Here is a 53,051-nt window from a genome sequence, read left to right as displayed (position 1 = left end):
CCAAAACCCCTGATCGCACTGCGGTCGGGGGTTTTGTCTTTTTCAGCCCACTATTTTGACCGCAAAAAAAGCGGCCGATAGAGGCCGCCTTGTGATTCGCATGGGGTCAATCCCCGGTGTATTCGCAACCGCTGGTGCAGGTTTCGTGAATGCGGACCTTGCTCAGCTCAGGCAACAGCGGTTTGAGCTCCCGCCAAATCCAAATAGCCAGGTTCTCGCTGGTAGGGTTTTCCAAGCCCGGAATATCGTTAAGGTAATTGTGGTCAAGGCGCTCATAGATCGGCTTGAAGATCGCCTTTATCTCGGAAAAGTCCCGTATCCAGCCGGTGTGAGGGTCGACCGGGCCGGACAAGTGAATGCCTATGCGAAAGGAGTGGCCATGCAGCCGCCCGCACTTGTGGCCGCTCGGGACGTTCGGCAGTTTATGTGCCGACTCGAAAGTGAACTCCTTGAAAATTTCCACGCCACTGGTACCCGTTCAAAATCAAAACGCAATCTTACCAGCATCAGCCCCAGACGGCGCGGCTGGCCGAATTCAGCTTCGTTTAAGCGCCACCCGCTACTTTGATAACCTGTGTTCCATGCCGGTGGGCACCAAGTGATGGGGCGAATGCCTGAACGACAAGGGGAGCCTTGATGTCTGGAGTGCGTGCGGTTTGCCTGCTGATGGCTCTGATTCCCTGGGGTGGGGCCACGGCTCATGACCTCAGCCAGGATGAAGCGCTCCGTCTGCGTCAGCAGGGGGTGATACTGCCGTTGGACCAGCTCACTGCCAAGGCTATTGCGCGCTATCCCGGCGCCGTGCTGCTGGAAGCGGAACTCGAGCAAGAGCACGGCCGTTATGTTTATGAGATCGAGGTTCTACTGCCCAGCGGCCAAGTTCGGGAGCTGGAGTTCGACGCAGTAAAGGGCGATCTGCTCGAAGACAAGGAAGATGACTGAATGCGTGTGCTGCTGGTAGAAGATTCGGTGCCGCTGGCAGATGAGCTGCTTGCCCTGCTAAACAGGAAAAGCTACGCCGTGGACTGGCTCAGCGACGGCCGCGATGCCCTTGCCCAGGGGCAGATCGAACCCTACGACTGCATTGTGCTGGACCTTGGCTTGCCGGGCCTTGCGGGGCTGGAGGTACTCACCCAGTGGCGCGCTGCGGGGGTGAACACGCCTGTACTTATCCTGACCGCTAGAGGCTCGTGGGCCGAGCGTATCGAAGGGCTGAAAGCCGGTGCTGACGATTACCTCGGCAAGCCCTTCCACCCGGAGGAGCTGCTGTTGCGGATGCAGTCGCTTATGCGCCGCTCCAAGGGTTTACCCAACCATCCGCAGCTACAGGCCGGTGGCCTTGCGCTCGATGAGGCCACCCAAACCGTGGTCAACGGGGAGGAGGGCATCGCCCTTACCGCCGTTGAGTTCCGGCTGCTACGTTACTTCATGCTCCACCCTGGGCAGATCCTGTCTAAAGGCCAACTGGCAGATCATCTATACGACGGGGAAACCGAGCGTGACTCCAACGTGCTCGAGGTTCACGTCAATCACCTCCGGCGCAAACTCGGCAGGGAGGTGATCGAAACCCGCCGTGGCCAAGGCTATCGCTTTGGCAGCAATCAGGCATGAAGTCCCTCCAGGCCCGGTTGAGCGTCGGCCTGCTCAGCGTCTTGGTCATCGGCGGATTGATCTTCGCTCAAGTGGGCCTCTGGCTGTTCGAAAGTGGGATCGAACGCTATTTGGAGAGCAACCTGCGCAGCCAGAGCGAAACCCTGCTGCTTGCTTTGGTGCGTACCCCCGAAGGCGTGAAGCTGGCGGATGAGCGCCTGTTGCCAGCCTATCAGCGCGCGTTCTCCGGGTATTACTTTCAGATCGACCTCGGCGACCACCAGCTGCGCTCGCGTTCCTTATGGGATGCGCAATTACCGCAACCAGGCTCGCCTGGGTTGAGCCGGATGGCTGCGCCAGGCCCAGACGGCCAGCAGGTGATTGTGCTCCGTACCGACTACCGCCGCCTGGGCACGACCCTGTCCATTACCGTCGCCCAGGATTACACCCCCATCCGCGACAGCTTTGCGCGCTTGCGCCAATGGGGCTTGGCCGTTGGAGCCTTGCTACTAGTAGCGCTCCTGGGCTTGCAACGGATGATCGTGACCCGCGCGCTGCGCCCGCTGGAAGCCGCCAGGGCGCAGTTGGCACAGTTGCAGCAAGGCCAGCGCGCCCAGCTTCAGCTGGCGGTGCCGTCGGAGCTGGAGCCGCTGATCACGCAAATCAATCACTTGCATGCACATACCGAGGACAGCCTGAAAAAAGCCCGCACCGCCCTGGGCAATCTTGGGCATGCCTTGAAAACCCCACTTGCCGTCTTGTTCAGCCAGGCCAACAGCGTTCGGTTAGAGGCTGACCCCGCGTTGCGCGCGACCCTGCTCGAACAGCTGGGCCAGGTTCAATCCAGGCTAGACAAAGAGCTCGCCCGGGCACGGCTGGCTGGTGATGCCTTGCCTGGCACACCCTTCGATTGCGCTGCTGAGCTTCCTAGCCTGTTCGCCACATTGCGCGCCATACATGGGGAGCACCTGCAACTGGGGTGGACCTGCCCGCCGACCCTAGTGCTGCCCTGGGACCGTGAAGACATGCTGGAGCTGCTCGGAAACCTGTTGGACAACGCCGGAAAATGGGCCGACAGCCAGGCGCGTCTGACGATCAAGGAAAGCCTGGCTGGTTATCGGCTGCGCATTGAAGATGACGGCCCTGGTATTCCGGCCGACGCGCGCGAGCAGGTGTTGGCCCGGGGGGAGCGCCTGGATGAGCGAACTCGCGGCCATGGCCTGGGGCTTGGCATCGTGCGCGATATCACCGACGCCTGCCATGGCCGCCTTACATTGCTCGAGAGCCCGCTCGGCGGGCTGCAGGTAGACGTCGAATTGCCCCGCCGCAAGCTAAGCTCAACTTCTACCGAGCTCGGCCGATAAGTCGATATCCTATTCTGCCTGTGAGAAATTCCATGCGCCTTAGCTTGAAGGGCAAGGTCCTGTCCCTCGCCGTCGTGCCTGTAGTGCTTTTCGCGCTGATCATTAGCTTGTGCACCCTGTGGATCCTGCGCCAGCAAGCAGCTCAAGAGATTCAAGAAACCCGCGATCGCTATATCACCGACGCGCGTGCATCGCTGCAGACCTATGTGGCAGTGGCCATGGGCACGGTCAAACCTATCTATGATGCTGCGGCCCCCGCCGACCAGGCCGCACGGGCGCAAGTGATCAAAATGCTGTCCCAGGTGGCCTACGGCAAGGATGGTTACTTCTTCGGCTACGACTCCAACGCCGTGCGGCTGTTCAAGGGCAATAGCAGTGACGGGGTAGGGCAGAGCTTTATCGATGCCCGTGATCCTAATGGTGTTTATGTCAACCGCGAGCTGGTCAACGTGGGTAAGAACGGCACCCACTACGTCAGCTATTCCTCCAGCTTGCCTGGCACGCAGACCTTGGTACCCAAGCTCGCCTATACCGAATACCTGCCCAAGTGGGACATGGTCATCGGCACGGCGGTCAACCTTGACGGTATCGACGCGCGGCTGGCGCAAGTTCGTGAAGACGTACACGCACGCACCATCGACATGCTGCTGAGTATCGTAGGCATCGCCGCGATCGTACTGGCAGTCATCGCATTCGTTGGCTGGCTGTTGGCGCGTAACATCCTACGGCCGCTGCTGCTGATGAAACAAAGCCTGGACGACATCGCTGCAGGCGAGGGTGATCTTACCCGCCGGTTGCCGGTCACCAGCCAGGATGAGCTGGGCGAGCTGGCCGGTTCGTTCAACCGCTTTGCCGAGAAGATTCACGGCCTGGTGCGACAGATCGCCAATATGACCGGCGAGTTCACCGGGTTGGTCAGTGAAGTGGCCGACCAGGCCCAGCGCTCGGAGCGTGCCATGGAGCGTCAGCGGCAAGAGACCGATCAGGTCGCGACTGCGGTGAACGAAATGTCTGGCGCTGCGCAGGAAGTGGCTCGCAGCGCTCAAGGCGCGGCCGCGGCAGCTCAGGAAACCGACGAAGAGGGTCGCCAGGCCAGGCAAGTGGTGGACGGCAGCGTGACGCAGATCCACTCGCTGGTAGCTGACATCCGCTTGAGTGGCAATTCCCTCGACACCCTGCAAAACGACGTACGCGCCATCGTCGGCGTGCTGGGGGTTATCCGCTCCATTGCCGAGCAAACCAACCTGCTCGCGCTCAACGCCGCGATCGAGGCCGCTCGGGCGGGCGAGGCTGGCCGTGGCTTCGCTGTGGTTGCCGATGAGGTTCGCGCGCTGGCGAGCCGCACCCAGCAAAGCACCCAGGAAATCCAGGGGATGATCGACCGCCTGGAGAAGGGCACGCGCGAGGCCGTCGAGGCGATGCGGCGTTCCAGCGATGCCGGGGAGGGTACCAGCGTACGCGCCACGGAAGCCGGCCGGTCGCTGGATGCCATGGGCGAGCTGATTGCCACCATCCGCAACATGAACGCGCAGATTGCGACTGCCGCCGAGGAACAGACAGCCGTGGTAGAGGAAATCAACCGCAGCGTTCATCAGATTGCCGGCGCGGTGGATCAGGTTGCCGATGAAACTCGCCACGGTGCTGAAACCTCGCGCAAGCTCGCCGCGCTGGGCCAAGGGCTCGGTCGGTTGGTGGCGCAGTTCCGTATCTGACACTCGCGATCAGAGGGCACTTACCCGCGCCCGATCGGACTAACCTTCAGGCGTTCCACGAGGAGCGCTGAAGCTTAGCCGACATGGAACGCGCATGAACGAAACAAACCTGCATTACAAGACACTGCTCGTGTTGCTTGTAATGGTCACTCTCGCTTTTATCTGGATTCTTCTCCCGTATTACGGCGCTGTGTTCTGGGCGGTGATCCTGGGCATTCTCTTCGCGCCGCTGCAGCGCCGGTTGGCACAACGCTATAAATGGTCGCGCAATGCAACATCCCTGGCCACGCTGGGGATCTGCATGCTGGTGGCCGTTCTGCCGGTGATCGTGATCAGCGCGCTACTGGTGCAGGAAGGCACCAGCCTCTACACCAGCATCCAAAGCGGCGAACTAGACGTAGCGGCCTATGTCAGCCATTTCAAACATGCCCTCCCGGCTCCCGCGCAGCATTTGCTCGATCGCCTCGGCATGGGCAACCTCAACGGGCTGCAAGACACCATCACTAGCCGGGCCATGAAAGGCAGCGAAGCCTTGACTTCCCAAGCCTTCAGCTTCGGCCAAGGTACTCTGGATTTCATCGTCAGCTTCGGCGTCATGCTCTACCTGGTGTTCTTCTTCCTGCGTGACGGGCCGGACCTGGTGCGCAAGATCCGCCTGGCTGTGCCCTTGGCGGAACACCAGAAACGGCGGTTGCAGTTGAAGTTCACCCGGGTGGTCCGGGCCACTGTGAAAGGCAACATGTTGGTGGCGATTTCCCAAGGTGCCTTGGGCGGGCTTATTTTCTGGATACTCGACATTCCCAGCGCGCTGCTGTGGGCAGTGTTGATGGCATTTCTTTCATTATTGCCGGCAGTAGGCGCGGGTATAGTATGGGCGCCGGTAGCGGCTTACTTCGTGCTCGACGGCGAAATGTGGCGCGGCGTGGTCCTCGCGCTCTACGGCGTGTTCGTGATCGGCCTGGTCGACAACGTGCTTCGGCCAATCCTGGTTGGCAAGGACACCAAGTTGCCCGACTACCTGGTACTGATTTCCACCCTTGGCGGGCTGGCGGTGTTCGGCCTCAACGGGTTCGTTATAGGGCCTCTGGTCGCCGCGCTGTTTGTGTCGACCTGGAGCATATTCGTCGGCAATCGCCCCACCATACAATTGCCCCCCGACCTGCAGCGGTGACCGCCTGATAGACCGATCGAGCGCTTCGCCGGTGGCGGGCGTTTCGATTTGTACATATGAGCGGTGCCCATGCCTGACCCGATTCCCCTAAAGGACCACGACAAGGAACAACGCCTGGTCAATGGCCGCCTGGTCGCCTGCGCGATCCTGGTAATCGGGCTGGCCCTGGCGTTGGTGGGGCGGCTGTACTTTCTGCAGGTCGTGCAGTACGACTACCACTCGACCATCTCTGAAAACAACCGCGTACATGTGCTGCCGATCCCGCCTGAGCGTGGCCTTATCTATGACCGCAATGGCGTGGTGCTCGCCGACAACCGCCCCAGCTTCAACCTGACGCTGACCCGTGAGCGGGCCGGGGATACCGGCCAGGTGCTCGACAGCCTGGCGCGGATTCTCCAGCTGTCGGAAGAGCAGCGCCGCCAGTTCGATAAAGACCTGCGCCGCGCTCGGCATCCGTTCGAGCCGGTCACCCTGATGTACGAACTCACTGAAGACCAGATCGCGCTGATCGCGGTCAATCAGTTCCTGCTACCCGGCCTGGATGTGGAGGCGCAGTTCGTTCGCGAATACCCGCTTGGCGAACAGTTCGCCCATTCCCTGGGCTACGTTGGGCGCATCAACGAGGCGGAAGCCAAGGTCCTCGACCCGGTGGAATACCGCGGCACTCAATCGGTCGGCAAGACCGGCGTCGAGCGATTCTATGAAAGCGCGCTGCATGGCCATGTGGGGTTCGAGGAAGTCGAGACCAATGCCCAGGGGCGGGTGATGCGAGTGCTGCGCCACACAGACCCGGTGGCGGGCAAAAGTATTACCCTGACCCTCGACGCCAAGCTGCAGCAGGCCGCGGAAAAAGCCCTCGATGGCCGCCGTGGCGCCATTGTGGCGCTGGACCCGCAAACCGGGGACGTGCTGGCCATGGTCAGCGAGCCCAGCTTCGATCCCAACCTGTTCGTAACGGGCATCAGCTATAAGCAATACACCGCCCTGCGCGATTCCCTGGACCGACCGCTGTTCAACAGGGTGCTGCGCGGGCTCTACGCCCCGGGCTCCACCATCAAGCCGGAAGTGGCGGTCGCTGGCCTGGACAGCGGGGTCATCACGGCCTCGACCCGGGTCTTCGACCCCGGTTATTACGAGCTGCCTAACTACGATCACAAGTACCGGAACTGGAACCGCAGCGGTGATGGCTGGGTGGACCTTTACGCCGCGATCATGCGCTCCAACGACGTGTATTTCTACGAAACCGCCCACCGCTTAGGGATCGACCGCCTGCACGACTACCTCAGCCGGTTTGGGATTGGTCAGAAGGTCTCGCTGGACATGTTCGAAGAAGCGCCGGGGCTGATGCCGTCCGAACAGTGGAAGCGCGCTACCCGGCGCCAGCCATGGTTCCCAGGTGAAACCCTGATCCTCGGGATCGGCCAGGGTTATATGCAGGTCACCCCCCTGCAGCTGGCCCAGGCTACTTCGCTGATCGCCAGCAAAGGGGTATGGCACCGGCCGCACCTGGCCGCCACCATCGGTGGCGAGCCGCCCGTGGACCAGAACCCGATGCCCAACATCGTGCTGCGCGATCCCGGCGAGTGGGAACAGGTCAACCGTGGCATGCAGGCGGTGTTGCACGACCCGCGTGGCATCGCCCGGCAATCGGCGGTGGGTGCGCAATACCGCATCGCGGGCAAGAGCGGTACGGCCCAGGTGGTCGCCATTCGCCAGGGCGAGCGCTATAACCGCGAGCGCACCCAGGAACGCAATCGCGACAACGCGCTGTTCGTAGGCTTCGCCCCAGCAGAGAACCCGAAGATCGTGGTCGCGGTGATGATCGAAAACGGCGAAGCCGGTGGCCGTGTCGCCGGCCCCGTGGTGCGTGAGGTGCTCGATGCCTGGCTGTTGGACCAGGACGGTCACCTCAAGCCGCAGTACGCCAGCCCCGCCCTCCCAACGAAGCCGCCGGCTACCTGAGAGCCGGCTACACTCGTTGCAGTATTTCGATCCACCGTTTCGATCAAACCGTTCGAATCTACCCGTTTTTACTTGGCTTCTGGCTGTGCGAAGTTCATGGGTCCGCGCCAGTCCGGCGCGTCACACTAAGGAGCGTCTCTGTGGCTAAAGTTCTTGTTCTGTATTACTCCTCTTATGGGCACATCGAAGCCATGGCAAGCGCCATCGCCGAGGGCGCTCGCAGCGCCGGTGCAACCGTGGATATCAAACGGGTGCCCGAAACCGCGCCGGCGGAAGTCGCCCAGGCCGCTCATTTCAAGCTCGACCAGGCGGCGCCGATCGCCAACGTTCAGGACTTGGCCAACTACGACGCCATCATCCTCGGCAGCCCTACCCGGTTCGGGCGGGTGAGCAGCCAGATGGCGGCCTTCCTCGACCAAGCCGGCGGGCTGTGGGCCAAGGGCGTGCTCAATGGCAAGGTCGGCGCGGCGTTCACCTCTACTGCCAGCCAGCACGGCGGTCAGGAAACCACCCTGTTCTCGCTGATCACCAACCTGCTGCACTTCGGCATGGTTATCGTCGGCCTGCCTTATAGCCACCAAGGCATGATGAGCATGGACGAGATCGTCGGCGGCGCGCCCTACGGCGCCACCACGATCGCCGCCGGCGACGGCTCCCGGCAGCCAAGTGAAATCGACCTGGCGGGTGCCCGTCACCAAGGCGAACTGGTCGCCAAGACTGCCGCCAAGCTGTTCAGCTGACCCAGGGCGCGCTCAGCTCGAGCGCGCCTGACTTGCCAGGAGTTCTGCCATGTACTCGCATATCATCGTCGGCGCGCGGGATCTCACCTTGATGGGGCGATTCTATGAGCGTGTGCTTGCTGAAATCGGCCTCGAGGTGATGGCAGACGAAAACGATGGCGGGCCTCCCGGCAAGGGATGGCAGCGGCCGGGCCAGCGTTGGCCACAGTTTTTTGTGCAATTGCCCTTCAACGGCCAGCCGGCAGCACCCGGCAACGGCACGCAGGTGAGCTTTGCCTGCGACAGCCGCGAGCAGGTAGACGCCGCCTGGGCTGCCGCGCTGGCCAACGGCGGCAGCGACGAAGGTTCGCCCGGCGTGCGAGCGCGTTATGCCCCGGATTACTACGGTGCTTATTGCCGGGACCCTGAAGGCAACAAGCTGTGCTTCGTACATGCGGTAGGCCTCTAGAGGAAGCCACCGGCACCGGCAACGTTCGCGGGCTTCGCCGGATGGCCGGCTCCCCTTCCTATAGAGGTTGGAGGTGATGGATGTGGCACTGACACCAGGCTACCCACCTGATATCCCCCGAGGCCAAGGGCCAATTCCGGCCAAGCCAGCCCAATAAAAAACCCCGCCGGCAATGCCAGGCGGGGTTTTTTCATTGCCGGAAGGCGTTAGCCCATCAGGTGAAGTCCTGCGTGTTGCACCAGGTCCACCAGCGGCTGCGGATACACCCCGAGCACGAAGGCAAGGATGGCGATGGCCAGCAGCATCACGCCGCCGGTACGTTGCTCCCAGTTCATCGGGGCATCGTGGCGTGGAATGCTCGACTCCATCAGGTAGAGCGTCACCATCACCCGCAGGTAGTAGAACAGGCCGATGGCGCTACCCAGCACCAAGGCGCCGACCAGCCACCAAAGGTGAGATTCAACCCCAGCCGCCATGATGTAGAACTTGCCGATAAAGCCCGCGGTGAGCGGAATGCCGGCCAGCGACAACATCATCACGGTGAGGACGGCAGTGAGGTACGGGCGGCGCCAGAACAGGCCGCGGTACTCGTACAAGGCATCCGCGTCACGGCCGTTGTAAGGCGAGGACATCAAGGTGATCACCCCGAATGCACCCAGGCTGGTGATCACGTAGGTGGCCAGGTACACGCCGATGGCTTCTACCGCCAGGCCCTTGCTGGCCACCAGGGCGATGAGCAGATAACCGAAGTGGGCGATCGAGGAATAACCGAGCAGCCGCTTGAGGTTGGTCTGGTTCAGCGCCAGCAGGTTGCCGACCACGATCGACGCCACGGCGATGACGCTCAGCACCTGGGTCAGCACGCCGCTGGTGGCGGCAGGGGAGAGCTGGAACAAACGCACCACCACGGCGAACACGGCCACCTTGCTCGCGGTGGCCAGGAACGCCGCGACGGGTGCCGGAGCACCTTCGTACACGTCCGGCGTCCACAGGTGGAAAGGTACCAGCGACAGCTTGAACGCCAGGCCCACCAGCATCATGCCAAGCCCCAGCTGCGCCAGCAGGCTGGGCATGCCGGTTGCCGCCAGTGCAGCGCCGATACCGGCGAAGTTCAGGGTGCCGGCATCGGCGTACAGCAACGCCATGCCGAACAGCAGGAACGCGGAGCCGGCCGCCGAGAGCACCATGTACTTGATGCCGGCCTCCAGGGAGCGCTTGTTGAAGTAGGCATACGCCACCAGGCCGTAGACGGGCACCGACAGCAGCTCCAGGCCGATGAACAGCGAAGCCAGCTGTTGTGCGCACACCAGCACCAGGCCACCGGCGGCAGCCAGCAGGATCAGTAGGTAGAGCTCTTCACGGTTGCCGGGGTAGCCCGAGCCGGCATCGCCCAGGTAGGCGTGGGCGAGGGTCACGCACGCCAGGGTCGCGATGAGGATCAACGCCATGTAGAGGCAAGCGAAGTTGTCCACCTGCAGTAGTGTGGTCACGCTCAGCGGGGTGATCTTGAGCACTGGCAGGATCGACAGCAGCGCCAGGTTCAACCCCGCGCACGACAGCAGGAAGGTTTGCGAATGGTTGCGGCGCCAGGCGATGGCCAGCATCACCACCACGATGGTGACGCTGGTGATCAGCAGCGGCGCCAGTGCCAGAAAATGTTGAGAGGTCAGTTCCATTACAGGTTACCGGGCCGATGCAAGTTGAGAGAAAGCCGAGCCGAACCAGTGCTGAACGCCGGCCATGGTGGCCGCGGAGGTGTCCAGGATCGGTTGCGGATACACGCCCAGCAACACCAGCAGCACCGCCAGGAGCAGGATCATCGCCAGCTCACGACCGTCCATGCCATGCAGGAGGGTGTCGGACTTGGCAGGGCCGAAATACGCGCGGTGGATCATGATCAGTGCATACACCGAGCCGACCACCAGGCCGAAGGTGGCGATGGTGGTGACCCATGGCGCCACGGCGAAGCTGCCCAGCAGGATCAGGAATTCGCCGACGAAGTTACCGGTGCCTGGCAAGCCCAGGGACGCGGCGGCGAAGAACAGGCTGATGGCGGGCAGGTAGGTGATGCGCGACCACAGGCCGCCCATTTCGCGCATGTCGCGGGTATGCAGGCGTTCGTACAGCTGGCCGCTGAGGATGAACAGCGCCGCGGCGGAGAGGCCGTGGGCGACCATCTGCACCACCGCGCCTTGCAGGGCTTGCAGGCTGCCGGAGTAGATGCCGATGAGCACGAAGCCCATGTGCGACACGCTCGAATAGGCGATCAGGCGCTTGATGTCGGTTTGCGCGAAGGCCAGGAAGGCGCCGTAGAAGATGCCGATAAGGCCCAGGCCCATGGCAATGGGTGCGAATTCCGCCGAGGCGTGTGGGAACAGCGGCAGGGCAAAGCGCAGCAAGCCGTAGGCCGCGGTTTTCAGCAGGATACCGGCCAGGTCCACGGAACCCGCGGTCGGCGCCTGGGCGTGGGCATCCGGCAGCCAGGAGTGCACCGGCACCACCGGCAGCTTCACGGCGAACGCCACGAAGAAGCCCAGCATCAGCAGGTACTCGGTACCGGCTGGCAGGTGTGCCTTGAGCAGGTCGCTGTAGTTGAAGGTGATCACGCCAGTGGTGTTGTAGTTCACCAGCACCAGCGCCAGGATCGCCACCAACATGATCAGGCCGCTGGCCTGGGTGAAGATGAAGAACTTGGTCGCCGCGTAGATCCGCGTGCGCTTGCCATCCGCCGAGCTATGACCCCAGAGCGCGATGAGGAAGTACATCGGCACCAGCATCATTTCCCAGAAGAAGAAGAACAGGAACAGGTCCAGCGCGAGGAACACGCCGATCACGCCGCCGAGGATCCACATCAGGTTGAGGTGGAAGAAGCCTACGTGGCGCTGGATCTCTTTCCAGGAGCAGAGCACCGAGAGCACGCCGAGCAGGCCGGTCAGCAGGATCATCAGCAGCGACAGGCCATCGAGCGCCAGGTGCACGCTGATGCCGAAGCGCTGAATCCAGGCCAGCTTGAATTCCACCGCCCAGACCGGGTCGGCGCCCGGCGCCGGGGCCAGCGAATAATCGCCTTGGGACCAGAGCCAGAGGCCCAGCGCCAGTTCCAGGGACATGGTCAGCAATGCGATCCAGCGGGGGAGGGTGGCGCTCGAGCGCTCAGCCATCCAGCACAGAAGGCCGCCGATGAAGGGAATCAGGATCAGCCAAGGCAGAATCATGACGGGTTCGTTTCCTTTCGCAAATTCGCAAGGTTCATAGTCAGGCAGCCATTACCACGGCGCCCAGCACCAACACGGCGCCGAACGCAAGGGAGGCGGCATACCAGCGCAGCTGGCCGTTCTCGGTGCGGCTCATGGCAGCGTTGCCGCCCTTCACCAACCGAGGCACCAGGCCGATGCCACGGTCCATCGGATCCCTGCGCAGCACGTGGCTGATCCACAGATAGGGTTTGACGAACAGCTTGTCGTAGATCCAGTCGAAGCCCCAGGCCGCGAACCACCAGGCCGACAGCAAACGGCCAGGGCCACTGTTGGCGATGGCGGTGGCCACCCGGCGCTTGCCCAGGAACAGCAAGGCCGAGAGCAGGATGCCCGCCAGTGCGATCGCGCCGGAAGCGATTTCCAGGCTGTGCTTGGCTTCACCGCCGGCATGGCCCGCGCTTTCCGGCAGCACGCCAGCCAGCGGTGGGTGAATCCAGGCACCGATGAAGGTCGACAGTACCAGCAGCACGCCCAGCGGCAGCCAGTGAGCGATGCCGTGGCCGGCGTGCGCTTCGGTCTTGGCTTCGCCGTGGAAGGCAATGAAGATCAGGCGGAAGGTGTACAGCGAGGTCATGAAGGCACCGACCAGGCCGGCATACAGCAAGCCATTGTGGCCACTGGCGAAGGCTTCCCAGAGGATCTCGTCTTTCGAGTAGAAGCCTGCGGTCAGGATCGGCAATGCCGACAGGGCCGCGCCGCCGACGATGAAGCTGGCATAGGCCAGCGGCAGCTTCTTCCACAGCCCGCCCATCTTGAAGATGTTCTGTTCGTGGTGGCAGGCGACGATCACCGCGCCCGAGGCCAGGAACAGCAGCGCCTTGAAGAATGCGTGGGTCATCAGGTGGAAGATCGCGCCTTCCCATGCACCCACGCCCAAGGCCAGGAACATGTAGCCGATCTGGCTCATGGTGGAGTAGGCGAGGATACGCTTGATGTCCGTCTGCACCAGCGCGGCGAAGCCGGCCAGTACCAGGGTCACGCCGCCGACGATGCCCACCAGGTGCAGGATGTCCGGCGCCAGGGCGAACAAGCCGTGGGTACGAGCGATCAGGTACACGCCCGCGGTCACCATGGTGGCCGCGTGGATCAGCGCCGAGACCGGGGTAGGGCCGGCCATGGCGTCCGCCAGCCAGGTTTGCAGCGGCAGCTGAGCGGATTTACCGACCGCGCCGCCCAGCAGCATCAGCGTGGCCAATACGATCCAGAAATCGCCGACCTTGAAATGCTGAGGCGCGCGCACCAGCAGCTCCTGGATGTTCAACGTGCCCAACTGGTGGAACAGGATGAACATGCCGATGGCCATGAACACGTCGCCGATGCGGGTGACGATAAAGGCCTTGAGCGCGGCGTTGCCGTTGTTGCGGTTGCCATAGTAGAAGCCGATCAGCAGGTAGCTGCACAGGCCCACGCCTTCCCAACCGAAGTAGATGAACAGCAGGTTGTCGCCCAGGATCAGGAACAACATGCTGGCAATGAACAAGTTGGTGTAGGAGAAGAACCGCGAGTAGCCCTCTTCACCGCGCATGTACCAGGACGCGAACAGGTGGATCAGGAAGCCCACCCCAACCACTACCCCCAACATGGTCAGCGACAGGCCGTCCAGGTAGAGGGTGAAGCTGGGCTTGAAGCCATCCACCGACATCCAGGTCCACAGCACTTGGGTGAACACGCCGCCGGCGGGCGGGGCGACGTTGAACTGCCAGATGGTATAAGCCGCGACCACCGCCGACAGGCCAATGGAACCGACGCCGATCAGCGCCGATGTGTTTTCCGAAAAGCGCCCGCGGGAGAACGACAGCAGCAGGTAGCCCAGCAGGGGAAAGACGAAAGTCAGGAAGAGTAGGTTCATCCGCGCATCTCACTGGCAGCGTCGATATCGAGCGTATGGAAGCGGCGATACAACTGGATCAGGATCGCCAGGCCAATGCTGGCCTCGGCGGCGGCCAGGCTGATCACCAGGATGAACATGATCTGCCCGTCCGGTTGTGCCCAGCGGCTGCCAGCCACGATGAACGCCAGTGCCGAGGCATTCATCATGATTTCCAGGCTCATCAGCACGAAGAGAATGTTACGGCGGACCAGCAGGCCCACCAGGCCGAGCACGAACAGCACACCGGCGACGGCCAGGCCGTGTTCAAGAGGAATGGCTGGCATGGGTTACTCCTTCGCCTCGTTGCGGCCAATGTGGAAGGCCGTGATCGCCGCCGCCAGCAGCAGCATCGAGGCCAGCTCCACGGCAAGCAGGTAAGGGCCGAACAGGCTGATACCGACGGCCTTGGGGCCGATGGTGGTTTCGCCCACGGGAATGTTGCCCGGGCCGGAGAACAGCACGTACATCAGCTCCAGCAACAGCAGGGCGGCCAGCAACATCGGGCCTGCCCAGATGCCGGGCTTGAACCACTCCCGTTCCTGGTGGGCCGAGGCCGTGCCCAGGTTGAGCATCATCACCACGAACACGAACAGCACCATGATGGCGCCGGCGTAGGCGATCACCTCCAGCACGCCGGCGAAGGGCGCGCCGAGGGCGAAGAAGGTCATGGCCACGGCGATCAGCGAAATGATCAGGTAAAGCAAGGCATGGACCGGATTGGTCCCGGTGATGACCCGGAGGGTCGCCAGCACCGCAACGCCAGAGGCGAAATAGAACGCGAATTCCATCTTTGTTCCTTAAGGCAGCAGGCTCTTCACGTTGATCGGCTCGGCTTCGTTCTGCGCGGCGCCTTTCGGCTTGCCGGCCACGGCCATGCCCGCGACGCGATAGAAGTTATAGTCCGGATTCTTCCCGGGGCCGGAGATCAGCAGGTCATGCTTCTCATACACCAGGTCCTGGCGCTTGTAGTCGGCCATTTCGAAGTCCGGGGTCAGCTGGATCGCCGTGGTCGGGCACGCCTCTTCGCACAAGCCGCAGAAGATGCAGCGCGAGAAGTTGATGCGGAAGAACTCGGGATACCAGCGGCCGTCGCCAGTCTCGGCCTTCTGCAGGGAAATACAGCCCACCGGGCAGGCCACCGCGCAGAGGTTGCAAGCCACGCAGCGCTCTTCGCCGTCGGGGTCGCGGGTGAGCACGATACGGCCGCGGTAGCGAGGGGCCAGGTAGACCTCCTCTTCCGGGTATTGGAGGGTGTCACGCTTGCGGAAGCCATGACCGAAAATCATGATCAGGCTGCGTAGCTGGGTGTAGGTGCCATGTACCACATGGCCGATGTATTTGAACATGACGCGTATCCTCAAGCACCGGCCGGCGTGTTCAACAACACGATCGCGGCCGTTACCAGCAAGTTGATCAGGGTCAGCGGGAGGCAGAACTTCCAGCTGAAATCCATCACCTGGTCATAGCGTGGGCGTGGAATGGACGCCCGCAGCAGGATGAACAGCATGATGAAGAAACAGGTCTTGAGGGCGAACCACAGGAAGGGCACCTGCGGCAGGATGTCGAACGGGCCGTGCCAGCCGCCGAAGAACAGGGTCACCAGCAGCGCCGACACCAGCACGATGCCGATGTATTCACCCACGAAGAACATGCCCCATTTCATGCCGGCATACTCGATGTGATAACCATCGGCCAGTTCCTGTTCCGCTTCTGGCTGGTCGAAGGGGTGACGGTGAGTCACGGCGACGCCAGCGATGAAGAAGGTACAGAAACCGAAGAACTGCGGAATGATGAACCACAGGTTCTGCGCCTGGTACTCAACGATGTCGCGCATGTTGAACGAGCCCGCCTGAACGATTACGCCCATCAGCGCCAGGCCCATGAACACTTCGTAGCTCACCGTTTGCGCGGAGGCCCGCAGGCTGCCGAGCAGGGCGTACTTGTTGTTGCTCGACCAACCGGCGAACAGCACCGCATACACCGACAGGCCCGCCATGGCGAAGAAGAACAGCACGCCGATGTTCAGGTCCGCCACGCCCCAGGTGGGGGTGATCGGAATCACCGAGAAGGCGATCAGCAGGGCGCTCATGGCCACCACTGGCGCCAGGGTGAAGATCACCCGATCGACGAAAGGCGGGTTCCAGTCTTCCTTGAAGAACATCTTGAGCATGTCCGCGGCGATCTGGAACATGCCGAACGGGCCAACCCGGTTGGGGCCGTAGCGGTCCTGCCACCAGCCCAGCAGGCGCCGTTCCACGAAGCTGAGCAGCGCGCCGCAGACCACCACGGCGAGCAGGATGACGATGGATTTGACCACCGACACGATCACGTCAATCACTTCAGGCGTGAACCAGGTCATTGTGCTGCCTCCTGCAAACCTTCAACGGGCTGGCCGCCAAATGCCGGCGGAATGCCCGCCAGGCCCTTGGGCAACGCCACCAGGCCCGCGGCCAGTTGTTCATCCACCCGCAGCGGCAGGCGCAGCTCCACGCCGGCCACGTTCAGGCTGAGCAGCGCGCCGTCGTTGACCCCAAGGCGGTCGGCCTCGGCCTTGGCCAAGGCCACGTAAGGGCTGGGAATGCGCGTGGCCACTGGCGCGGCGCGGGATGACATCTCTTCGCTACCGAACAGATGATAGTAAGGTACGGCCGTCCAGGTGCCGCGCGCCGGTGCAAAGGCAGCCGGGATGCGGGTGAACCAGGCGAGGCCGTCGCCACGGGTTTCGATCAGGCGTACGCCAGGGTCGCCGGCGCGCAGGTGACCGCCGACCTCGTCCTGGAACTTGTTCCACGCTTGCGGTGAGTTCCAGCCCGGGGACCAGGCGAACGGCACTTGCTGACGGGGTTCCTTGCTGCCCGAATAACCTTCCATCGAGAACGAGAACGCGCTGTCCACATCTTGGCTGGCACGCGGCTCGTGCACGCTGATGTTGGCGCGCATGGCGGTACGGCCGGAGTAACGCAGCGGTTCGCGCGCCAGCTTCAACCCCTTGATGCGGAAAGCCGCGGAAGGCGCTGCCTCGACGATGCGTGCCAGCTGCGGCGCGCTCGCCGCGCAGGCTGCGGTGACGTGATCCAGTTGGGTCCAGTCCACCTTGCGGTCAAGCAGGGTCGCGCGCAGGGCATGTAGCCAGCGCCAGCCTTCATGGGTGAAGTTTTGCGGATCGAGGTAATTAGGATCGAACACCTGGAAGAAGCGCTGGGCTCGGCCTTCCTGGCTGACCAGGGTGCCGTCACCCTCGGCGAAGCTCGCCGCTGGCAGGATCAGGTCCGCACGCTCGGTGGTCGCGGTCTGCTGGTGATCGGCGACAATCAACACCTTGGCCGCGGCCAGGGCTGCATCGACCTTGGCCTTGGGCGCACGGGCATACAGGTCGTTTTCCAGCACCACGATGGCGTCGGCACGGCCTTCGATCACCGCATCCAGCGCGGCATCCAAGGATTCGCCGCCCAACATGGCCAGGCCCAGGCTGTTGGCCTCGGGCACGATCAGGCTCAGGGAGCCCGCCTTGGCACGCAGGGCCAGGGCCTTGGCGATGTTGGCGGCCGCCTCGATCAGTGCGCTGGAAGCCAGCGACGTGCCGGACACCACCAATGGGCGCTTGGCGGCGACCAGGGCGTCGGCGATGCGCTGGGCCAGGCCAAGGGCCTCTTCGTCCAGGCCGGTGACGGCCGGGGCGCTGGCATCGATCGCGTGGGCCACGGCGAAGCCCAGGCGGGCCAGGTCTTCTGGCGAGGCATGCACGCATTCCTCGGCGATGTCGTCGAGTTTGGTGTCGGTCAGGCTGGCGATGAACAGCGGGTACATCTCATGCTGGCCGATGTTCTTCACGGCGGCGTCCAGCCAGGGTTGCACGCGCATGGCTTCGGCCATCGCCTCGGCCTTGCCCTTCACCGACTGGCGCAGGGCGAGGGCCATGCGGGCGGCGGTTTGAGTGAGGTCTTCACCGAGCACGAACACGGCGTCGTGGTCTTCGACTTCGCGCAGGCTCGGGATCGGCAGCGGGCTGTTGTTGAGCACGTTCAGCACCAGGCGGATGCGGCTCAGCTCGCCGGTTTCGATGCCGGTGTGGTACCAGTCGGCGCCAACCAGCTCGCGCAGGGAGTAGTTGCTCTCCAGGCTGGCGCGTGGGGAACCGATCCCCACGATGGTACGGCCACTGAGCAGCTGCGCCGCTTTGTCCAGCGCGGCGTCCACGCCCAGCATGGCGCGGTCCTGGCCAAGCATCGGGTGCTTGGGGCGGTCCTTGCGGTTCACGTAGCCGTAGCCAAACCGGCCACGGTCGCAGAGGAAGTAATGGTTCACCGAGCCGTTGTAGCGGTTTTCGATCCGCCGCAGCTCGCCATAACGCTCGCCGGGGCTGATGTTGCAACCGCTGGAGCAGCCATGGCAGATACTCGGGGCGAACTGCATGTCCCACTTGCGGTTGTAGCGCTCGGAGTGGGTTTTGTCGGTGAACACGCCCGTTGGGCAGACTTCGGTGAGGTTGCCGGAGAACTCGCTCTCCAGCACGCCGTCTTCCACGCGGCCGAAGTAGACGTTGTCGTGGGCGCCATAAACGCCCAGGTCGGTGCCGCCGGCGTAGTCCTTGTAGAAGCGCACGCAGCGGTAGCAGGCGATGCAGCGGTTCATCTCATGGGAGATGAACGGGCCCAGGTCCTGGTTCTGGTGGGTCCGCTTGGTGAAGCGATAACGGCGCTCGTTGTGGCCAGTCATGACCGTCATGTCTTGCAGGTGGCAATGGCCACCTTCTTCACACACCGGGCAGTCGTGGGGGTGGTTGGTCATCAACCACTCGACCACGCTGGCGCGGAAGGCCTTGGATTCTTCATCGTCGATGGAGATCCAGGTGTTGTCGGTGGCAGGCGTCATGCAGCTCATGACGATACGGCCGCGCTTGTCGTTTTCGTCGTTGTATTGCTTGACTGCGCACTGGCGGCAGGCGCCGACGCTGCCCAGCGCCGGGTGCCAGCAGAAATAAGGAATGTCGAGGCCGAGGGACAGACACGCCTGTAACAGGTTGTCTGCGCCATCGACTTCGAGCGCTTTGCCGTCTACGTGGATAGTGGCCATGGTTCAAAGGTCTTCGTTGGCCCGGTCGCCCGGGCGTGGCTAATGGAAATCTTGTTCTGTGCCTGGCGCATCGCGTTCACAGGCAGGGGCGGGGCAAGGCCGCCGCCCTCACATCAATCAGGCTCCAGCAGGGATTGGCCGTGGTTGACCGAAGCCCGGTGCCAGGTTCGCCGCTCCCACGGGGGCGATGCCGGCCTCGAACTCTTCCCGGAAATACTTGATGGCGCTGCCCAGCGGCTCGACCGCCCCTGGCGCATGCGCGCAGAAGGTCTTGCCGGGGCCGAGGAAGCCGACCAGGCCCAGCAGGGTGTCGATGTCGGCCTGGGTGCCCTGACGGTTCTCCAGCGCGCGCAGCAGCTTGACCGACCACGGCAGGCCATCCCGGCAAGGGGTGCAGAAGCCACAGGATTCGCGTGCGAAGAACTCTTCCATATTGCGCAGCAGCGACACCATGTTGACGGTGTTGTCCACCGCCATGGCCAGGCCGGTACCCATCCGCGTGCCGACCTTGGCGATGCCGCCGGCATACATCTGCGCCTCGAGGTGTTCCGGCAACAGGAAGCCGGTACCGGCGCCGCCTGGCTGCCAGCACTTGAGCGTGTAGCCGTCGCGCATGCCGCCGGCGTAGTCCTCGAACAGTTCACGGGCGGTCACGCCGAAGGGCAACTCCCACAGGCCGGGGTTCTTCACCTTGCCGGAGAAACCCATCAGCTTGGTGCCGTGGTCTTCGCTGCCTTCGCGGGCGAGGCCCTTGTACCAGTCGATGCCATTGCCGACGATCGCTGGCACATTGCACAGGGTTTCTACGTTGTTGACGCAGGTGGGCTTGCCCCAAACGCCGACAGCCGCGGGGAAGGGCGGCTTGGAGCGTGGGTTGGCGCGGCGGCCTTCGAGGGAGTTGATCAGCGCGGTTTCTTCACCGCAGATGTAACGCCCGGCGCCGGTATGCACGAACAGCTCGAAGTCGAAGCCGCTGCCCAGGATGTTCTTGCCCAGCAGGCCCGCGGCCTTGGCTTCCTCGACCGCGCGGTTGAGGTGGCGGGCGGCGGTGGTGTATTCGCCGCGCAGGAAGATATAACCGCGGTAGGCCTTCAGCGCCCGGGCGCTGATCAGCATGCCTTCGATCAGCAGGTGTGGCTGCTGCTCCATCAGCATGCGGTCTTTCCAGGTGTTGGGCTCCATTTCATCCGCGTTGCACAGCAGGTAGCGGATGTTCATGGATTCGTCCTTGGGCATCAGCCCCCACTTCACCCCGGTGGGGAAGCCCGCGCCGCCCCGGCCCTTGAGGCCGGAGTCCTTCACGGTCTGGACGATTTCGTCCTGGGACAGCTGGGCCAGCGCTTTGCGGGCGGCGGTGTAGCCGTCCTTGCGCTCATATTCTTCGAGCCAGATCGGCTCGCCATCGTCGCGCAGGCGCCAGGTCAGCGGGTGGGTTTCGGCGGCTCGGGCGATGGTGTTAGCGGGGCCAAATGAAGTGAGGGTCATACGTAGGCCTCCAGCAAGCGGCTGACGCCGTCGGGCTTGACGTCGCCAAAGGTGTCGTCGTCGATCATCAGTGCCGGGGCCTTGTCGCAGTTGCCCAGGCAGCACACCGGCAGCAGCGTGAAGCGGCCGTCCGCGGTGGTCTGGCCCAGGCCAATGCCGAGCTCGCGCTGGATCTGCGAAACCACCGATTCGTGCCCGCCGATGTAGCACACCATGCTGTCGCATACGCGGATGATGTGGCGGCCGACCGGCTGGCGGAAGATCTGGCTATAGAAGGTGGCTACACCTTCGACGTCGCTGGCGGGGATGCCGAGGATCTCGCCAATGGCGTAAAGGGCGCCGTCCGGGACCCAGCCACGCTCCTTCTGCACGATCTTCAAGGCTTCGATGGAAGCCGCGCGAGGGTCTTCGTAGTGGTGCAGTTCGTGCTCGATGGCCGAGCGCTCGGTCTCGCTCAGGGCGAAACGATCAGTTTGGATAAGCGTACTGTTCATGCTTAACGGTCCACATCGGCCATGACGAAGTCGATACTGCCCAGGTACGCGATCAGGTCGGCGACCATGCTGCCGCGGATCACCGAAGGGATCTGCTGCAGGTGCGGGTAGCTGGGGGTACGGATACGGGTACGGTAGCTCATGGTGCCGCCGTCGCTCGTCAGGTAATAACTGTTGATGCCCTTGGTCGCCTCGATCATCTGGAAGGACTCGTTGGCCGGCATGACCGGGCCCCACGAAACCTGCAGGAAGTGAGTGATCAGGGTTTCGATATGTTGCAGCGTGCGCTCTTTCGGCGGCGGCGTGGTCAGCGGATGGTCCGCCTTATACGGCCCTTCCGGCATGTTGCGCAGGCACTGGTCGATGATCCGGATGCTCTGGCGCATCTCTTCCACGCGCACCATGCAGCGGTCGTAGGCGTCGCCATTGGCGGCCAGCGGCACTTCGAAGTCGAAGTTCTGGTAGCCCGAGTACGGCCGCGCCTTGCGCAGGTCGAAGTCACAGCCGGTGGAACGCAGGCCGGCGCCGGTGACGCCCCATTCCAGCGCTTCCTTGGTGTTGTAGGCGGCAACGCCGATGGTCCGGCCCTTGAGGATGCTGTTATGCAAAGCGGCCTTGGTGTACTCGTCCAGCCGCTTGGGCAGCCAGTCGACGAAGTCTTTCACCAGTTTGTCCCAGCCGCGTGGCAGGTCGTGGGCAACGCCGCCGATGCGGTACCAGGCCGGGTGCAGGCGGAAGCCGGTGATCGCTTCGATCACCGTGTAGGCGCGCTGGCGGTCGGTGAAGGTGAAGAACACCGGGGTCATGGCGCCCACGTCCTGGATGTAGGTTCCCAGGAACAGCAAGTGGCTGGTGATGCGGAAGAACTCGGCCAGCATCACGCGGATGGTGTTGACCCGGTCCGGCACCACGATGCCGGCGAGCTTTTCCACCGAGAGCACGTAGGGCAGGTTGTTCATCACCCCGCCCAGGTAGTCGATGCGGTCCGTGTAGGGAATGTAGCTGTGCCAGGACTGGCGCTCGCCCATCTTCTCGGCACCACGGTGGTGGTAGCCGATGTCTGGCACGCAGTCGACGATTTCTTCGCCGTCCAGCTGCAGGATGATCCGGAACGCACCGTGGGCGGAAGGGTGGTTCGGGCCCAGGTTGAGGAACATGAAGTCTTCGTTGGCGGTGCCGCGTTTCATGCCCCAGTCTTCCGGGCGGAAGCGCGCGGCTTCTTCCTCGTGGGCCTGCTTGGCCAGGCTCAGGCTGTAGGGGTCGAACTCGGTGGCGCGGGCAGGGTAGTCCTTGCGCAGCGGATGACCTTCCCAGGTCGGCGGCATCAATACGCGGCTAAGGTTGGGGTGGCCGGTGAAGGTAATCCCGAACATGTCCCACACTTCACGCTCGTACCAATTGGCGTTGGGCCAGATGCCGGTCACGCTGGGGAGGTTCAGGTCGCCTTCGCTCAAGGCCACCTTAATCATCACGTCGCTGTTTCGTTCTATCGATAGCAGGTGATAGAACACAGTGAAGTCGGCGTCGGGCAAGCCACGGCGCTGGGTGCGCAGGCGCTCGTCGACGCCGTGCAGGTCATACAGCATCGAGTAGGGCTTGGGTACGTTACGCAGGAAGCTCAGCACTTCCTTGATTTGCGCCCGGGCGACCCAGAGCACGGGCATGCCGGTGCGGGTCTGCTGCGCAGAGAAACTCTCGGGGCCAAAGCGGTTGGTCAATTCGACGACCACATCCTGGTCGTCAGCCTTGTAAGGCGGGATATACAGAGCGGTGTCCGCTGTTGTCATGGTGTCGGTCGCTTTCGCTTTCGGTCAACGTAAAGAATGAAGGCCAAGCGCGCCCCACTCGTAAGCCGAGCAGGGTGAGCCTTGGATCAAACTTCGTCTGGGCTGCGCAGGTTGGTGACCTGGATACGCTGTTCGCGGCGCAGGTCTTTCTGGGACGGCATCTCGGCGCGATAAACGCCTTGGTCGCCGACCACCCAGGACAGCGGCCGCCGTTCCTTGCCGATCGATTCCTGCAGCAGCATCAGGCCCTGCAGGAACGCCTCCGGACGCGGCGGGCAGCCGGGCACGTAGACGTCAACCGGGAGGAATTTGTCCACGCCCTGCACCACCGAATAGATGTCGTACATGCCACCGGAGTTGGCGCACGCGCCCATGGAGATCACCCACTTGGGTTCGAGCATCTGTTCGTAGAGGCGCTGAATGATCGGCGCCATCTTGATGAAGCAGGTGCCCGCCACCACCATGAAATCCGCCTGGCGAGGAGAAGCCCGGATCACTTCGGCGCCGAAGCGGGCAATGTCGTGAGGCGCGGTGAACGCCGTGGTCATTTCCACGTAGCAGCACGACAGGCCGAAGTTGTAGGGCCACAGCGAGTTCTTGCGGCCCCAGTTGACCGCACCGTTCAGTACGTCTTCGAGCTTGCCCATGAAGACGTTGCGGTGCACCTGGTCGGCGAGCATCTCGTCATCGACGATGCCCTGTTTGCCCAGGGGATAACGCTGTTCCGGATCCAGCGGAGCATCCGGGTCGATCTTGGTAAGGTTGTATTGCATTGCCAAAGCCTCATTGTTTCAGCTTCGCCTGCCGCTTACGGCGACCTTCGGGCGCCCAATCGAGAGCCCCCACTCGCCAAAGGTAGACAAGACCCGCCAACAGAATTGCTATGAAAATGAGTGCTTCGGCAAAGCCCGCCCAGCCGCTTTCACGGACAGAGACAGACCAGGCGAACAAAAAGAGGGCTTCGATATCGAAGATCACGAACAGCATCGCGACCAGATAGAATTTGGCAGACAAGCGCAGGCGGGCGCTACCGACCGGCAGCATGCCGGATTCGAAGGGGTCGTTCTTGCTACGCCCCCAGGCCTTGCCACCGAGCAGGCTCGAAAGCCCAAGCATGAAGGCGCAAAGCCCCGCTACACCCAGAAGGAAGATGGCAAAGCCCCAGTTATGGGCGATGAGTCCTGCTGATGGGGTCATGCTGGCAATCCTTAACAGAGGGTAGATCTCTGAGTCGAAGAGGGTAAAGCAGTGACTATATGTCGCAGCCGTAAGATCGGCGGGATTTTATGGGCAAACCCGCGGCAAGTAAATTTATCGCATCAAATTAATTCGCCCAATCTACTAAATAGTCCCCGCCTATACCCGGCAAACCCCTTGCAGCCGGGGATTCGACCTGTTTCGTTCAAAGCTGTTTCCTTCCATGGGTAATAAACTTCTGTAAATGATAATTGATCTCAATTAACGTTGTTCGAAGGTTCTTTTGTTAGCGCGCGTTTCACTTCGCTGAAGTCACTATAGTCCTGTTGAGAGTTTATGCCGGGATGATTTAAGCGTTTGGACGTGAGTCAAGGAAATGGTTGCCCCAGCATGCGAGCCCTTGCCCGAACCAATAACGCAAAAAGCCGCCCGAAGGCGGCTTTCTGAACAGCGTTGACGCTTAGTGGAACTGTTCTTCTTCGGTGGAGCCGGTGAGGGCGGTGACCGAGGAAGCGCCACCTTGAATGACCGTAGTCATGTCGTCGAAGTAGCCAGTGCCCACTTCCTGTTGGTGTGCCACGAAGGTGTAACCCTTGGCGGCGTCGGCGAATTCCTGCTCTTGCAGCTTCACGTAGGCGGTCATGTCGTTGCGGGCGTAGTCGTGCGCCAGGGAGAACATGCCGTGCCACATGTTGTGAATGCCGGCCAGAGTGATGAACTGGTGCTTGTAACCCATGGCAGACAGCTCACGCTGGAACTTGGCGATGGTCGCGTCGTCCAGGTTCTTCTTCCAGTTGAAGGAAGGCGAGCAGTTGTACGACAGCAACTGGTCTGGGTATTCCTTCTTGATCGCCTCGGCGAAGCGACGGGCTTCGTCCAGGTCCGGCTTGGCGGTCTCGCACCAGATCAGGTCGGCGTAAGGGGCATAGGCCAGGCCACGAGCGATGGCTTGGTCCAGGCCGGCGCGCACTTTATAGAAGCCTTCCGGAGTACGGGTGCCGGTCACGAACGGCTGGTCGTACGGGTCGCAGTCCGAGGTCAGCAGGTCGGCCGCGTTGGCGTCGGTACGGGCCAGGATGATGGTCGGCACGCCAGCGACGTCTGCTGCCAAGCGAGCGGCAACCAGCTTCTGCACGGCTTCCTGGGTAGGCACCAGAACCTTACCGCCCATGTGGCCGCATTTTTTCACGGAGGCCAGCTGGTCTTCGAAGTGAACGCCGGCGGCGCCTGCTTCGATCATGCTCTTCATCAACTCATAGGCGTTGAGCACGCCACCGAAGCCGGCTTCAGCGTCGGCTACGATCGGGGCGAAGTAGTCGATGTAGCCATCGTCGCCTGGGTTCTTGCCGGCTTTCCACTGGATCTGGTCGGCGCGACGGAACGAGTTGTTGATGCGCTTGACCACGGTCGGTACCGAGTCAACCGGGTACAGCGACTGGTCGGGGTACATGGACTCGGCGCTGTTGTTGTCGGCGGCAACCTGCCAGCCGGACAGGTAGATGGCCTGGATACCGGCTTTTACCTGTTGCACTGCCTGTCCGCCGGTGAGGGCACCCATGCAGTTGACGAAGTCTTTATCGGGACGGAAGGACGGCTTGGCGCCCTGGGTTACCAGCTTCCAGAGCTTCTCAGCGCCCAGTTTGGCCAGGGTGTGCTCGGGTTGGAGCGAGCCACGCAGGCGGACGACATCGGCGGCGGTGTAGGTGCGGGTCACCCCTTTCCAGCGTGGGTTTTCCGCCCAGTCTTTCTCAAGGGCCGCTATTTGTTGTTCGCGTGTCAGTGCCATGGGGTGAACCTCGTCGCATAGGTCTCGTAGGGTTATCCAGCTCCACCGTGAGGCGTTACGCCAATCAGGGCAGCGGCAGGGGCCGTGGGCGCGCTGGTTGAAGTTCGAGAGGCGAACGGTCGGTTCGGCGAGCCGGCGTGTACCTGAGCTGCGTGGGGCCCTGGCCATTCCTGATCGCGCGAAATCGGCAGGACTGCCGTCGGCGCTTCCGTCCCTCGGGACAACTTCGTTCCAGTCGCAACCCCATCGGACCGCCTTGTGGGCCGTGCTGATACGGGAGCGGCCTCGGGATGGTGAGGTCGCGCCCCGAAGGCCCTTGTTCAGGGCCCCTGATTAGCGGGAGCGAGGCCATCATGCCCGCGGCGCAAATCGTCGTCAAACATTTTGTAGTGTTTTTTTAAAGGCACTACATCTGGTCGGACAAACGACCGGAGAGTCACGAAAAGGCCCTGGAGTCGGTGCTTCAGGGCAGGGCGTCGACACGCACTTTCAGGGTCATGTCATCGTGACCTTGAGTGCCGTAGTAGCGAGTACCGCCACTGCGCTCGCCCTGGCTTTGGCCGCTGATGCCGGCGACGGTAATCCACTGGCCAAGGGGGCCGCTGACGCGGGTGTCGGTGCTTTGCACGTTGACCACGTCGGGGCGCTCCTGGCTCATGTGGTCGTTGTTGGTGCTGATGGCCAGGTGCACGGTTTCGCCCGTCACGCTGGCGGTAACGTAAAACCCCTGGGTAACGTTGCGGTACTCGGTCTGGGTTTGGAGCCGGCCGTAGGCATCGGTCTGGGCGGTGGTCAGCGGGACGCTTTGGCCAACCTGGATCAACGCCGGCGTGCCCTCACTGGCTTGCACCTGCTGCACGCCACCGCTGCGGTTGGCGGTGCCGTAGCGAATCACCCGGCCGTTGCCGGCTCCGGCTCCACTGCTGTGATTGCTGTCGCTGGTGTCCACGCTGATCAGCAGACGGCGAGCAGGGGTGTCCAGGCGCTCGAGCAGCGCTCCCAGTTCGTCCAGCTTGCCGGGCTCGGCGTTGACCACCAACTGGTTGCCAAAGGCGCTGACGGTGCCTTGGCTGCCCAGGAACGAACGCACCATCGGCAGCAGCTCTTCACTGCTGCGGTAGTGCAAGTCCAGCACTTGAGTGGCGGCTTGGGCGAAAGGTGTGAAGGCGATGAGAAGGAGAAGGAAGAACGGGCGCAGCGGCATGACAGAATACTCCGCGAAGTCGAGCCCCTAGTATGAACCAGGCGCGCTACCTGTAGGAGCCTGCGAAGGCCGCGAACCGGCCATGCCTTGGTTCGCAGGCTGGCGTCGGTTCCTATCGGGTAGCGCCCAGGCCGGCCGCTACGCCAAGCGGCGCACCATGTCCACATGCGGCAGGCCCGCTTCGAGAAACTCCTCGCTGACCACTTCGAAGCCAAAGCGCTGGTAGAACGCCGTGGCGTACAGTTGAGCGGTCAACTTCAGCTCGCCGATGCCGCGTTGGCTCGCCTCGGCGATCACGGCCTGCATCAATGCATCCCCGACCTTCAGCCCGCGCCAGTCCTTGAGCACGGACAAGCGGCCAACATAGCCGTCGGGAAGCAGGCGGGCCGTGCCGATGGCGAAACCGCTTTCCTCGGCAAGGAAGTGGATAGCGGTTTCGTCTTCCGAATCCCACTCCTGTTCTGGCGCAACGGCTTGCTCGGCAACGAACACGGATTCGCGGATGCGGTGGATCTGCTTGTAGTCCCGGTGCCAGTCCGCCAGCCGGATACGTAGGTCATTCATCGGCGAACCCCAGGCTCCCCTGCAGCACCAACTGGCTGAGCAGGGTGACGGCTTCATCGTCGGCCAGCCAGGGCGCCAGGTTCGTTTGGTGCAGGGCGTCAGCCGAGCACACCAACTGCAGCAGGCCACGCAGTGTGCCCGGCAGCAATCGGCTCTGGCCGCTGGCGAAGAGCATGAGTTCGCTACCCATTTCCGACCAGGCCAAGCGCGCGCTTGGGTTGCGTACCATGACTGCGCCATCGCCGAGTGCGTCGAGAAGGTCTTCTTCGCTCAGCTCGGTTCCCGCCACCCGCTCGGCATAACGAGGCTCGGTCATGAATTGGCCGAACCAGGTGAGCAGCAGGCGATCGTCACCCATGTGCTGCGCTAGCAGGTCCTTGAGCCGTGCCAAGGCATCGTGCTGGATCTGGTTCGGGTCGCTTACCGGCTGGATGTCCGCATCGCTGTAGCGCTCATCATCTGGGATGAACTGGCTGAGGAAATCGGTGAAGTGGGTCAGCACTTCGCTGGCGCTGGGCGCGCGGAAGCCAACGCTGTAGGTCATGCAGTCGTCCACGGCGGTGCCGAAATGGGCCAGGCGCGGCGGCAGGTAGAGCATGTCGCCGGGTTCGAGCGTCCAGGCCTCGGTTTCCTGGAAGTCGGCCAGGATGCGCAGGTCGGCGTGCTCGAGCAGTGGGCTCTCGGCGTTGCACATCTGCCCCACGCGCCAGGTGCGCTTGCCATGACCCTGCAGGAGGAACACGTCGTAGTGGTCGAAGTGCGGGCCCACGCCACCGCCCGGCGCGGCATAGCTGATCATCACGTCGTCGATCCGCCAGGTAGGGAGGAATCGGAACGGTTCGAGCAGTGCGCTCACTTCGGGAACGAATTGATCGACCGCTTGCACCAGGAGGGTCCAGTCTTTTTCCGGCAGGGTGGCGAAGGTGTCTTCGGTAAAGGGGCCGCGTCGCAGCTCCCACGGATGCTCACCGTGTTCCACGACGATCCGTGATTCGATTTCTTCTTCCAGGGCCAGGCCGGCAAGTTCGTCCGGGCTGATCGGGTTCTCAAAATCGGTGAAGGCCTGGCGAACCAGAAGGGGTTTCTTCTGCCAGTAATCGCGAAGAAATTGTTGCGCCGTCAAGCCGCCGAGCAGTTGAAGAGGTTTATCGGAAGACATTGCTAACTCTTTGTAATTTATCGATACGTAGAATAAAAAACGCCCGGCGAGGCCGGGCGCATGCGCAGGCTGCGATTAGATCCGCCGCGCCTGTTCTGCGGCGTTGCCGATATAGGTAGCCGGCGTCAGGCGGGCAAGCTCGGCCTTGGCGGCGTCGGGCATGTCGAGGCCATCGATGAATTCTTGCAGAGCCTCGGCGGTGATGCCCTTGCCTCGGGTCAGCTCCTTGAGCTTTTCGTAGGGGTTTTCGATGTTGTAGCGGCGCATGACCGTCTGGATCGGCTCGGCCAGCACTTCCCAGCAGGCGTCCAGGTCGGCGGCGATGCGCTGGGCGTTGATTTCCAGTTTGCCAATGCCCTTGAGGCTGGCTTCGTAGGCAATCACGCTGTGGGCAAAGCCCACCCCCAGGTTGCGCAGCACAGTGGAGTCGGTCAGGTCGCGCTGCCAGCGGGAGATCGGCAGCTTGCTCGCCAGGTGCTGGAACAGGGCATTGGCGATGCCAAGGTTGCCTTCGGAGTTTTCGAAGTCGATCGGGTTGACCTTGTGCGGCATGGTCGAGGAACCGATCTCGCCCGCAACGGTGCGCTGCTTGAAGTAGCCCAGGGAGATATAGCCCCACACATCGCGATCGAAGTCGATCAGGATGGTGTTGAAACGGGCAATGGCGTCGAACATCTCGGCGATGTAGTCGTGCGGCTCGATCTGGGTGGTGTAGGGGTTGAACACCAGGCCGAGTTCGTCTTCGATGAAGGCGCGGGCGTTGGCTTCCCAGTCGACGTCCGGGTAAGCGGACAAATGGGCGTTATAGTTGCCTACCGCGCCGTTGATCTTGCCAAGCAGTGGCACTGCCGCAACCTGGGCGATCTGCCGCTCAAGCCGGTAGACCACATTAGCCAGTTCCTTGCCCAGGGTGGTGGGGGAGGCTGGCTGGCCATGGGTGCGCGAGAGCATCGGCACGTCGGCGAAGCGGATGGCCAATTCGCGGATGGCGTCGGCGATCTGCCGCATCAGCGGCAGCAGCACGGTATCGCGGCCCTCGCGCAGCATCAGCGCGTGGGACAGGTTGTTGATGTCCTCGCTGGTGCAGGCGAAGTGAATGAACTCGCTGACCTTGGCCAGTTCTGGCAACCGTGCGGCTTGCTCCTTGAGCAGGTACTCGATGGCCTTGACGTCGTGGTTGGTGGTGCGCTCGATTTCCTTCACGCGCTCGGCATGCTCGAGGGCGAAGCCGCTGGCCAGTTCATTGAGCAGTGTGTTGGCGCCTTCCGAGAACGGCGGTACTTCGGCGATTTGCGGATGTGCAGCCAGCCGCTGCAGCCAGCGCACCTCTACCATGGCGCGGAAACGGATCAGCCCGTATTCGCTGAAGATGGGGCGCAGGGCCTCGGTTTTGCCGGCGTAGCGGCCGTCAACAGGGGAAACCGCAGTGAGCGAAGAAAGCTGCATGGGGTGTTCTCGGGCAGTCGGGCAACGAAAAGGGCGCATATGATACACGAAAAGCCGCGAGGCTTGCTGGCTGTTCTGGCCAGCGGGCGTGATCAATGGCCCCGGAGCATCGGGTATAGTTCGCGCAGCAGTTTGCGCCGGCTGACCAGCAACTGCCAGCGATGGCCGCCCAGCTGCCGCCACAGCCGGGCGCAACGGATACCGGTCAGCAGGAGCGCGCGGATCTTCGAGGCGTTGTTCGGCTGCTGCAGATGGCGCATATCGCCATGCACCTGGATGCGTTGGCGAAGGGTGCTGAGGGTGTCTTGGTAAAGCCCGCCGCTGGCGGCGACCACGTTCTCATGCGCTGGGCCGAAATGCTGGACCTGGGCCTGGATCTGCGGCAGCCGCTTGCCGATCACATCGAGCATGGCGGGGCGTTTTTGCAACTGGCGCTCCAGGGTCACCATCGATAGCGCATAGCGCAACGGCTCGCGCTGCAAAGTGGCCGGATCTCGCTCCAGGGCGGCGGCAAGCGCCCGGTAGCCCTCTTGCAACTGGTCGTCGCTGCCGCCGAATACCTCCAGGGTGTCTTTCGGGTCGCGGATCAGCAGCGTACCCAGCATGCCGCCAAGCGCCGCCTCGCTGATTTGCCCGGTCTTCGCTACCCGGTCCACCAGCACGGCCGCCTGGAATACCCCGCCGAGCGCGATCAGTTGCTCGCGTATGTCGCTCATGCCAGGGCTTCCTTTCGCAGGTGTTGCGGGTACGCGGCCTCGATCACACCGCCGCCGAGGCACACTTCACCGTCATAGAAGACCACCGATTGCCCCGCCGTCACCGCCCGCTGCGGCTCATCGAAGGTGGCCAGGTAGCCCTCGGCGGTACGTTCCAGGGTGCAGGCCTGGTCGGCCTGGCGGTAACGCACCTTGGCCGTCAGGCGCCGCGGTTGGGACAGGTCCACGGGGTTGACCCAGAACACTTGCGAAGCGTGCAGGGCGGTGGCGAACAGCCAGGGGTGATCGTTGCCCTGGCCGACGATCAGTTCGTTGCGGGAAAGGTCCTTGGCCAGCACATACCAGGGTTCGTCGCTGGCGCCCTGCAGGCCGCCTATGCCCAGGCCCTGGCGCTGGCCGATGGTGTGGTACATCAAGCCATGGTGGCGGCCGATGACATCGCCCTCGGTGGTCTTGATCTCCCCAGGCTGGGCCGGCAGGTACTGTTTGAGAAAGTCGCTGAAGCGGCGTTCGCCGATGAAGCAGATGCCGGTGGAGTCCTTTTTCTTCGCCGTGGCGAGGCCATGGAGGTCGGCGATCGCGCGGACCTCGGGCTTCTCGAGCTCGCCAACCGGGAACAGGGTGCGGGCAATCTGTTCGCCGCCTACGGCATGCAGGAAATAGCTCTGGTCTTTGTTCGGATCAAGGCCCTTGAGCAGTTCGGTGATGCCGTCGCGGTCCCGCCGACGCACGTAATGGCCCGTGGCGATCAGATCCGCCCCTAGGCTCAGGGCATAGTCGAGAAAGGCTTTGAACTTGATTTCGCGGTTACAGAGGATGTCCGGGTTTGGGGTGCGCCCCGCCTTGTATTCGGCGAGGAAGTGTTCGAACACGTTATCCCAGTACTCGGCGGCGAAATTGGCCGTATGCAGCTTGATCCCGATGCGATCGCACACCGCCTGAGCGTCAGCGAGGTCTTCGCGGGCGGTGCAGTAGTCCGTGCCGTCGTCTTCCTCCCAGTTCTTCATGAACAGGCCTTCGACCTGGAAGCCTTGTTGCAGTAGAAGCAGAGCGGACACGGAGGAATCGACGCCGCCGGACATGCCGACGATCACGCGCGTGTTACGAGGATCCTTGTAGGGATCGAGAAGGGCAGGCTCACGCATGGGCTTGGAAAACGCTCGGGTGAAAAACGGAACATTCTAACAGGCCGGTGGCGGGCTGGGGAAAACTGCTTAGTCACGTACTACGTCCAGGCTATGAAGTGGCCCGGTGAGGTAATCGTCGAGGCAACGCATCACCAGCTCACTGCGCCAGCGCTGGGGTTCGGCGGCCAGTTCGTCACGGGTCAGCCAATGGGTGGCGGTGATGTCCCGGTCCAAGGGGTGATCCTTGCGGCGCAAGGGGCGCGCGGCGAAGCAGACGCGCTGATAGGTCACGCCGTTGGAAGGGGCAACGTACAGGTAAATGCCTACCACGGCGGTGAGTTCGACGTCCCAAGCGGTTTCTTCCCGGGTTTCTCGCAACGCCGCTTCGCGCAGGGTTTCGCCGCGCTCGAGGTGCCCGGCCGGCTGGTTAAGCACCAGGTGGCCGTCCTGGTGTTCTTCCACGAAAAGGAATCGGCCATCGTCTTCGATCACGGTGGCGACGGTAATGTGCGGGTGCCAGGTCATGTGGGGGTCCAGTGCAGAATGAAAAACCCCGGCCGGGGCCGGGGTTTCTGGTGGGGCTTAGTTCAGCGACGCGATGGCATCGTTGAGGGTCTTGCTGGGGCGCATGGCCTTGCTGGCCAGCTCCGGCGTGGCGAAGTAGTAACCGCCGATGTCCACGGGTTTGCCCTGGGCGCCGTTCAACTCGGCAACGATGGTTGCCTCGTTGCTCGCCAGCTTCTCGGCCAGCGGCTTGAAGCGAGCCTGCAGGTCGGCGTCGGCGCTCTGTGCGGCCAACGCTTCGGCCCAGTAGGTGGCCAGGTAGTAATGGCTGCCACGGTTGTCGATGCCGCCGACTTTGCGCGATGGCGACTTGTTGGTGTCCAGGAACTTGCCAGTCGCCTGGTCCAGCGTGTCCGCCAGTACTTGCGCCTTGTTGTTGCCGTAGGTCGTCGCCAAGTGCTCCAGCGAGGCTGCCAGGGCGAGGAATTCGCCGAGCGAATCCCAGCGCAGGAAGCCTTCTTCGTTGAACTGCTGCACGTGCTTGGGTGCAGAGCCGCCCGCGCCCGTCTCGAACAGGCCGCCGCCGTTCATCAGCGGAACGATGGACAGCATCTTGGCGCTGGTGCCCAGTTCCATGATGGGGAACAAGTCGGTCAGGTAGTCGCGCAGCACGTTGCCGGTGACGGAGATGGTGTCCTTGCCTTCGCGAATGCGTGCCAGGGACAGCTTCATGGCCTCGACCGGCGCCAGGATCTGAATGTCCAGGCCACTGGTATCGTGATCTTTCAAGTAGCGCTGTACTTTCTCGATCAGGGCGGCATCGTGCGCGCGTGCGGCGTCGAGCCAGAAGATTGCCGGAGTGCTGCTGGCGCGGGCACGGTTGACGGCCAGCTTGACCCAGTCGCGGATAGGCGCGTCCTTGGTCTGGCACATGCGGAAGATATCACCGGCTTCCACCGGCTGCTCCATCAGCACCTTGCCGTCTTCGCCCAGCACACGGACCACGCCGTCCGCCTTGACCTGGAAAGTCTTGTCGTGAGAGCCGTACTCTTCGGCTTTCTGCGCCATCAGGCCAACGTTCGGGACACTGCCCATGGTGGTCGGGTCGAAGGCGCCGTTGCGCTTGCAGTCTTCGATGACCGCCTGGTAGATGGTGGCGTAGCAGCGATCCGGGATAACGGCCTTGGCATCCTGCAGCTGGCCATTGGCGTCCCACATCTTGCCCGAGTCGCGGATCATGGCCGGCATCGAGGCATCGACGATCACGTCGCTCGGTACGTGCAGGTTGGTGATGCCCTTGTCGGAGTTGACCATGGCCACGGCGCCGCGCGCCGCATAGACGGCTTGCACGTCGGCCTCGATCTCTGCCTGCTTCTCCGCAGGCAGGGTCTTGATCCGCGCGTAGAGGTCGCCGATGCCGTTGTTACTGTTGAAGCCAACTTCGGCCAGGGTGCTGGCGTGCTTGGCGAGGGCGTCTTGGTAGTACTCCTCGACGAACTGGCCGAACATGATCGGGTCCGAGACCTTCATCATGGTGGCCTTCAGGTGCACCGAGAACAATACGCCCTGGGCCTTGGCATCTTCGATCTGGGCCGCGACGAATGCGCGCAGGGCCTTGCGGCTCATCACCGCGCTGTCGATGATCTCACCCGCCTTGACCTTGGTTTTTTCCTTGAGAACGGTGGTGCTGCCGTCCGCGCCGGCCAGCTCGATACGCACGCTGCCATCGGCGGCGATGACTGCCGCTTTCTCGCTGCCGTAGAAGTCGCCGTTGTCCATGTGCGCCACGTGGGCCTTGGAATCGCTGGCCCAGGCGCCCATCTTGTGCGGGTGCTTGCGGGCATAGTTCTTGACCGACAACGGCGCGCGGCGGTCGGAGTTGCCTTCGCGCAGCACCGGGTTCACGGCGCTGCCCTTGATCTTGTCGTAGCGCGAGCGAATGTCCCTGGCTTCGTCGCTGTCGGCGACGTCAGGGTAGTCCGGAACGTTCTTGCCCTTGAGTTGCAGTTCCTTGATCGCGGCCTTCAGCTGCGGCACCGAGGCGCTGATGTTCGGCAGCTTGATGATATTGGCCTCGGGCGTGGTCGCCAGCTCGCCCAGCTCGGCCAGGTCATCGGACGCGGTATCGTTGCCCAGGCGCTCCGGGAAGGCGGCGAGGATGCGGCCGGCCAGGGAGATGTCGCGGGTTTCAACGGTGACGTCGGCGGTCTTGGTGAACGCCTCGATGATGGGCAGGAGGGAATAGGTGGCGAGGGCAGGGGCTTCGTCAGTGAAGGTGTAGATGATCTTGGATCGGGTGGGCATGTCGGGTTAACTCTCTGTTTTGCTGAGCATGCTAAGCATCTCGTTGCGCAGGGTAGGCGCTTTCGGCACTGCGGCGTGCATCGAAAGTCGAGAGGCGTTGCGGTGATGTTGGGTGCATCAGTCGAGCGTCAAACGGCCGGGCCGAGGTGCTGGCCCGAACGGGTTCACGGTTACCGGTGGCGCCCCTTGCGTGGAGGTTCGCCGCTATGACTCAGTGGTCACCCGGCGGAGTATATCAAACCCGTGGCGCTGCGCACCTAATGTGGCGTGTTAGAAAACCAGGTTGGGCTGCTGCTTTAGTAGGGGGGCGGGCAGAGCGGCCCATGGGCCGCGCGCGACCAACCGCCCTGGAAGGGACGGCTGGGTATCAAGGAGTCGTCCGTCAGGCGTGGACAGTGGAGGACGCGTGCGTAGAAGTAGAAACGGTGGCCGTCTCGGTCACCGGCGAAATGCCCACGGCGTGCATGCCTTTGGGGCCTTGAATAATTTCGAAATGCACGGGTTGCCCAGCCTTGAGCGTTTTATAACCTTCCATTTTGATAGCCGAGAAATGGGCAAAAAGATCTTCATCTTTGCCATCCTCGATGATGAACCCGTAGCCCTTAGCATTGTTGAACCACTTGACTTTACCGCTTAGCATGCTCATATCCCTCTGCAAAGGACCCCATCTCTGGAGTATCATCCACCTCGTTCGCGCACCGGCCGAAAATTTTATTTGACTGTGCGGACCTTTCTTCCCCAATGTGGGTTCTACTGTTTGTAACACCGTTTTGCCGATAGTCAAGGTCATGCGGCGGCCGAGTATCAATCTGGACACACGTCTCACCACAACCTTCAATCGCTCAACGATGATCACTTCCGAAATGCATGCAACCAACCATATTCGTCTAACCTTCAAGCAGGAACGGGCCGGCCTGGAGAGGGCCGGTCGAGAACGGCTCGGTCCAGACAGCCCCATCCCTCTGGAAGATGATGCCGCCGGGGTGGCGGTGCAGGAATCGAAGCCGGCACTGCAGGCCCCACCGATGTACAAGGTGGTGCTGTTCAATGATGACTACACCCCGATGGATTTCGTGGTGGAAGTGCTGGAGCTGTTTTTCAACCTGAACCGCGAACTCGCGACCAAGGTGATGCTGGCTGTACATACGGAAGGGCGTGCGGTCTGCGGGCTGTACACCAGGGACATCGCGGAAACGAAGGCCATGCAGGTGAATCAATACGCCAGGGAAAGCCAGCATCCGCTACTCTGTGAAATCGAGAAGGACGGTTGAAATCCGGCCACTTGGGTTATGAGGTGAAGCTATGTTAAACCGCGAGCTCGAAGTCACCCTCAATCTGGCCTTCAAGGAGGCTCGGTCAAAGCGTCATGAGTTTATGACCGTCGAGCACCTCTTGCTGGCCCTTTTGGATAATGAAGCAGCCGCCACCGTTTTACGGGCGTGCGGAGCCAACCTCGATAAACTCAAGCACGACCTCCAGGAGTTCATCGACTCCACCACTCCACTTATTCCAGTCCATGACGAGGATCGCGAAACCCAGCCTACCCTGGGTTTCCAGCGTGTATTGCAGCGCGCCGTGTTCCACGTGCAAAGTTCGGGCAAGCGTGAGGTGACCGGGGCCAACGTTCTGGTGGCCATCTTCAGTGAGCAAGAAAGCCAGGCGGTTTTCCTGCTCAAGCAGCAGAGCGTTGCGCGGATCGACGTGGTCAACTACATCGCCCATGGCATCTCCAAGGTGCCAGGGCATGGTGAACACTCCGACGGGGAGCAGGATATGCAGGACGACGAAGGCGGTGAGTCTTCTTCATCTGGTAATCCCCTGGACGCCTACGCAAGCAACCTGAATGAATTGGCACGGCAGGGGCGTATCGATCCGCTCGTGGGCCGTGAAAACGAAGTCGAACGTGTTGCCCAGATTCTCGCCCGGCGCCGTAAGAACAACCCGCTCCTGGTGGGCGAGGCGGGGGTGGGCAAGACCGCCATCGCCGAAGGCCTGGCCAAGCGGATCGTCGATAGCCAGGTGCCCGACCTGCTCGCCAGCAGCGTGGTCTACTCCCTTGACCTGGGTGCGCTGCTTGCCGGTACCAAGTACCGCGGCGATTTCGAGAAGCGCTTCAAGGCCCTGCTCGGCGAGCTGCGCAAACGGCCGCAGGCGATCCTCTTCATCGACGAGATCCACACCATCATCGGTGCTGGGGCGGCGTCCGGGGGCGTGATGGATGCATCCAACCTGCTCAAGCCTTTGCTGTCCTCGGGTGAGATTCGTTGCATCGGTTCCACGACCTTCCAGGAATTCCGCGGCATCTTCGAAAAAGATCGCGCCCTGGCTCGGCGCTTCCAAAAGGTCGACGTGACCGAGCCTTCGGTGGAAGACACCATCGGAATCCTGCGTGGGCTTAAGAACCGCTTCGAGCAGCACCACAGTATCGAATACAGTGACGAAGCCTTGCGTGCCGCCGCTGAGCTTGCCTCGCGCTATATCAATGACCGCCACATGCCCGACAAAGCTATCGATGTGATCGACGAGGCCGGCGCCTACCAGCGCCTGCAACCAGTCGAGGCGCGGGTCAAGCGTATCGAGGTCGCTCAGGTCGAGGACATCATTGCCAAGATCGCTCGGATTCCTCCAAAGCATGTCAGCAGCTCGGACAAGGAACTGCTCCGTAACCTGGAGCGGGACCTGAAACTGACCGTGTTCGGCCAGGATGCAGCAATCGATTCCCTCTCTACGGCAATCAAGTTGTCGCGGGCCGGCCTCAAGGCGCCTGACAAGCCCGTGGGTTCGTTCCTGTTCGCCGGGCCAACCGGCGTGGGCAAGACTGAAGCCGCGCGACAATTGGCCAAGGCGCTGGGGATCGAGCTGGTTCGCTTCGATATGTCCGAATACATGGAGCGTCATACCGTCTCCCGGTTGATCGGGGCGCCGCCAGGTTATGTCGGGTTCGATCAAGGTGGGTTGCTGACCGAAGCGATTACCAAGCAGCCTCACTGCGTACTGTTGCTCGATGAAATCGAGAAGGCGCACCCGGAAGTCTTCAACTTGCTGCTGCAGGTGATGGACCACGGGACGCTCACCGACAACAACGGGCGCAAGGCGGATTTCCGCAACGTCATCGTGATCATGACTACTAACGCCGGCGCCGAAACCGCTGCTCGGGCATCCATCGGCTTCACTCAGCAGGATCACTCTTCCGATGCCATGGAAGTGATCAAGAAGAGCTTCACGCCGGAGTTCCGCAACCGCCTGGATACCATCATCCAATTCGGCCGCCTCAACCACGAAGTCATCAAGAGTGTGGTCGACAAGTTCCTTACCGAGCTGCAGGCCCAATTGGAAGATAAGCGGGTGTTGCTGGAAGTCACGGATGCCGCGCGCAGCTGGCTTGCGGCGAGTGGCTATGACGCGCAGATGGGTGCTCGGCCGATGGCTCGGCTTATTCAGGATAAAATCAAGCGGCCCCTGGCTGAGGAGATCCTGTTCGGAGAGTTGTCCGACCATGGCGGGGTGGTGCATATCGATATCAAGGATGGCGAGCTCACCTTCGACTTCGAAACCACAGCTGAAATGGCCTGATCTTGCTGCGGCGGGGGTAATCCTCGCCGTAGCGAAAATGCACCGGCCACAACGAAAAGCCCGGCTTTCATTGCCGGGCTTTTTCGTTTTCGAGCTATCAGCGAGCGCGGTAGGTAATGCGACCCTTGCTCAAATCGTAAGGGGTCAGCTCGACGCGGACCTTGTCGCCGGTCAGGATTCGGATGTAGTTCTTGCGCATCTTTCCGGAAATATGCGCGGTAACGACGTGCCCGTTTTCCAACTCCACGCGGAACATGGTGTTGGGCAGGGTGTCGACGACAGTGCCTTCCATTTCGAAGCTGTCTTCTTTCGACATGCAGTAAAGCCCTCGGTATCCAGTATGTGGCCCGGTGCAACTGCGCCAGGCAAAAGCGGCGCATATTGTGCCCGAAAAAAGGACCACGCGCCAAGGGCTTCAGTTCAGTACGACCCACCGCTGATTAATCAAAAGTTCGATCGGGCGATACTGGGTCTTGTAATTCATCTTCTTGCAGTTCTTGATCCAGTACCCGAGATACACCGCCCCCAGGTCCAGCCGCAGGGCCTCGCTGATCTGCCAGAGGATAGCGAACCGGCCCAGGCTCCGCCGCTCCTCGTCGGGCTCGTAAAAGGTATAGACCGCCGACAGCCCATTGGGCAGGAGGTCTGTCACGGCGACCGCGAGAAGGCGGGTGCCGCTGCGGAATTCATAGAACTTCGAGAACGGAAGGTCGCGTACCAGGAACGTCGCGAACTGCTCCCGGCTCGGCGGGTACATGTCGCCATCGGAATGCCGCTGGTCGATATACCGCTTGTAGAGATCAAAGTATTCCTCGGTGTAGCGGGGGCGAGCGGCGGTGACCAAGATGTCGGCGTTGCGCTTGAGGATCCGCTTGTGCTGGCGGCTGGGAAGAAACCGCGCAGCAGGAATGCGCGCAGGCACACAGGCATTGCAGCGCTGGCAGTGTGGGCGGTAGAGATGGTCGCCGCTGCGCCGGAAGCCAAGCTCGGAAAGGTCCGCGTACACGCCGGTGTCCATCGGTTGGCTGGGGTCCAGGAACAACGTAGTGGCCTGCTCATCCGGCAGATAACTGCAGGCGTGGGGCTGAGTGGCATAAAACTTCAAGCGCGCCAACTCGGTCATGATCAACCCTCGATCGAACTCACTGGTTTGAGTGTATGCCAGCGTGGCACAACACGCCTACCTGGCTAGGTCGGCCCAGTTGGTATTGTTTGGAGCGTCCAGGTGTTGTTCAAGGTAGCGGGCGAATTCTGTGCGGCTGATTTCCCTTGCGCCCAAGCTTTCCAGATGAGCTGTGTGCATCTGGCAGTCGATCAGCACGAAGCCAGATTGCTCCAGATGCTGCGTCAGGGTGGCGAAGGCCACCTTGGAGGCGTCGGTCGCCCGGCTGAACATGGACTCCCCGAAAAACAATCGGCCCATGGCGATGCCATACAGGCCGCCAACCAGCGAGTCGCCTTGCCAGGTTTCCACGCTATGGGCGATGCCCTGGCGGTGCAGCTCGATATAGGCTTGTTCGATCGCTGGGGTGATCCAGGTACCACGAGCGTAGGCGCGCGGCTCGGCGCACGCGCGGATTACCGAGGGAAAGGCCCGGTCGAAGGTGACGCTGAAACGCCCCTGGCGCATCACCTTGCGCAGGCTGCGCGACACCTTGAGCTCGGCCGGCGGCAATACCATCCGTGGGTCGGGTGACCACCACAGCACCGGCTGACCGTCTTCATACCAAGGGAAGCAACCGTGGCGGTATGCCGCGATCAATCGTTCCGGGCTGAGGTCACCGCCAGCGGCCAGCAAGCCATTGGGATCGCGCAGGGCACGGTTCAGTGCGGGAAAGCTAAGGTCGTCACGGGTGAGCCAGGTGAGCATGGTAGGGCCGCAGTATCGAATCAGGCGGAAGGGGAGGGCAGTATTGCGCCAGCGGTGGCTGACGTCGAGGGCTGGCCATCCGCCGAGTCCGGCCCTGAGCCTCTTGGGCGACGGCACCGGGGCTTGGGGAACCCGAACGTGCCGGGTGAGTCCATGAAGGTTCGAGCAGTAACGTAAAATATTCGCTTAACCCTTTGTCAGCCATGACAAAGCATGGTGAAATCAAAGCCATTTCATTGGCTTTTGCATTGCCGAGGCCTCTGGGCCGTTGATGTCGCCCGGCCAGGGGTGGCTTGCCGCTACCCTATGACATAGGTACTGTAAATCCGTACAATGCCGGGCCATGAACGGAACCGGCCGCGATACAGTCCTTTATCCCTGATCGCGCGCACCGCGCAGGAAAGAACGCGTTTTGAAGAAGTCCACCGCTAAACCCGTCCCCGTCCCGCTCTGGCGGCAGCAGTTCCACTACCGCCTCAAAGAGGGCGCGCTGATTGCCGTGGCCGCCCTGTGCCTGTACCTCTGGATGGCGCTGCTCAGCTACGACCAGGGCGACCCCGGCTGGAGCCACACCGGTACCAGCGTCGGCCAGGTCCAGAATGCCGCGGGCCGCGCCGGTGCCTACGCCGCGGATATCCTCTTCATGGTGCTGGGGTACTTCGCCTATGTCTTCCCCTTGCTGCTGGGCGTCAAAGCCTGGCAGATCTTTCGCGAGCGGCACCAGGCCTGGCAATGGAGCGGTTGGCTGTTCTCCTGGCGCTTGATCGGCCTCGTCTTCCTGGTGCTGTCTGGCGCCGCCCTGGCGCACCTGCATTTCCATTCCGCGGCCAGTTTGCCGGCGTCGGCCGGCGGCGCCTTGGGCGAAAGCCTTGGAGACCTGGCACGCAATGCGCTGAACGTCCAGGGCAGCACGCTGTTATTCATTGCGTTGTTCCTGTTTGGCCTTACGGTGTTCACCGACCTTTCCTGGTTCAGCGTGATGGACACCACGGGCAAGATTACGCTGGACCTGTTCGAGCTGGTCACTGGCATGGCCAGCCGCTGGTGGGCCGCGCGCAGTGAGCAGCGTCGCCTGGTGGCCAGCCTGCGCGGCGAGGAGGCCGTCTATGCGGCCGAGGCGCCACCTGCCCGTCGTGAGCCGCGTGCCGAACCACGGATGGAAGCCAAGCCGCAGCCACCTGTGGCGGTGCGGCAGGAGCCTGTATTCGAGCCGCGTGCAGAAGCACCTGCGGCACCCGCCAGTGCCCCCGTGGTCGCCATGGCGGCTGCCGGCGCTCCGGCCCGGGCGCGGGTGCCTGAGGTGGCGCTTCGCATGCCCTGGGACGACGAGGACGAACTGGAGAGCTTCACCGCCGATGGGCGAGCACCTGTGCTGGACGCTCCACGTCTTGTGGCAGAACGGGTCGCCCAAGTCAGCGCCCCCGTGCTGCCGCCCATCATCGCGCCCTCGGCTCAGCCGCCGGCAGTGCCTCCACCGGCAGCGAAGGTAGAGCCGGTGCGCCGCATGTTCCCGGAAAAACCCGAACCGCCCATGGTGGATGCCGCCCTCGAAGGCACCATTCCTCCGCTGTCGATTCTCGACCCTGTACAGAAAAAGCAGGTTCAGTACTCACCCGAGTCCCTCGCGGGCGTGGGCCAGCTGCTTGAAATCAAGCTCAAGGAGTTCGGTGTCGAGGTAACGGTGGATTCGATCCATCCTGGGCCGGTGATCACCCGCTATGAAATCCAGCCTGCCGCAGGGGTAAAGGTCAGCCGCATCTCCAACCTGGCCAAGGACCTTGCCCGTTCCCTGGCGGTGACCAGCGTGCGCGTGGTTGAGGTCATCCCTGGCAAGACCACCGTGGGCATCGAGATTCCCAACGAGGATCGGCAGATCGTGCGCTTCTCCGAAGTGCTATCCACCCCTCAATACGATGATGCCCAATCCCCAGTGACGCTTGCCCTCGGGCATGACATCGGCGGTAAGCCAGTCATCACGGACCTGGCAAAAATGCCTCACCTGCTGGTGGCCGGTACTACGGGTTCCGGTAAGTCGGTGGGTGTGAACGCGATGATCCTGTCGATCCTGTTCAAGTCCACGCCGCAAGACGCGCGCCTGATCATGATCGACCCGAAGATGCTCGAGCTCTCGATCTACGAAGGCATCCCGCACCTGTTGTGCCCGGTGGTCACGGACATGAAAGACGCAGCCAATGCGTTGCGCTGGAGCGTTGCCGAGATGGAGCGGCGCTATAAGCTGATGGCGGCGATGGGGGTACGGAACCTGGGCGGTTTCAACCGCAAGGTGAAGGATGCCGAAGAGGCGGGCACGCCGCTTGGCGATCCGCTGTACCGCCGCGAAAGCATGGAAGACGAGGCGCCCCTGCTCAAGACGCTGCCCACGATCGTGGTGGTGGTCGATGAGTTTGCCGACATGATGATGATCGTCGGCAAGAAGGTCGAAGAGCTTATCGCGCGTATCGCACAAAAGGCGCGGGCGGCCGGTATTCACCTTATTCTCGCCACCCAGCGCCCTTCAGTGGACGTTATCACGGGTTTGATCAAGGCGAACATTCCCACCCGGATGGCGTTCCAGGTGTCGAGCAAGATCGACTCTCGGACGATCATCGATCAAGGCGGGGCGGAGCAATTGCTTGGCCATGGCGACATGCTCTACATGCCTCCGGGCACCAGCCTGCCCATCCGTGTGCATGGGGCTTTCGTGTCCGACGATGAAGTGCACCGTGTGGTGGAAGCCTGGAAAATGCGCGGCACGCCCGACTACAACGATGACATTCTCAATGGCATCGAAGAGGGGGGCGGCGGCAGCTTCGAGGGCGCTGGCGGCGGCGATGGCGATGACAGCGAGAGCGACGCGCTGTATGACGAAGCGGTGGCCTTTGTGCTTGAAAGCCGCAGGGCCTCCATCTCCTCGGTTCAGCGCAAGTTGAAGATCGGCTACAACCGTGCTGCGCGGATGATCGAAGCCATGGAAATGGCTGGCGTGGTTACCCCCATGAACAGTAACGGTAGTCGCGACGTCATCGCTCCCGGCCCACTACGCGATTGAGTTGCCGGCGCCAGCGGGCGCCGGTTCGCCCATCTGACAAGAGGATTACCATGCGCCTGATTCGCATGTTGTTAGTGTCTGCCCTGGCTGTGGCCAGCGTTTCGGCTGCCGCGGACGAGCAAGCGGTTAAGTCGCTGACGCAACTGCTTGAGAAGTCCCAAACACTTACCGGGCGCTTTTCGCAGTTGACCCTCGACGGCAGCGGTACACAACTTCAGGAAACCAGTGGTGAAATGGCTCTGCAGCGCCCGGGCCTGTTCAACTGGCATACCGATGCCCCGCAAGAGCAACTGATGGTGTCCGACGGTAAGAAGGTCTCGCTATGGGACCCTGACCTCGAACAGGTCACGATCAAGACGCTGGACCAGCGCCTGACCCAGACCCCAGCGCTGTTGCTGTCCGGCGATGTATCGAAAATCAGCCAGAGTTTCGACATTACCTCCAAGGAAGCGGGCGACGTGGTGGACTTCGTGCTCAAGCCCAAAACCAAGGACACGCTGTTCGACTCCCTACGCCTGTCGTTCCGCCGCGGGCTGATCAACGACATGCAGTTGATCGACAGCGTTGGCCAGCGTACCAATATCCTGTTCATGGGCATCAAAGCCAACGAACCGGTCTCTGCCAGCAAGTTCAAGTTCGACATCCCAAAGGGTGCCGACGTGATCCAAGAATAGGGCCTGCCCCTCGTGGCCCGCGCGGACCTGTTCAGCTCGCCCCCGCCCGCCCAGCCGTTGGCGGCCAGGTTGCGGGCCAGCACGCTGGACGAGTATGTCGGCCAGGAGCACTTGCTTGGCCGCGGCAAGCCATTGCGCGAGGCGCTGGAGCAGGGCGCCCTGCACTCGATGATCTTTTGGGGCCCGCCAGGGGTTGGCAAGACCACCCTCGCCCAGTTGCTGGCCAAGGTTTCCGATGCTCATTTCGAGACCGTTTCGGCGGTGCTCGCGGGGGTGAAGGAGATTCGCCAGGCGGTCGAGATCGCCCGCCAGCAGGCGGCACAGTATGGGCGGCGGACGTTGCTGTTCGTCGACGAAGTCCATCGTTTCAACAAGTCCCAGCAGGATGCGTTTCTGCCCTATGTGGAAGACGGCACCCTGATCTTCGTGGGGGCGACCACGGAAAATCCGTCCTTCGAGCTGAACAACGCATTGTTGTCCCGGGCGCGGGTGTATGTGCTCAAGAGCCTCGACGAAGCGGCCATGCGGCAACTGGCCCAGCGCGCCTTGACCGAAACGCGAGGGCTGGGTGATCGGCGGCTCACGCTGGCCGAGGGGGCATTTGCCATGCTGCTGGCCGCCGCCGACGGCGATGGTCGCCGCTTGCTCAACCTGCTCGAGAACGCCGCTGATCTTGTAGAGGATGGCGAGGAAATCGGCGAGCCCTTGCTGCAAGGCCTGCTCGGCGATACCCGTCGACGCTTCGACAAGGGCGGCGAAGCCTTTTACGACCAGATATCCGCACTGCACAAGTCGGTCCGCGGATCCAGCCCGGACGGCGCGCTTTATTGGTATGCGCGCATGCTCGACGGCGGCTGCGACCCGTTGTACATCGCTCGCCGCGTGGTGCGAATGGCCAGCGAAGATATCGGCAATGCCGACCCGCGCGCGCTAGGGTTGTGCCTGTCTGCCTGGGACGTCCAGGAGCGTCTCGGCAGCCCGGAAGGGGAGCTGGCGGTGGCGCAGGCGATCGTTTATCTGGCGTGCGCGCCCAAGAGCAATGCGGTGTATACCGCCTTCAAGGCCGCGAAGGCGGATGCTGCCGCCCAGGGCTCCCAGGAAGTGCCATTGCACCTGCGTAACGCACCCACCAAATTGATGAAGCAGCTTGGTTACGGCGAGCAGTACCGCTATGCCCATGACGAACCCGATGCGTATGCCGCGGGCGAAGATTACTTCCCTGAAGGTATGGCACCACGGCATTATTACCAGCCCGTGCCCCGCGGCCTGGAACTCAAGATCGGAGAAAAGCTGCGGCACCTTTCCGAGCTGGACCGGGCCAGCCCCTTGCAGCGGAGAAAGTCGTGATTGCGGTGGTAGTTTCCGTATCCTTGTTCGGCGTGCTTGGCGGTTTGTTGCGCTTCGCCACCAGCACCTGGGTAACCGCGCACTATCCGCGCCATTTCTTCCTCGCCACCTTGGCGGTGAACATCGTCGGCTGCCTGATCATTGGCTATCTTTACGGTACGTTCCTGGCCCGCCCGGACGCGCCGTTGTACCTCAAGGCCGGCCTGGTGGTCGGCTTCGTTGGGGGCTTGACCACTTTTTCATCCTTTTCCCTGGACACCCTGCGCCTGCTGCAAAGCGACCAGGTGTTGCTAGCCATCGGCTATGCAGCGGCGAGCGTGTTCGGCGGCCTGCTCGCCACCTGGGCCGGCCTGCATCTGACTAAATTCTGATCAACGAGAGACCCACATGCTCGACTCGAAACTGTTACGCGGCCAACTGCAAGAAGTCGCCGAGCGCCTCGCCACCCGGGGCTTCAGCCTCGACGTTGCACGTATCGAGGCCCTCGAAGCCCAGCGCAAGGCGGTGCAAACCCGCACCGAACAGCTGCAGGCCGAGCGCAACAGTCGTTCCAAATCCATTGGCCAGGCCAAGGCACGTGGCGAAGACATCGCCCCGTTGATGGCCGATGTCGAGCGCATGGCCCAGGAACTCGCCCAAGGCAAGACCGAGCTGGACGATATCCAGGATCAGCTTGATGGCATTCTGCTTGGCTTACCCAACCTTCCGGACGCGTCCGTGCCAGTGGGCAAGGACGAAGACGATAATGTGGAAGTGCGCCGCTGGGGCACTCCGGCTTCGTTCGACTTTGAAATCAAGGACCACGTGGCACTGGGCGAGCGCTTCGGCTGGCTAGACTTCGAAAGCGCCGCACGGCTGTCCGGCGCTCGCTTCGCCGTGTTGCGCGGGCCCATCGCGCGCCTGCACAGGGCGCTGGCGCAGTTCATGATCAACCTGCATACGGCCGAGCATGGCTACGAAGAAGCCTACACGCCGTACTTGGTGCAGGCCCCGGCGCTGCAGGGTACCGGCCAGCTGCCGAAGTTCGAAGAAGACTTGTTCAAGATCGCCCGTGACGGCGAGGCTGACCTGTATCTGATTCCTACCGCGGAAGTATCGCTAACCAATCTGGTGGCCGACCAGATCCTCGACGCCAAGGCGTTGCCGATCAAGCTGGTCGCTCATACGCCGTGCTTCCGCAGCGAGGCGGGTGCTTCCGGCCGCGACACCCGCGGGATGATTCGCCAGCACCAGTTCGACAAGGTCGAGATGGTCCAGGTGGTGGAGCCTGCGAAGTCCATGGAGGCGCTGGAAAGCCTGACCGCCAACGCCGAACGCGTATTGCAGGCGCTGGAGCTGCCGTATCGGGTGCTGGCACTGTGCACGGGTGATATGGGCTTCAGTGCAGTCAAGACCTATGACCTGGAAGTCTGGGTGCCGAGCCAGGACAAATACCGGGAGATTTCTTCGTGCTCCAACACTGGCGACTTCCAGGCGCGGCGCATGCAGGCACGCTGGCGTAACCCGGAAACCGGCAAGCCGGAGCTCGTCCACACTCTCAATGGCTCCGGCCTGGCGGTGGGCCGTACCCTGGTGGCGGTGCTCGAGAACTACCAGCAGGCTGACGGTTCGATTCGCATCCCTGAAGTGCTTAAGCCTTACATGGGCGGGCTCGAGGTCATTGGTTGAATGAAGTACCTGCCGCTGTTCCATACCCTGGCTGGGCGGGACGTACTGGTGGTCGGCGGCGGTGAGATAGCTCTGCGCAAGTCTCGCCTGCTAGCCGACGCTGGGGCCCGGCTGCGGGTGGTTGCGCCTGTGGTCGATAGCCAATTGATTGCGTTGGCGCAGGGCTGCGGCGGCGAAATTGCCGAGCGCGGCTACGAGAGCCGAGACCTCGATGGCTGCGTTCTGGCCATTGCCGCCACCGATGACACGCCGTTGAACGCCAGGGTGTCCGCTGATGCGCAGCAGCGCTGCGTGCCGGTCAACGTGGTCGATGCGCCGGCGCTGTGCACGGTTATTTTCCCGGCCATTGTCGACCGCTCACCTTTGGTGGTGGCTGTTTCCAGTGGAGGCGATGCGCCAGTGCTGGCCCGTTTGATCCGGGCGCGGCTGGAGGCTTGGATACCTTCGGCTTACGGAGAGCTAGCCAAACTGGCGGCGGGTTTCCGCGATCGGGTGAAGCAACGTTATCCCAACGTCAACCAACGCAGGGCGTTTTGGGAGGAGGTGTTTCAGGGTCCGATTGCCGAGCGCCAACTGGCGGGGCGTAGTAGCGAAGCGGCGAGCATGCTCGCCGAGCGGGTGGAGGGCGCGCCGCCCCATGCACCGGGCGAGGTTTACCTGGTAGGCGCAGGGCCTGGGGATCCGGACCTATTGACCTTCAAGGCTCTGCGATTGATGCAGCAGGCGGACGTGGTGCTCTACGACCGGTTAGTGGCTCCGGCCATCCTGGAACTCTGCCGTCGTGATGCCGAACGCATTTACGTTGGCAAGCGCCGCGCCGATCACGCCCTGCCACAGGATCAGATCAACCGGCAGTTGGTGGACCTGGCTCGGCAAGGCAAGCGGGTGGTCCGCCTTAAGGGCGGCGATCCCTTTATTTTTGGCCGCGGTGGCGAGGAAATCGAAGAGCTCGCCGCCCATGGCATTCCTTTCCAGGTGGTACCCGGGATCACCGCGGCCAGCGGCTGCGCGGCCTACGCCGGCATCCCGCTGACCCACCGGGACTATGCGCAGTCCGTACGTTTCGTTACTGGGCACCTGAAAGACGGCAGCAGTGACCTGCCCTGGAGCGACTTGGTTGCACCAGCCCAGACCGTGGTGTTCTACATGGGCTTGGTGGGTTTACCGATCATTTGCGAAGGCATGATTCGCCATGGCAGGGCGCCTGATACACCCGCTGCGTTGGTGCAGCAGGGTACTACCTCCCACCAACGAGTATTCACCGGCACGTTGGCGAACTTGCCGGAGCTGGTCGCGCGGCACGAGGTCCACGCTCCTACGTTGATCATCGTCGGCGAGGTTGTGCGGTTGCGGGACAAGCTCGCTTGGTTCGAAGGCAGCGCTTAACCGGCGCTGTTGCGCTTATCCCACCACGCCTTGGCGGTGACGAACGCTTGCTCCCGTGGCGTTCCAAGGCCGCGCAGTGCCAGCGCCATGGTAGCTGTCACCGCCAGCTCACCGTAACGGTCCTCGGTTTCGCCGCGCCATACCGCCTGCAATAGGGCGGGGTCCAGCGAACCGGGTTTCAAATGCCGCTGCGCCGACATTTGAGGCCATTCCTCATCCCATGCCTCGCCGCCTTGGGTGCCATACAGATGACAAGCGGCGTCCGGGTTTACTTCCAGTTCGCCGCCATCGCCCTTGATCACGATGGAAGTGTCGCCGAGTAAACGGCTGGCTTCCCGGTGTACTGGCTGATAGCCGGGATGGAAAATGCTCTGCAGGCCGCACCGGGCTCCCAGCGGGTTAAGTACCCTGGCGAGGGAATGGATCGGCGAGCGCAGGCCAAGGGTATTGCGTAGATCAATCATCCGCTGCAAAGGCTCAGCCCAATCTGACAGAGGCGCAAAGGCTACCCCATGGGCGTCCAAGGCGGCGGCTACCTGTGCCCAGTCGCGACACAAGGTAATGCCGAGGTCGCCAAGCAGCTGTTCGGTGTATAAGCGGCCGGCGGTGTGAGCGCCACCGCCATGCATAAAGATGCGCAAACCATTCTGGCCAAGGCATTTCACCGCCAGCAAATACCAAGGCAAGTGGCGCTTTTTCCCAGCATAGGACGGCCAGTCCAGATCTACCTTCAGTGCCGGGGCTCGTACCCGAGCCCGAACCGCCTCGGTGAACCCCGCCAGTTCCTCGGCGCTTTCCTCCTTGTGCCGCAACAGCATCAGGAAGGCGCCGAGCTGCGTGTCTTCCACCTCGCCATCGAGCACCATGCCCATGGCGCGGAAAGCTTCCTCGCGCGTGAGCGCGCGAGCGCCGCGCTTACCTTTGCCAAGAATGCGCACGAACTCCGCGAATGGGTGTTCCGCCGGGGTGGTAAGGCGCAGCGGTTCGATAGTCGTCATATGCAATTGGCCGGTTTGGGCAGCCCAGCCAGCTTGGCAGCCAGCTTGGCGGGAGTGCCCTTGAAGAGGTGGTTGAGGTAAGCACTGTTGCCTTTGTCGGGCCCCAGTTGCGCGGCGACGTATTTCACCAACGGCCGGGTGGCCGGAGAAAGCTGGAACTGCGCGTAGAATTGCCGAAGAACTGTTAGCACCTCCTCATGCGCTGGGGTTAGGCTCAGGCCCTCACGTTGTGCCAGCGCGGCGGCAACCGTGGGCGACCAGTCGGCGAGATCTACTAAAAACCCCTCTTTATCCACCGGCACCGCCTTGCCGTCTGCTTCGAGCGCGCTTACAGCCATGTGTTGACCCGGTCATACGCCAAGGACAGCTCAACGAATGCAGGATAATCCACCCGGCGCACTGCCGGATCTAGCAGCCCTCGCGCCTGGCAGTCCTCGCTTAGCGCGTAAAGCTGAGCCGACAGCTCGTGCAGGCGCTGCGCGACCGGGCTACCCGTACGTAAACCCTGAACGGCTTCGCCGCATAACAACAGGCCATCGTCCGGCCCGAGCGTGCGCAGGCAACTGCTCAGGCGGCTGTCAGTGAAGGGGGAGCTTGATACCACATGCAGGGTCGCCATCAGAGCGTGATCACCTCATCGAAGCGGTTGAACAGTGCAGCCAGGTTATTGGCGGGCAATAGAGACACGTTCAGCGCCAGATGTTCCGAAACCAGGCCCCGCTCTGCAAGGCTGTCTGTGCAGGCGAAAAGGGCGTCTATCCCGAAAAGTGGTAACGCCTGGAGGTTAGCGCTCAGGTTCTTCTGCTCAAGCGCCTCGGGCTGCTGGTGATCGAGCAGCTGAAAAACACCATCATCCATGAAAAGCATGGCCAGCGGCAGCTCATAGGCGCCGCCGGCCAAGGCGATATCCAGGGCCTCGCGAGCAGAGAGGCCGGCCCAGGGCGCAGCGCGGCTCACGATCAACACGGATTTGGCCATTCCTAGTCGCCCCCGAAGCACATCAGCCGGTCCGCCGCTTGCACCGCTTCGTGCAACTGGCCCAGGCCGGACAATTCAAGCGGAGGCAGCACAGTGGCGGCTGGTCGCTCCCAGCGGGCAGCTTCCTCGAGATTCAGCGTACCTCGCCGAAGTGCTGCAGCGATGCACACGACGCCGTCCAACTTATGGGCGACGATCAACGCTTGCCAGGCGGCAGCCATATCGGTTTCGTCCTGAGGAGCGACCACGTTGCTCGAGGCAGTGTGAACCCCATCCTGGTAGAAAAACACCCGCACGATCTCGTGGCCCGCCGCCAATGCCGCCTCGGTAAAGCGCAACGCCCGGCGTGTAGCCGGTGCGTGCGGTGGTGAAAACACGGCGATGGCGAACTTCATGGCGCTTCCGAATTCAATGACAGTCGAATTCTAATCCTTCACACATAAAAAAGCCCGCCGAAGCGGGCTAGGGGTAACGGGGTGTTCAGTCGTCCCGGCCCATGAGGCCGAACAGCTGAAGCAGGCTCACGAACAGGTTGTAGATGGAGACATACAAGCTGACGGTGGCCATGATGTAGTTGCGTTCCCCACCTTGGATGATCGCGCTGGTCTGGAAGAGGATGCAGACCGAAGAGAACAGCACGAAGCCGGCGCTGATAGCCAGTTGCAAACCGCTGATGTGGAAGAACATCCCGGCAATGGTTGCGCCTAGTAGCACGAAGAACCCGGCGGTGATGAAGCCCGATAGGAAAGACATGTCCTTGCGGGTGATCAGCACATAGGCAGACAGCCCGCCGAAGACCAAGGCGGTCATGGCGAATGCAGAGCTGACGATTTCCGCGCCGCCGGCCATGCCCAGGTAACGATTCAGGATAGGGCCGAGGATATAACCCATGAAGCCGGTGAGGGCGAAGGTCGAAACGATGCCCCAGACCGAATCCTGCAGTTTGTTGGTGAGGAAGAACAGCCCGTAGAAGCCGATAAGCACCACGAACACGTTGGGGTAGCGGACGTTCATTTGCTGTGCCACGAACGCCATCAGCGCACTGAAGGCGAGGGTAAGGGCCAGCAGGCCGTAGGTATTGCGAAGCACCCGGCTGACTTCCAGCTCGGCTGCTTTCGCGCCGTGGCTGAGGGCGTAATCCTGTTCGCGCATGGCGAAGCTCCTTAAGGTCGTTGATGAGGCGATTGAACAGGCCTTTGGACCTGGGGGCAAGCGCCATATCCGCCCCTGAAATCTATAGTTGCAAATCAGCATACCAAAGCGGGCCGGTAACACCAGCGGCAGTGTTTGACAGCTTGTTTCATTCCGGTATGATTGCGCCCGCAATGCGAGGAGGTGTGGCCGAGTGGTTTAAGGCAACGGTCTTGAAAACCGTCGATGGGCAACTATCCTAGAGTTCGAATCTCTACGCCTCCGCCATCTTCAAACCCCTGAGAAATCAGGGGTTTTTGCGTTTCTGAGCCAGGGCTTTCAGAGCTTCAGAATGCTTGCGTTCCAAAATAAAAATGGAACAGTTCCAGAACTCGACCTATTTCGGAGGCTTGGCCGTGACGCTCATGCGCCGATAGACCTTCTTCGTGATGTCGCTCTTGGTATGGCCCAGCAACAGGCTGGTGTTCTCTAGATTTTTTGATTTCGGATGCGGCGTCTGCAGGGCACCGTTCTTCTGTTCGAGCTCGGCCATGGCTCGGCGGAGCTAGGGGCGGCCGGCTTCCTCGTTATGGATGGGGCTTAATTCCAAGCATAATCATGCTGCCAAGCCCTCCACTCGATACCGCATTTCCTACTCGAGATCGTCCACCTCTTCCGGGAACTCGCGAATCTGATCAACGCAATCCAGACCCTCGAGCCTGGCAGCGAGGTACTGCTGTTCGAGCTTGATGGTACGACAATACCCTCCGCCTATTCTGCCCACCTGAAGCGCTGCCGGCCTCGCTGGCGCAGTTATTCGCCATGATCAGTTTGAGTTGCAGCGACGGGAATGGCGACGCTCACCTGAAAAACGTCGGGCTGCTGTATTCAAACCCGACCCAACGCAACGCGCGATTGGCACCGGCCTACGACATGGCAACACCACCGCCTACCGTCCTAATGACGTATTGGCGCTTGAGCGGTTGGGTAGCGAGCCGATATTCGTCTCCAGACGGGGATGCTGAAGCTCGCCAAAGCCTGTGATATTGCCCGGCCAGAAGAGGGGACCGTCGGACAATTGCAAGCGCTTGAGCGCGTGCTGGGCCGGGCGCTTGAATTGTAAGAGTGGGCGCTTGGTGTAGTCGCTACAATCCGGAAAAGCGCTGAGCCCTTCATGAAAACGTTCGGCTAGAATGCCCGGCCTCGCAATTCGGAAATCGACCGTGTTTATCAACGTGCACAGCCTATCTGTGCCTCTTGGATGATTATTTTGAAACGCACCCTTATACCTGCGGTAGCCCTTTTCCTCACGGGTTGCCAAGGCTTCTTTGACCTTGCGCCAAGACCCACTTCCTTCGATGAAGACTTGGCGCGGACCATGACCTGTTACGTCTACTTTCGCCAGGACCCCATTACT

Annotated in this window: 51 protein-coding genes, 1 tRNA gene and 1 pseudogene (1 of these 53 only partly in view); 19 read left to right on the top strand and 34 right to left on the bottom strand. The window is 62.2% G+C overall.

Annotated elements, in window-relative coordinates:
- Nucleotides 1–106 precede the first annotated feature (106 nt).
- Nucleotides 107–463, bottom strand: coding sequence for a 6-carboxytetrahydropterin synthase QueD (gene queD, locus OGL93_RS16315; RefSeq protein ID WP_263263846.1), 357 nt, complete (start codon nucleotides 461–463; stop codon nucleotides 107–109).
- A gap of 173 nt (nucleotides 464–636) precedes the next feature.
- Between queD and OGL93_RS16310 the strand changes: the two genes are divergently transcribed.
- The 8 genes from OGL93_RS16310 (at nucleotide 637) to OGL93_RS16275 (ending at nucleotide 8,987) form a co-directional block, all read left to right on the top strand.
- A complete protein-coding gene (locus tag OGL93_RS16310) occupies nucleotides 637–942 on the top strand; it encodes a PepSY domain-containing protein (RefSeq protein WP_263263845.1) in 306 nt (101 codons plus the stop codon).
- Complete coding sequence (locus tag OGL93_RS16305; protein WP_263263844.1) at nucleotides 943–1,611, top strand: response regulator transcription factor; 669 nt, start codon at nucleotides 943–945, stop codon at nucleotides 1,609–1,611.
- Nucleotides 1,608–2,954, top strand: coding sequence for a sensor histidine kinase (locus OGL93_RS16300; protein ID WP_263263843.1), 1,347 nt, complete (start codon nucleotides 1,608–1,610; stop codon nucleotides 2,952–2,954). The genes OGL93_RS16305 and OGL93_RS16300 overlap by 4 nt, the downstream gene beginning before the upstream one ends.
- Before the next feature lie 32 nt (nucleotides 2,955–2,986).
- Nucleotides 2,987–4,666, top strand: a complete 1,680-nt coding sequence (locus OGL93_RS16295) for a methyl-accepting chemotaxis protein (RefSeq protein WP_263263842.1) — start codon at nucleotides 2,987–2,989, stop codon at nucleotides 4,664–4,666.
- A 94-nt stretch (nucleotides 4,667–4,760) separates the two neighbouring features.
- A complete protein-coding gene (locus OGL93_RS16290) occupies nucleotides 4,761–5,837 on the top strand; it encodes an AI-2E family transporter (RefSeq protein ID WP_263263841.1) in 1,077 nt (358 codons plus the stop codon).
- Between the two features lie 69 nt (nucleotides 5,838–5,906).
- Nucleotides 5,907–7,799 (top strand): penicillin-binding protein 2, encoded by a 1,893-nt coding sequence (gene mrdA / locus OGL93_RS16285; RefSeq protein WP_263263840.1) that lies wholly within the window; start codon nucleotides 5,907–5,909, stop codon nucleotides 7,797–7,799.
- Nucleotides 7,800–7,939: 140 nt separating this feature from the next.
- Nucleotides 7,940–8,539, top strand: a complete 600-nt coding sequence (gene wrbA / locus OGL93_RS16280; RefSeq protein WP_263263839.1) for an NAD(P)H:quinone oxidoreductase — start codon at nucleotides 7,940–7,942, stop codon at nucleotides 8,537–8,539.
- 49 nt (nucleotides 8,540–8,588) lie between these two features.
- Entirely contained in the window at nucleotides 8,589–8,987 is a 399-nt protein-coding gene (locus OGL93_RS16275; RefSeq protein ID WP_263263838.1) for a VOC family protein, read from the top strand.
- Between the two features lie 206 nt (nucleotides 8,988–9,193).
- On the opposite strand, the gene nuoN is transcribed toward OGL93_RS16275, so the two are convergent.
- The 23 genes from nuoN to cspD form a co-directional block, all read right to left on the bottom strand.
- Nucleotides 9,194–10,663 carry an NADH-quinone oxidoreductase subunit NuoN gene (gene nuoN, locus OGL93_RS16270; protein ID WP_263263837.1) on the bottom strand — a complete coding sequence of 490 codons (1,470 nt, stop codon included), beginning with the start codon at nucleotides 10,661–10,663 and terminating at the stop codon, nucleotides 9,194–9,196.
- Nucleotides 10,664–10,669: 6 nt separating this feature from the next.
- Nucleotides 10,670–12,202 carry an NADH-quinone oxidoreductase subunit M gene (gene nuoM, locus OGL93_RS16265; RefSeq protein ID WP_263263836.1) on the bottom strand — a complete coding sequence of 511 codons (1,533 nt, stop codon included), beginning with the start codon at nucleotides 12,200–12,202 and terminating at the stop codon, nucleotides 10,670–10,672.
- Between the two features lie 40 nt (nucleotides 12,203–12,242).
- Nucleotides 12,243–14,093 carry an NADH-quinone oxidoreductase subunit L gene (gene nuoL, locus OGL93_RS16260; RefSeq protein ID WP_263263835.1) on the bottom strand — a complete coding sequence of 617 codons (1,851 nt, stop codon included), beginning with the start codon at nucleotides 14,091–14,093 and terminating at the stop codon, nucleotides 12,243–12,245.
- Nucleotides 14,090–14,398, bottom strand: coding sequence for an NADH-quinone oxidoreductase subunit NuoK (gene nuoK / locus OGL93_RS16255; protein WP_181117782.1), 309 nt, complete (start codon nucleotides 14,396–14,398; stop codon nucleotides 14,090–14,092). The genes nuoL and nuoK overlap by 4 nt, the downstream gene beginning before the upstream one ends.
- Nucleotides 14,399–14,401: 3 nt before the next feature.
- Entirely contained in the window at nucleotides 14,402–14,902 is a 501-nt protein-coding gene (gene nuoJ, locus OGL93_RS16250) for an NADH-quinone oxidoreductase subunit J (RefSeq protein WP_040263820.1), read from the bottom strand.
- Between the two features lie 9 nt (nucleotides 14,903–14,911).
- Nucleotides 14,912–15,460, bottom strand: coding sequence for an NADH-quinone oxidoreductase subunit NuoI (nuoI, locus tag OGL93_RS16245; RefSeq protein WP_263263834.1), 549 nt, complete (start codon nucleotides 15,458–15,460; stop codon nucleotides 14,912–14,914).
- Between the two features lie 11 nt (nucleotides 15,461–15,471).
- Nucleotides 15,472–16,473, bottom strand: coding sequence for an NADH-quinone oxidoreductase subunit NuoH (nuoH, locus tag OGL93_RS16240; protein ID WP_263263833.1), 1,002 nt, complete (start codon nucleotides 16,471–16,473; stop codon nucleotides 15,472–15,474).
- On the bottom strand, nucleotides 16,470–19,187 hold the full coding sequence (gene nuoG / locus OGL93_RS16235) for an NADH-quinone oxidoreductase subunit NuoG (protein WP_263263832.1): 2,718 nt from the start codon (nucleotides 19,185–19,187) through the stop codon (nucleotides 16,470–16,472). Before nuoG ends, nuoH begins: the two co-directional genes overlap by 4 nt.
- 117 nt (nucleotides 19,188–19,304) lie before the next feature.
- On the bottom strand, nucleotides 19,305–20,672 hold the full coding sequence (gene nuoF / locus OGL93_RS16230) for an NADH-quinone oxidoreductase subunit NuoF (protein WP_263263831.1): 1,368 nt from the start codon (nucleotides 20,670–20,672) through the stop codon (nucleotides 19,305–19,307).
- Nucleotides 20,669–21,166 (bottom strand): NADH-quinone oxidoreductase subunit NuoE, encoded by a 498-nt coding sequence (gene nuoE, locus OGL93_RS16225; protein ID WP_263263830.1) that lies wholly within the window; start codon nucleotides 21,164–21,166, stop codon nucleotides 20,669–20,671. Before nuoE ends, nuoF begins: the two co-directional genes overlap by 4 nt.
- A gap of 2 nt (nucleotides 21,167–21,168) precedes the next feature.
- A complete protein-coding gene (nuoC, locus tag OGL93_RS16220; RefSeq protein WP_263263829.1) occupies nucleotides 21,169–22,953 on the bottom strand; it encodes an NADH-quinone oxidoreductase subunit C/D in 1,785 nt (594 codons plus the stop codon).
- Between the two features lie 86 nt (nucleotides 22,954–23,039).
- Nucleotides 23,040–23,726 carry an NADH-quinone oxidoreductase subunit B gene (locus tag OGL93_RS16215; RefSeq protein WP_263263828.1) on the bottom strand — a complete coding sequence of 229 codons (687 nt, stop codon included), beginning with the start codon at nucleotides 23,724–23,726 and terminating at the stop codon, nucleotides 23,040–23,042.
- 10 nt (nucleotides 23,727–23,736) lie between these two features.
- Nucleotides 23,737–24,150: an NADH-quinone oxidoreductase subunit A gene (locus tag OGL93_RS16210; protein ID WP_263263827.1), complete on the bottom strand. Its 414-nt coding sequence runs from the start codon at nucleotides 24,148–24,150 to the stop codon at nucleotides 23,737–23,739.
- A 460-nt stretch (nucleotides 24,151–24,610) separates the two neighbouring features.
- A complete protein-coding gene (gene aceA, locus OGL93_RS16205; RefSeq protein ID WP_263263826.1) occupies nucleotides 24,611–25,936 on the bottom strand; it encodes an isocitrate lyase in 1,326 nt (441 codons plus the stop codon).
- A 463-nt stretch (nucleotides 25,937–26,399) separates the two neighbouring features.
- Nucleotides 26,400–27,140 (bottom strand): secretin N-terminal domain-containing protein, encoded by a 741-nt coding sequence (locus tag OGL93_RS16200; RefSeq protein WP_263263825.1) that lies wholly within the window; start codon nucleotides 27,138–27,140, stop codon nucleotides 26,400–26,402.
- A 138-nt stretch (nucleotides 27,141–27,278) separates the two neighbouring features.
- The gene (locus tag OGL93_RS16195; RefSeq protein WP_263263824.1) at nucleotides 27,279–27,704 is read right to left on the bottom strand and encodes a GNAT family N-acetyltransferase; all 426 of its coding nucleotides are present in this window, start codon (nucleotides 27,702–27,704) and stop codon (nucleotides 27,279–27,281) included.
- Nucleotides 27,697–28,863: a cupin domain-containing protein gene (locus OGL93_RS16190; protein ID WP_263263823.1), complete on the bottom strand. Its 1,167-nt coding sequence runs from the start codon at nucleotides 28,861–28,863 to the stop codon at nucleotides 27,697–27,699. The genes OGL93_RS16195 and OGL93_RS16190 overlap by 8 nt, the downstream gene beginning before the upstream one ends.
- Nucleotides 28,864–28,938: 75 nt before the next feature.
- Complete coding sequence (gene purB / locus OGL93_RS16185) at nucleotides 28,939–30,309, bottom strand: adenylosuccinate lyase (RefSeq protein WP_263263822.1); 1,371 nt, start codon at nucleotides 30,307–30,309, stop codon at nucleotides 28,939–28,941.
- 92 nt (nucleotides 30,310–30,401) lie between these two features.
- A complete protein-coding gene (hflD, locus tag OGL93_RS16180; RefSeq protein WP_263263821.1) occupies nucleotides 30,402–31,025 on the bottom strand; it encodes a high frequency lysogenization protein HflD in 624 nt (207 codons plus the stop codon).
- Nucleotides 31,022–32,170 carry a tRNA 2-thiouridine(34) synthase MnmA gene (gene mnmA / locus OGL93_RS16175; RefSeq protein ID WP_263263820.1) on the bottom strand — a complete coding sequence of 383 codons (1,149 nt, stop codon included), beginning with the start codon at nucleotides 32,168–32,170 and terminating at the stop codon, nucleotides 31,022–31,024. Before mnmA ends, hflD begins: the two co-directional genes overlap by 4 nt.
- Nucleotides 32,171–32,239: 69 nt before the next feature.
- Nucleotides 32,240–32,677: an NUDIX hydrolase gene (locus tag OGL93_RS16170; protein ID WP_263263819.1), complete on the bottom strand. Its 438-nt coding sequence runs from the start codon at nucleotides 32,675–32,677 to the stop codon at nucleotides 32,240–32,242.
- A 57-nt stretch (nucleotides 32,678–32,734) separates the two neighbouring features.
- Nucleotides 32,735–34,960, bottom strand: a complete 2,226-nt coding sequence (locus OGL93_RS16165) for an NADP-dependent isocitrate dehydrogenase (RefSeq protein ID WP_263263818.1) — start codon at nucleotides 34,958–34,960, stop codon at nucleotides 32,735–32,737.
- Between the two features lie 382 nt (nucleotides 34,961–35,342).
- A complete protein-coding gene (cspD, locus tag OGL93_RS16160; protein WP_263263817.1) occupies nucleotides 35,343–35,600 on the bottom strand; it encodes a cold shock domain-containing protein CspD in 258 nt (85 codons plus the stop codon).
- Between the two features lie 223 nt (nucleotides 35,601–35,823).
- On the opposite strand from cspD, the gene clpS reads away from it, so the two are divergent.
- On the top strand, nucleotides 35,824–36,231 hold the full coding sequence (gene clpS / locus OGL93_RS16155) for an ATP-dependent Clp protease adapter ClpS (RefSeq protein WP_263263853.1): 408 nt from the start codon (nucleotides 35,824–35,826) through the stop codon (nucleotides 36,229–36,231).
- A 31-nt stretch (nucleotides 36,232–36,262) separates the two neighbouring features.
- On the top strand, nucleotides 36,263–38,533 hold the full coding sequence (gene clpA, locus OGL93_RS16150; RefSeq protein ID WP_263263816.1) for an ATP-dependent Clp protease ATP-binding subunit ClpA: 2,271 nt from the start codon (nucleotides 36,263–36,265) through the stop codon (nucleotides 38,531–38,533).
- A gap of 97 nt (nucleotides 38,534–38,630) precedes the next feature.
- Here clpA and infA read toward each other — a convergent pair whose 3' ends face one another.
- The 3 genes from infA to aat form a co-directional block, all read right to left on the bottom strand.
- Nucleotides 38,631–38,849, bottom strand: a complete 219-nt coding sequence (gene infA, locus OGL93_RS16145) for a translation initiation factor IF-1 (RefSeq protein ID WP_002553999.1) — start codon at nucleotides 38,847–38,849, stop codon at nucleotides 38,631–38,633.
- A gap of 99 nt (nucleotides 38,850–38,948) precedes the next feature.
- On the bottom strand, nucleotides 38,949–39,656 hold the full coding sequence (locus OGL93_RS16140) for an arginyltransferase (protein ID WP_263263815.1): 708 nt from the start codon (nucleotides 39,654–39,656) through the stop codon (nucleotides 38,949–38,951).
- A 57-nt stretch (nucleotides 39,657–39,713) separates the two neighbouring features.
- Nucleotides 39,714–40,403, bottom strand: coding sequence for a leucyl/phenylalanyl-tRNA--protein transferase (aat, locus tag OGL93_RS16135; RefSeq protein WP_263263814.1), 690 nt, complete (start codon nucleotides 40,401–40,403; stop codon nucleotides 39,714–39,716).
- A 412-nt stretch (nucleotides 40,404–40,815) separates the two neighbouring features.
- Between aat and OGL93_RS16130 the strand changes: the two genes are divergently transcribed.
- Genes OGL93_RS16130 through cysG form a run of 6 tightly spaced genes read left to right on the top strand, consistent with a single transcriptional unit; the run spans nucleotide 40,816 to nucleotide 48,527 of the window.
- Nucleotides 40,816–43,452 (top strand): DNA translocase FtsK, encoded by a 2,637-nt coding sequence (locus tag OGL93_RS16130; RefSeq protein ID WP_263263813.1) that lies wholly within the window; start codon nucleotides 40,816–40,818, stop codon nucleotides 43,450–43,452.
- A 50-nt stretch (nucleotides 43,453–43,502) separates the two neighbouring features.
- Entirely contained in the window at nucleotides 43,503–44,126 is a 624-nt protein-coding gene (gene lolA, locus OGL93_RS16125) for an outer membrane lipoprotein chaperone LolA (RefSeq protein ID WP_263263812.1), read from the top strand.
- Between the two features lie 12 nt (nucleotides 44,127–44,138).
- Nucleotides 44,139–45,473 (top strand): replication-associated recombination protein A, encoded by a 1,335-nt coding sequence (locus OGL93_RS16120; protein WP_263263811.1) that lies wholly within the window; start codon nucleotides 44,139–44,141, stop codon nucleotides 45,471–45,473.
- Nucleotides 45,470–45,844 (top strand): fluoride efflux transporter CrcB, encoded by a 375-nt coding sequence (gene crcB, locus OGL93_RS16115; protein ID WP_263263810.1) that lies wholly within the window; start codon nucleotides 45,470–45,472, stop codon nucleotides 45,842–45,844. Before OGL93_RS16120 ends, crcB begins: the two co-directional genes overlap by 4 nt.
- 16 nt (nucleotides 45,845–45,860) lie before the next feature.
- On the top strand, nucleotides 45,861–47,141 hold the full coding sequence (serS, locus tag OGL93_RS16110; RefSeq protein ID WP_263263809.1) for a serine--tRNA ligase: 1,281 nt from the start codon (nucleotides 45,861–45,863) through the stop codon (nucleotides 47,139–47,141).
- Nucleotides 47,142–48,527, top strand: coding sequence for a siroheme synthase CysG (gene cysG, locus OGL93_RS16105; RefSeq protein ID WP_263263808.1), 1,386 nt, complete (start codon nucleotides 47,142–47,144; stop codon nucleotides 48,525–48,527).
- Here the strand turns inward: cysG and OGL93_RS16100 are convergent.
- The 6 genes from OGL93_RS16100 to OGL93_RS16075 form a co-directional block, all read right to left on the bottom strand.
- Nucleotides 48,524–49,525, bottom strand: coding sequence for a glycosyl transferase family protein (locus OGL93_RS16100; protein ID WP_263263807.1), 1,002 nt, complete (start codon nucleotides 49,523–49,525; stop codon nucleotides 48,524–48,526). The genes cysG and OGL93_RS16100 overlap by 4 nt on opposite strands.
- Entirely contained in the window at nucleotides 49,522–49,863 is a 342-nt protein-coding gene (locus tag OGL93_RS16095; protein ID WP_263263806.1) for a TusE/DsrC/DsvC family sulfur relay protein, read from the bottom strand. Before OGL93_RS16095 ends, OGL93_RS16100 begins: the two co-directional genes overlap by 4 nt.
- A complete protein-coding gene (gene tusB, locus OGL93_RS16090; protein WP_263263805.1) occupies nucleotides 49,854–50,144 on the bottom strand; it encodes a sulfurtransferase complex subunit TusB in 291 nt (96 codons plus the stop codon). Before tusB ends, OGL93_RS16095 begins: the two co-directional genes overlap by 10 nt.
- The gene (gene tusC / locus OGL93_RS16085) at nucleotides 50,144–50,503 is read right to left on the bottom strand and encodes a sulfurtransferase complex subunit TusC (RefSeq protein ID WP_263263804.1); all 360 of its coding nucleotides are present in this window, start codon (nucleotides 50,501–50,503) and stop codon (nucleotides 50,144–50,146) included. The genes tusB and tusC overlap by 1 nt, the downstream gene beginning before the upstream one ends.
- 2 nt (nucleotides 50,504–50,505) lie before the next feature.
- Nucleotides 50,506–50,898, bottom strand: a complete 393-nt coding sequence (gene tusD, locus OGL93_RS16080; RefSeq protein WP_263263803.1) for a sulfurtransferase complex subunit TusD — start codon at nucleotides 50,896–50,898, stop codon at nucleotides 50,506–50,508.
- Between the two features lie 85 nt (nucleotides 50,899–50,983).
- Nucleotides 50,984–51,655 (bottom strand): Bax inhibitor-1/YccA family protein, encoded by a 672-nt coding sequence (locus OGL93_RS16075; protein ID WP_263263802.1) that lies wholly within the window; start codon nucleotides 51,653–51,655, stop codon nucleotides 50,984–50,986.
- Between the two features lie 179 nt (nucleotides 51,656–51,834).
- On the opposite strand from OGL93_RS16075, the gene OGL93_RS16070 reads away from it, so the two are divergent.
- A tRNA-Ser gene (locus OGL93_RS16070) sits at nucleotides 51,835–51,922 on the top strand.
- A 109-nt stretch (nucleotides 51,923–52,031) separates the two neighbouring features.
- Here OGL93_RS16070 and OGL93_RS16065 read toward each other — a convergent pair.
- On the bottom strand, nucleotides 52,032–52,187 hold the full coding sequence (locus OGL93_RS16065) for a hypothetical protein (RefSeq protein ID WP_263263801.1): 156 nt from the start codon (nucleotides 52,185–52,187) through the stop codon (nucleotides 52,032–52,034).
- Between the two features lie 212 nt (nucleotides 52,188–52,399).
- On the opposite strand from OGL93_RS16065, the pseudogene OGL93_RS16060 reads away from it, so the two are divergent.
- Both OGL93_RS16060 and OGL93_RS16055 read left to right on the top strand, forming a co-directional pair.
- A pseudogene (locus OGL93_RS16060) lies at nucleotides 52,400–52,826 on the top strand (HipA domain-containing protein); the annotation flags it as partial.
- A gap of 78 nt (nucleotides 52,827–52,904) precedes the next feature.
- On the top strand, nucleotides 52,905–53,051 hold the beginning of the coding sequence (locus tag OGL93_RS16055; RefSeq protein WP_263263800.1) for a sel1 repeat family protein. It continues 801 nt past the right edge of the window; only the first 147 of its 948 coding nucleotides appear in the window; the start codon lies at nucleotides 52,905–52,907; its stop codon lies off the right edge, out of view.

The sequence above is a fragment of the Pseudomonas sp. RIT-PI-S genome (assembly GCF_025642975.1).
Lineage (GTDB): Bacteria > Pseudomonadota > Gammaproteobacteria > Pseudomonadales > Pseudomonadaceae > Aquipseudomonas.
Note: the sequence above shows the minus strand (reverse complement) of the source record. Positions and strands in the feature narration are given on the sequence as shown.

Bases quoted from the DNA above. Each gene is read 5' to 3' on its own strand.
- OGL93_RS16310 (WP_263263845.1), top strand. From the start codon at position 637: ATGTCTGGAGTGCGTGCGGTTTGCCTGCTGATGGCTCTGATTCCCTGG.
- OGL93_RS16305 (WP_263263844.1), top strand. From the start codon at position 943: ATGCGTGTGCTGCTGGTAGAAGATTCGGTGCCGCTGGCAGATGAGCTG.
- OGL93_RS16300 (WP_263263843.1), top strand. From the start codon at position 1,608: ATGAAGTCCCTCCAGGCCCGGTTGAGCGTCGGCCTGCTCAGCGTCTTG.
- OGL93_RS16295 (WP_263263842.1), top strand. From the start codon at position 2,987: ATGCGCCTTAGCTTGAAGGGCAAGGTCCTGTCCCTCGCCGTCGTGCCT.
- OGL93_RS16290 (WP_263263841.1), top strand. From the start codon at position 4,761: ATGAACGAAACAAACCTGCATTACAAGACACTGCTCGTGTTGCTTGTA.
- mrdA (WP_263263840.1), top strand. From the start codon at position 5,907: ATGCCTGACCCGATTCCCCTAAAGGACCACGACAAGGAACAACGCCTG.
- OGL93_RS16275 (WP_263263838.1), top strand. From the start codon at position 8,589: ATGTACTCGCATATCATCGTCGGCGCGCGGGATCTCACCTTGATGGGG.
- nuoN (WP_263263837.1), bottom strand. From the start codon at position 10,663: ATGGAACTGACCTCTCAACATTTTCTGGCACTGGCGCCGCTGCTGATC.
- nuoM (WP_263263836.1), bottom strand. From the start codon at position 12,202: ATGATTCTGCCTTGGCTGATCCTGATTCCCTTCATCGGCGGCCTTCTG.
- nuoL (WP_263263835.1), bottom strand. From the start codon at position 14,093: ATGAACCTACTCTTCCTGACTTTCGTCTTTCCCCTGCTGGGCTACCTG.
- nuoK (WP_181117782.1), bottom strand. From the start codon at position 14,398: ATGCCAGCCATTCCTCTTGAACACGGCCTGGCCGTCGCCGGTGTGCTG.
- nuoJ (WP_040263820.1), bottom strand. From the start codon at position 14,902: ATGGAATTCGCGTTCTATTTCGCCTCTGGCGTTGCGGTGCTGGCGACC.
- nuoI (WP_263263834.1), bottom strand. From the start codon at position 15,460: ATGTTCAAATACATCGGCCATGTGGTACATGGCACCTACACCCAGCTA.
- nuoH (WP_263263833.1), bottom strand. From the start codon at position 16,473: ATGACCTGGTTCACGCCTGAAGTGATTGACGTGATCGTGTCGGTGGTC.
- nuoG (WP_263263832.1), bottom strand. From the start codon at position 19,187: ATGGCCACTATCCACGTAGACGGCAAAGCGCTCGAAGTCGATGGCGCA.
- nuoF (WP_263263831.1), bottom strand. From the start codon at position 20,672: ATGACCCTCACTTCATTTGGCCCCGCTAACACCATCGCCCGAGCCGCC.
- nuoE (WP_263263830.1), bottom strand. From the start codon at position 21,166: ATGAACAGTACGCTTATCCAAACTGATCGTTTCGCCCTGAGCGAGACC.
- nuoC (WP_263263829.1), bottom strand. From the start codon at position 22,953: ATGACAACAGCGGACACCGCTCTGTATATCCCGCCTTACAAGGCTGAC.
- OGL93_RS16215 (WP_263263828.1), bottom strand. From the start codon at position 23,726: ATGCAATACAACCTTACCAAGATCGACCCGGATGCTCCGCTGGATCCG.
- OGL93_RS16210 (WP_263263827.1), bottom strand. From the start codon at position 24,150: ATGACCCCATCAGCAGGACTCATCGCCCATAACTGGGGCTTTGCCATC.
- aceA (WP_263263826.1), bottom strand. From the start codon at position 25,936: ATGGCACTGACACGCGAACAACAAATAGCGGCCCTTGAGAAAGACTGG.
- OGL93_RS16200 (WP_263263825.1), bottom strand. From the start codon at position 27,140: ATGCCGCTGCGCCCGTTCTTCCTTCTCCTTCTCATCGCCTTCACACCT.
- OGL93_RS16195 (WP_263263824.1), bottom strand. From the start codon at position 27,704: ATGAATGACCTACGTATCCGGCTGGCGGACTGGCACCGGGACTACAAG.
- OGL93_RS16190 (WP_263263823.1), bottom strand. From the start codon at position 28,863: ATGTCTTCCGATAAACCTCTTCAACTGCTCGGCGGCTTGACGGCGCAA.
- purB (WP_263263822.1), bottom strand. From the start codon at position 30,309: ATGCAGCTTTCTTCGCTCACTGCGGTTTCCCCTGTTGACGGCCGCTAC.
- hflD (WP_263263821.1), bottom strand. From the start codon at position 31,025: ATGAGCGACATACGCGAGCAACTGATCGCGCTCGGCGGGGTATTCCAG.
- mnmA (WP_263263820.1), bottom strand. From the start codon at position 32,170: ATGCGTGAGCCTGCCCTTCTCGATCCCTACAAGGATCCTCGTAACACG.
- OGL93_RS16170 (WP_263263819.1), bottom strand. From the start codon at position 32,677: ATGACCTGGCACCCGCACATTACCGTCGCCACCGTGATCGAAGACGAT.
- OGL93_RS16165 (WP_263263818.1), bottom strand. From the start codon at position 34,960: ATGCCCACCCGATCCAAGATCATCTACACCTTCACTGACGAAGCCCCT.
- cspD (WP_263263817.1), bottom strand. From the start codon at position 35,600: ATGCTAAGCGGTAAAGTCAAGTGGTTCAACAATGCTAAGGGCTACGGG.
- clpS (WP_263263853.1), top strand. From the start codon at position 35,824: ATGCATGCAACCAACCATATTCGTCTAACCTTCAAGCAGGAACGGGCC.
- clpA (WP_263263816.1), top strand. From the start codon at position 36,263: ATGTTAAACCGCGAGCTCGAAGTCACCCTCAATCTGGCCTTCAAGGAG.
- infA (WP_002553999.1), bottom strand. From the start codon at position 38,849: ATGTCGAAAGAAGACAGCTTCGAAATGGAAGGCACTGTCGTCGACACC.
- OGL93_RS16140 (WP_263263815.1), bottom strand. From the start codon at position 39,656: ATGACCGAGTTGGCGCGCTTGAAGTTTTATGCCACTCAGCCCCACGCC.
- aat (WP_263263814.1), bottom strand. From the start codon at position 40,403: ATGCTCACCTGGCTCACCCGTGACGACCTTAGCTTTCCCGCACTGAAC.
- lolA (WP_263263812.1), top strand. From the start codon at position 43,503: ATGCGCCTGATTCGCATGTTGTTAGTGTCTGCCCTGGCTGTGGCCAGC.
- serS (WP_263263809.1), top strand. From the start codon at position 45,861: ATGCTCGACTCGAAACTGTTACGCGGCCAACTGCAAGAAGTCGCCGAG.
- cysG (WP_263263808.1), top strand. From the start codon at position 47,142: ATGAAGTACCTGCCGCTGTTCCATACCCTGGCTGGGCGGGACGTACTG.
- OGL93_RS16100 (WP_263263807.1), bottom strand. From the start codon at position 49,525: ATGACGACTATCGAACCGCTGCGCCTTACCACCCCGGCGGAACACCCA.
- OGL93_RS16095 (WP_263263806.1), bottom strand. From the start codon at position 49,863: ATGGCTGTAAGCGCGCTCGAAGCAGACGGCAAGGCGGTGCCGGTGGAT.
- tusB (WP_263263805.1), bottom strand. From the start codon at position 50,144: ATGGCGACCCTGCATGTGGTATCAAGCTCCCCCTTCACTGACAGCCGC.
- tusC (WP_263263804.1), bottom strand. From the start codon at position 50,503: ATGGCCAAATCCGTGTTGATCGTGAGCCGCGCTGCGCCCTGGGCCGGC.
- tusD (WP_263263803.1), bottom strand. From the start codon at position 50,898: ATGAAGTTCGCCATCGCCGTGTTTTCACCACCGCACGCACCGGCTACA.
- OGL93_RS16075 (WP_263263802.1), bottom strand. From the start codon at position 51,655: ATGCGCGAACAGGATTACGCCCTCAGCCACGGCGCGAAAGCAGCCGAG.
- OGL93_RS16065 (WP_263263801.1), bottom strand. From the start codon at position 52,187: ATGGCCGAGCTCGAACAGAAGAACGGTGCCCTGCAGACGCCGCATCCG.